Source organism: Virgibacillus kimchii (assembly GCF_055379185.1).
This window is the reverse complement of sequence record NZ_AP043951.1, coordinates 4088529-4146199: the sequence shown is the minus strand read 5'-3', so window position 1 is coordinate 4146199 and position 57671 is coordinate 4088529. Positions and strand designations below refer to the sequence as shown.

The 57671-nt window shown below is 39.3% G+C and carries 62 protein-coding genes (2 of these 62 cut by a window edge); 6 read left to right on the top strand and 56 right to left on the bottom strand.

The genetic code is table 11. The features are described from left to right. Positions 1-238, top strand: partial view of a phosphoglycerate dehydrogenase gene (serA, locus tag ACZ42C_RS20255; RefSeq protein ID WP_461182948.1) — the final stretch only. It extends 1349 nt beyond the left edge of the window; 238 of the gene's 1587 nt are visible here — the last part of the coding sequence; the start codon falls outside the window, past its left edge; the stop codon is at positions 236-238. 863 nt (positions 239-1101) lie between these two features. Here the strand turns inward: serA and ACZ42C_RS20250 are convergent. Continuing rightward, positions 1102-1902 (bottom strand): HAD family hydrolase, encoded by an 801-nt coding sequence (locus ACZ42C_RS20250; RefSeq protein WP_461182949.1) that lies wholly within the window; start codon positions 1900-1902, stop codon positions 1102-1104. A gap of 145 nt (positions 1903-2047) precedes the next feature. On the opposite strand from ACZ42C_RS20250, the gene ACZ42C_RS20245 reads away from it, so the two are divergent. The 4 genes from ACZ42C_RS20245 to ACZ42C_RS20230 all read left to right on the top strand — a co-directional run bounded on the left by ACZ42C_RS20245 (position 2048) and on the right by ACZ42C_RS20230 (position 5919). Continuing rightward, positions 2048-3142, top strand: coding sequence for a branched-chain amino acid aminotransferase (locus ACZ42C_RS20245; protein WP_461182950.1), 1095 nt, complete (start codon positions 2048-2050; stop codon positions 3140-3142). Between the two features lie 265 nt (positions 3143-3407). Beyond that, a complete protein-coding gene (locus ACZ42C_RS20240; protein ID WP_461182951.1) occupies positions 3408-3893 on the top strand; it encodes a hypothetical protein in 486 nt (161 codons plus the stop codon). A 19-nt stretch (positions 3894-3912) separates the two neighbouring features. After that, positions 3913-4854 carry a 1,4-dihydroxy-2-naphthoate octaprenyltransferase gene (gene menA / locus ACZ42C_RS20235; protein WP_461182952.1) on the top strand — a complete coding sequence of 314 codons (942 nt, stop codon included), beginning with the start codon at positions 3913-3915 and terminating at the stop codon, positions 4852-4854. A gap of 300 nt (positions 4855-5154) precedes the next feature. Then, on the top strand, positions 5155-5919 hold the full coding sequence (locus ACZ42C_RS20230) for an NRDE family protein (RefSeq protein ID WP_461182953.1): 765 nt from the start codon (positions 5155-5157) through the stop codon (positions 5917-5919). A gap of 46 nt (positions 5920-5965) precedes the next feature. Here ACZ42C_RS20230 and ACZ42C_RS20225 read toward each other — a convergent pair whose 3' ends face one another. The 15 genes from ACZ42C_RS20225 to ACZ42C_RS20155 all read right to left on the bottom strand — a co-directional run bounded on the left by ACZ42C_RS20225 (position 5966) and on the right by ACZ42C_RS20155 (position 16061). Beyond that, entirely contained in the window at positions 5966-6121 is a 156-nt protein-coding gene (locus ACZ42C_RS20225) for a hypothetical protein (RefSeq protein ID WP_461182954.1), read from the bottom strand. A gap of 76 nt (positions 6122-6197) precedes the next feature. After that, a complete protein-coding gene (locus ACZ42C_RS20220) occupies positions 6198-7562 on the bottom strand; it encodes an FAD-binding oxidoreductase (protein WP_461182955.1) in 1365 nt (454 codons plus the stop codon). Between the two features lie 111 nt (positions 7563-7673). Further along, the gene (locus tag ACZ42C_RS20215) at positions 7674-7889 is read right to left on the bottom strand and encodes a YdbC family protein (RefSeq protein WP_461182956.1); all 216 of its coding nucleotides are present in this window, start codon (positions 7887-7889) and stop codon (positions 7674-7676) included. Positions 7890-7911: 22 nt separating this feature from the next. Next, positions 7912-8577, bottom strand: a complete 666-nt coding sequence (locus tag ACZ42C_RS20210; RefSeq protein WP_461182957.1) for a Dph6-related ATP pyrophosphatase — start codon at positions 8575-8577, stop codon at positions 7912-7914. Positions 8578-8596: 19 nt separating this feature from the next. Continuing rightward, the gene (gene csaA / locus ACZ42C_RS20205) at positions 8597-8926 is read right to left on the bottom strand and encodes a chaperone CsaA (RefSeq protein ID WP_461182958.1); all 330 of its coding nucleotides are present in this window, start codon (positions 8924-8926) and stop codon (positions 8597-8599) included. A 153-nt stretch (positions 8927-9079) separates the two neighbouring features. Further along, complete coding sequence (locus ACZ42C_RS20200) at positions 9080-9802, bottom strand: hypothetical protein (RefSeq protein ID WP_461182959.1); 723 nt, start codon at positions 9800-9802, stop codon at positions 9080-9082. Between the two features lie 238 nt (positions 9803-10040). Further along, positions 10041-10688 carry a hypothetical protein gene (locus ACZ42C_RS20195; RefSeq protein WP_461182960.1) on the bottom strand — a complete coding sequence of 216 codons (648 nt, stop codon included), beginning with the start codon at positions 10686-10688 and terminating at the stop codon, positions 10041-10043. Positions 10689-10725: 37 nt separating this feature from the next. Further along, positions 10726-11178, bottom strand: a complete 453-nt coding sequence (locus tag ACZ42C_RS20190) for a hypothetical protein (protein ID WP_461182961.1) — start codon at positions 11176-11178, stop codon at positions 10726-10728. Between the two features lie 21 nt (positions 11179-11199). Next, the gene (locus ACZ42C_RS20185; protein ID WP_461182962.1) at positions 11200-11619 is read right to left on the bottom strand and encodes a hypothetical protein; all 420 of its coding nucleotides are present in this window, start codon (positions 11617-11619) and stop codon (positions 11200-11202) included. A 34-nt stretch (positions 11620-11653) separates the two neighbouring features. Further along, positions 11654-12121: a hypothetical protein gene (locus ACZ42C_RS20180; RefSeq protein ID WP_461182963.1), complete on the bottom strand. Its 468-nt coding sequence runs from the start codon at positions 12119-12121 to the stop codon at positions 11654-11656. After that, positions 12118-12513, bottom strand: coding sequence for a hypothetical protein (locus ACZ42C_RS20175; RefSeq protein ID WP_461182964.1), 396 nt, complete (start codon positions 12511-12513; stop codon positions 12118-12120). The genes ACZ42C_RS20180 and ACZ42C_RS20175 overlap by 4 nt, the downstream gene beginning before the upstream one ends. A 24-nt stretch (positions 12514-12537) precedes the next feature. Continuing rightward, on the bottom strand, positions 12538-13809 hold the full coding sequence (locus ACZ42C_RS20170) for a T7SS effector LXG polymorphic toxin (RefSeq protein WP_461182965.1): 1272 nt from the start codon (positions 13807-13809) through the stop codon (positions 12538-12540). Between the two features lie 27 nt (positions 13810-13836). Next, positions 13837-14121 carry a DUF5344 family protein gene (locus ACZ42C_RS20165; RefSeq protein WP_461182966.1) on the bottom strand — a complete coding sequence of 95 codons (285 nt, stop codon included), beginning with the start codon at positions 14119-14121 and terminating at the stop codon, positions 13837-13839. 1 nt (position 14122) lies between these two features. After that, on the bottom strand, positions 14123-15259 hold the full coding sequence (locus tag ACZ42C_RS20160) for a hypothetical protein (protein ID WP_461182967.1): 1137 nt from the start codon (positions 15257-15259) through the stop codon (positions 14123-14125). Positions 15260-15518: 259 nt separating this feature from the next. Beyond that, positions 15519-16061 (bottom strand): hypothetical protein, encoded by a 543-nt coding sequence (locus ACZ42C_RS20155; RefSeq protein WP_461182968.1) that lies wholly within the window; start codon positions 16059-16061, stop codon positions 15519-15521. A 149-nt stretch (positions 16062-16210) separates the two neighbouring features. Here ACZ42C_RS20155 and ACZ42C_RS20150 point away from each other — a divergent pair, with 149 nt between their 5' ends. Continuing rightward, on the top strand, positions 16211-17623 hold the full coding sequence (locus ACZ42C_RS20150) for an IS110 family RNA-guided transposase (RefSeq protein ID WP_464891251.1): 1413 nt from the start codon (positions 16211-16213) through the stop codon (positions 17621-17623). Positions 17624-18714: 1091 nt separating this feature from the next. Here ACZ42C_RS20150 and ACZ42C_RS20145 read toward each other — a convergent pair. From ACZ42C_RS20145 to ACZ42C_RS19950, 40 genes are all read right to left on the bottom strand, one after another. Continuing rightward, positions 18715-19017 carry a hypothetical protein gene (locus ACZ42C_RS20145; RefSeq protein ID WP_461182272.1) on the bottom strand — a complete coding sequence of 101 codons (303 nt, stop codon included), beginning with the start codon at positions 19015-19017 and terminating at the stop codon, positions 18715-18717. A gap of 438 nt (positions 19018-19455) precedes the next feature. Continuing rightward, positions 19456-20004 carry a hypothetical protein gene (locus tag ACZ42C_RS20140; RefSeq protein ID WP_461182273.1) on the bottom strand — a complete coding sequence of 183 codons (549 nt, stop codon included), beginning with the start codon at positions 20002-20004 and terminating at the stop codon, positions 19456-19458. A 310-nt stretch (positions 20005-20314) separates the two neighbouring features. Beyond that, positions 20315-20632 carry a DUF4176 domain-containing protein gene (locus ACZ42C_RS20135; RefSeq protein WP_461182274.1) on the bottom strand — a complete coding sequence of 106 codons (318 nt, stop codon included), beginning with the start codon at positions 20630-20632 and terminating at the stop codon, positions 20315-20317. Positions 20633-20681: 49 nt separating this feature from the next. Continuing rightward, on the bottom strand, positions 20682-21341 hold the full coding sequence (locus ACZ42C_RS20130; RefSeq protein WP_461182275.1) for a DUF443 family protein: 660 nt from the start codon (positions 21339-21341) through the stop codon (positions 20682-20684). 56 nt (positions 21342-21397) lie between these two features. Continuing rightward, entirely contained in the window at positions 21398-22417 is a 1020-nt protein-coding gene (locus tag ACZ42C_RS20125) for a hypothetical protein (RefSeq protein WP_461182276.1), read from the bottom strand. A 307-nt stretch (positions 22418-22724) separates the two neighbouring features. Further along, positions 22725-23039: a DUF4176 domain-containing protein gene (locus tag ACZ42C_RS20120; RefSeq protein WP_461182277.1), complete on the bottom strand. Its 315-nt coding sequence runs from the start codon at positions 23037-23039 to the stop codon at positions 22725-22727. A 52-nt stretch (positions 23040-23091) separates the two neighbouring features. Continuing rightward, positions 23092-23751 (bottom strand): DUF443 family protein, encoded by a 660-nt coding sequence (locus ACZ42C_RS20115; protein WP_461182278.1) that lies wholly within the window; start codon positions 23749-23751, stop codon positions 23092-23094. A 75-nt stretch (positions 23752-23826) separates the two neighbouring features. Beyond that, a complete protein-coding gene (locus ACZ42C_RS20110; RefSeq protein WP_461182279.1) occupies positions 23827-25329 on the bottom strand; it encodes a T7SS effector LXG polymorphic toxin in 1503 nt (500 codons plus the stop codon). A gap of 13 nt (positions 25330-25342) precedes the next feature. Continuing rightward, positions 25343-25651, bottom strand: a complete 309-nt coding sequence (locus tag ACZ42C_RS20105; RefSeq protein ID WP_461182280.1) for a TIGR04197 family type VII secretion effector — start codon at positions 25649-25651, stop codon at positions 25343-25345. 6 nt (positions 25652-25657) lie between these two features. Then, on the bottom strand, positions 25658-26020 hold the full coding sequence (locus ACZ42C_RS20100) for a YwqH-like family protein (RefSeq protein WP_461182281.1): 363 nt from the start codon (positions 26018-26020) through the stop codon (positions 25658-25660). Beyond that, positions 26013-26327 (bottom strand): hypothetical protein, encoded by a 315-nt coding sequence (locus ACZ42C_RS20095; protein ID WP_461182282.1) that lies wholly within the window; start codon positions 26325-26327, stop codon positions 26013-26015. Before ACZ42C_RS20095 ends, ACZ42C_RS20100 begins: the two co-directional genes overlap by 8 nt. Positions 26328-26621: 294 nt before the next feature. Next, a complete protein-coding gene (locus ACZ42C_RS20090; RefSeq protein WP_461182283.1) occupies positions 26622-26918 on the bottom strand; it encodes a DUF4176 domain-containing protein in 297 nt (98 codons plus the stop codon). 120 nt (positions 26919-27038) lie between these two features. After that, positions 27039-27584: a hypothetical protein gene (locus ACZ42C_RS20085; RefSeq protein ID WP_461182284.1), complete on the bottom strand. Its 546-nt coding sequence runs from the start codon at positions 27582-27584 to the stop codon at positions 27039-27041. A 19-nt stretch (positions 27585-27603) separates the two neighbouring features. Further along, a complete protein-coding gene (locus tag ACZ42C_RS20080) occupies positions 27604-28935 on the bottom strand; it encodes a T7SS effector LXG polymorphic toxin (protein ID WP_461182285.1) in 1332 nt (443 codons plus the stop codon). 1580 nt (positions 28936-30515) lie between these two features. Beyond that, on the bottom strand, positions 30516-31388 hold the full coding sequence (locus ACZ42C_RS20075) for a DUF6612 family protein (RefSeq protein WP_461182286.1): 873 nt from the start codon (positions 31386-31388) through the stop codon (positions 30516-30518). A 316-nt stretch (positions 31389-31704) separates the two neighbouring features. Then, the gene (locus ACZ42C_RS20070) at positions 31705-31998 is read right to left on the bottom strand and encodes a DUF4176 domain-containing protein (RefSeq protein WP_461182287.1); all 294 of its coding nucleotides are present in this window, start codon (positions 31996-31998) and stop codon (positions 31705-31707) included. A 252-nt stretch (positions 31999-32250) separates the two neighbouring features. Then, positions 32251-32631: a hypothetical protein gene (locus ACZ42C_RS20065; RefSeq protein ID WP_461182288.1), complete on the bottom strand. Its 381-nt coding sequence runs from the start codon at positions 32629-32631 to the stop codon at positions 32251-32253. A gap of 322 nt (positions 32632-32953) precedes the next feature. Continuing rightward, positions 32954-34531, bottom strand: a complete 1578-nt coding sequence (locus ACZ42C_RS20060; protein WP_461182289.1) for a T7SS effector LXG polymorphic toxin — start codon at positions 34529-34531, stop codon at positions 32954-32956. A 210-nt stretch (positions 34532-34741) separates the two neighbouring features. Then, a complete protein-coding gene (locus ACZ42C_RS20055; protein ID WP_461182290.1) occupies positions 34742-35044 on the bottom strand; it encodes a TIGR04197 family type VII secretion effector in 303 nt (100 codons plus the stop codon). Positions 35045-35052: 8 nt separating this feature from the next. Beyond that, on the bottom strand, positions 35053-35469 hold the full coding sequence (locus ACZ42C_RS20050) for a YwqH-like family protein (protein ID WP_461182291.1): 417 nt from the start codon (positions 35467-35469) through the stop codon (positions 35053-35055). A gap of 12 nt (positions 35470-35481) precedes the next feature. Next, positions 35482-40011 (bottom strand): type VII secretion protein EssC, encoded by a 4530-nt coding sequence (gene essC / locus ACZ42C_RS20045; protein ID WP_461182292.1) that lies wholly within the window; start codon positions 40009-40011, stop codon positions 35482-35484. A 49-nt stretch (positions 40012-40060) separates the two neighbouring features. Then, positions 40061-41380 (bottom strand): type VII secretion protein EssB, encoded by a 1320-nt coding sequence (essB, locus tag ACZ42C_RS20040; protein ID WP_461182293.1) that lies wholly within the window; start codon positions 41378-41380, stop codon positions 40061-40063. Between the two features lie 147 nt (positions 41381-41527). After that, a complete protein-coding gene (locus ACZ42C_RS20035) occupies positions 41528-41785 on the bottom strand; it encodes an EsaB/YukD family protein (RefSeq protein WP_461182294.1) in 258 nt (85 codons plus the stop codon). An 11-nt stretch (positions 41786-41796) separates the two neighbouring features. Next, positions 41797-42300 (bottom strand): type VII secretion protein EssA, encoded by a 504-nt coding sequence (gene essA, locus ACZ42C_RS20030; protein WP_461182295.1) that lies wholly within the window; start codon positions 42298-42300, stop codon positions 41797-41799. After that, a complete protein-coding gene (gene esaA / locus ACZ42C_RS20025) occupies positions 42275-45859 on the bottom strand; it encodes a type VII secretion protein EsaA (protein WP_461182296.1) in 3585 nt (1194 codons plus the stop codon). The genes essA and esaA overlap by 26 nt, the downstream gene beginning before the upstream one ends. A 264-nt stretch (positions 45860-46123) precedes the next feature. Beyond that, complete coding sequence (locus tag ACZ42C_RS20020; protein WP_461182297.1) at positions 46124-46420, bottom strand: WXG100 family type VII secretion target; 297 nt, start codon at positions 46418-46420, stop codon at positions 46124-46126. A gap of 499 nt (positions 46421-46919) precedes the next feature. Further along, complete coding sequence (locus tag ACZ42C_RS20015) at positions 46920-47387, bottom strand: SRPBCC family protein (protein ID WP_461182298.1); 468 nt, start codon at positions 47385-47387, stop codon at positions 46920-46922. A 199-nt stretch (positions 47388-47586) separates the two neighbouring features. Then, positions 47587-48141 carry an SLOG family protein gene (locus ACZ42C_RS20010; RefSeq protein WP_461182299.1) on the bottom strand — a complete coding sequence of 185 codons (555 nt, stop codon included), beginning with the start codon at positions 48139-48141 and terminating at the stop codon, positions 47587-47589. 76 nt (positions 48142-48217) lie between these two features. Then, a complete protein-coding gene (locus ACZ42C_RS20005; RefSeq protein WP_461182300.1) occupies positions 48218-48742 on the bottom strand; it encodes a CotD family spore coat protein in 525 nt (174 codons plus the stop codon). Positions 48743-48860: 118 nt separating this feature from the next. Then, on the bottom strand, positions 48861-49637 hold the full coding sequence (locus ACZ42C_RS20000; RefSeq protein WP_461182301.1) for an ABC transporter permease: 777 nt from the start codon (positions 49635-49637) through the stop codon (positions 48861-48863). Further along, positions 49612-50598, bottom strand: coding sequence for an ABC transporter ATP-binding protein (locus ACZ42C_RS19995; protein ID WP_461182302.1), 987 nt, complete (start codon positions 50596-50598; stop codon positions 49612-49614). Before ACZ42C_RS19995 ends, ACZ42C_RS20000 begins: the two co-directional genes overlap by 26 nt. Positions 50599-50693: 95 nt before the next feature. Beyond that, entirely contained in the window at positions 50694-51053 is a 360-nt protein-coding gene (locus tag ACZ42C_RS19990) for a DUF4260 domain-containing protein (RefSeq protein WP_461182303.1), read from the bottom strand. 291 nt (positions 51054-51344) lie between these two features. Beyond that, complete coding sequence (gene mscL, locus ACZ42C_RS19985; RefSeq protein ID WP_461182304.1) at positions 51345-51680, bottom strand: large conductance mechanosensitive channel protein MscL; 336 nt, start codon at positions 51678-51680, stop codon at positions 51345-51347. A 187-nt stretch (positions 51681-51867) separates the two neighbouring features. Then, on the bottom strand, positions 51868-52023 hold the full coding sequence (locus tag ACZ42C_RS19980) for a small acid-soluble spore protein P (protein WP_461182305.1): 156 nt from the start codon (positions 52021-52023) through the stop codon (positions 51868-51870). Positions 52024-52134: 111 nt separating this feature from the next. Next, a complete protein-coding gene (locus tag ACZ42C_RS19975; RefSeq protein WP_461182306.1) occupies positions 52135-53841 on the bottom strand; it encodes a sigma-54 interaction domain-containing protein in 1707 nt (568 codons plus the stop codon). A 167-nt stretch (positions 53842-54008) separates the two neighbouring features. Continuing rightward, entirely contained in the window at positions 54009-55340 is a 1332-nt protein-coding gene (gene lysA, locus ACZ42C_RS19970) for a diaminopimelate decarboxylase (RefSeq protein WP_461182307.1), read from the bottom strand. Between the two features lie 18 nt (positions 55341-55358). Further along, a complete protein-coding gene (locus ACZ42C_RS19965; RefSeq protein ID WP_461182308.1) occupies positions 55359-55616 on the bottom strand; it encodes a (2Fe-2S)-binding protein in 258 nt (85 codons plus the stop codon). Then, a complete protein-coding gene (locus ACZ42C_RS19960) occupies positions 55613-56824 on the bottom strand; it encodes an NAD(P)/FAD-dependent oxidoreductase (RefSeq protein WP_461182309.1) in 1212 nt (403 codons plus the stop codon). The genes ACZ42C_RS19965 and ACZ42C_RS19960 overlap by 4 nt, the downstream gene beginning before the upstream one ends. Then, a complete protein-coding gene (locus tag ACZ42C_RS19955) occupies positions 56814-57134 on the bottom strand; it encodes a (2Fe-2S)-binding protein (protein WP_461182310.1) in 321 nt (106 codons plus the stop codon). Before ACZ42C_RS19955 ends, ACZ42C_RS19960 begins: the two co-directional genes overlap by 11 nt. Positions 57135-57163: 29 nt before the next feature. Next, positions 57164-57671: the end of an NAD(P)/FAD-dependent oxidoreductase gene (locus tag ACZ42C_RS19950; protein WP_461182311.1), read on the bottom strand. It continues 653 nt past the right edge of the window; the window shows 508 of its 1161 coding nt (coding positions 654-1161); its start codon lies beyond the right edge, outside the window; it ends in the stop codon at positions 57164-57166.

The window sequence follows — 57671 nt, the reverse complement described above, 5'->3', positions numbered from 1 at the left end:
AACACCAAAGGGTCATATTGTCGTTATCCACCATAAAGACCAGCCAGGTGTAATTGGAAAGATGGGGAACCTGCTTGCCGAACATGAAGTGAATATTGCCACCATGCAGGTGGATCGCTCCGATGTCGGCGGCAATGCCATCATGATGCTCACCGTAGACAAGTATCTGGAAGAAAAAGAGAAAGAGGCTTTGATCAATCTGGAAGAAATTAATGATGTTACGGCCGTGGACTTGTAATTTTTATGTCTAGTGAATGAACCGGACACAGATAGAATGCCCTGTTTCATACAGGGCTTTTTTTATTACGGGAGCGGGATGCGAGCAATGTGATTCAGCATCTTTGAAACACGGTAGAGGGTAAACCGGCTCGGGTTTGTATCATGGGAATTGGCTCTCATACATAGTTAAGCGAAAAATTTACCAAGCGAGTATTTGAGACACTGCCTATCATGCAAGAGAGAGCGTGAACTTCATGAGGTGTGTTCCTGAGAAGCTGCATCTCATACACGGAGAAGCGTAAACCACACTTGGCATGTACCTGAGACACTCCCTATCATACACGGAGGTGCGTAAACCACACCTGGCGTGTACCTGAGAAGCTGCATCTCATACACGGAAAAGCGTAAACCACACCTGGCATGTACCTGAGACACTCCCTATCATACACGGAGGAGCAAAACATACACCAGGCATGTACCTGAGACACTCCCTATCATACACGGAGGTGCGTAAACCACACCTGGCGTGTACCTGAGACACTGCATCTCATACACGGAGAAGCGTAAACCACACCTGGCGTGCACTTGAGATCGCTCCTCTCATACAAGGGGGACCCAAAATTACACCATGCATGTTCCAGAGAAGCTGCCTATCATACGTAATCCATCCAATCAGCTTATGAAGGAACCTTCTATGGAGCTTCCCGATCACAATTCCTTCAACCAGCCCATATGATGAACTTTTCCACAGTTCCCTCCTGCCACCGACTGCAATCTCCTTAAATAAATTTTTCAAAGAGCCTTTCCAGCCCGCCACTTTGCCGTTTTTTCAAATAGAAAAAACAGGATACCTCTCTGTAAACCACCCTGTTTTTCCCAACACTATTTTTGTTGCCTCCGATCAATATCATCCAAAAGAACGAGCAATTCCTCCAGGTTGGAAATTTCATATGTAGGTACGATATCACTGTGCTCTTTTCCGTGCCTGTTTACCCAGACAGAGTCAATGCCGGCTCTGGAGGCGCCAAGTATATCCGTCATGATATTATCCCCAACCATTAACGCTTCTTCACTTCCCACACCCAAATGATTTAATGCATGCATGAAAATGGAAGGATCAGGCTTCCCTTTACCAAAATCACCGGAAATGACAATATGATCAAAATAAGGCACCAGCTCAGGTGTAATCTCCAGTTTTGTATGCTGCAAATCCGGCGAACCATTTGTGAGCAGCAACAGCCTGTAATTATCTTTCAACTGATCCAGTACAGAAAATGTATCTTCATAAACAAATGCACTCTTCCTGCGGTTAACCGGAAAGGCTTCTGCCAATTCATATCCGAACTCAGGATCGTCCACTCCCGAATCTTTTAAGCCTCTTGTCCATGCTTCCTTCCGGTAATCCGGGGCCAGCTTTTTCATTTTCTGAAAGTCCTCCCCTTCATCCGGAAAATGCCCCCATAAACCTTCAAACGGATTTATGCCGATCATTTTTGTAAATGAATATGTTTCATAAGAGGCATACAGTTCCCTTGCATGTTCACGAACATTTTCCTCCAATATATCAGGATCGACCCCATACTTATTTTCCGCCAACAGGCAAGTTAACCTGAAAGCTTCTTTCACACTTTTTTCGTCCCATAATAATGTATCGTCCAAATCGAATAAAATTGCTCTAATCACCTACTCAACTCCCTTGCATTCACATATACTATCTCAATTATACAACAAAATTGGAATTATTTAAAAAAGTGGCCTTCAAGGGTTGATTTTCTGCGATATATGGCGTATTATTATTATTAAATTTTCACAACAAGGGGATAGTGACATGGAAGACCGGAGAGTTGAAGTAGAGTATAGTAAAGATCGGAAAGAAAAGCCGAATCCGGATGATTTGGTGTTCGGCAGGACATTTACGGATCACATGTTTGTGATGGATTACAGCGAACCGGTGGGATGGCATAATGCCAAAATTATCCCGTATCAGCCAATTACCCTGGATCCGTCTGCAATGACCTTTCATTATGGCCAGACGGTATTTGAAGGATTAAAAGCCTATTATACACCAAATGGGGACATTCAGCTGTTTCGACCGGAAACAAACCTGAAACGGATGAATCATTCCAACGATCGGCTATGTATACCACCGATTGATGAAGAATTTGTTCTTAAAGCAATTAAACAACTGGTAGACCTGGACAGAGACTGGGTGCCAACTGCAGAAGGCACTTCCCTGTATATTCGACCATTTATTATTTCCACCGAAGCGTATATAGGTGTAGCACCTTCGCACCACTATAAATTTATGGTTATTCTCTCGCCGGTCGGTGCTTATTACAAAGAGGGCATTAACCCGGTAAAGATTGCGGTGGAGAACCAGTTTGTCCGTGCTGTTAAAGGTGGAACCGGTGAAGCAAAAACAGGCGGGAACTACGCTTCCAGTCTGAAAGCACAGGAAATCTGCGAGCGGAATGGATTTACACAAGTACTCTGGCTCGACGGTGTGGAAAAGAAATATATTGAAGAAGTAGGAAGCATGAATGTATTCTTTAAAATAAACGGCGAAGTGGTAACGCCAGCATTAAACGGAAGTATATTGGAAGGAATTACAAGAAACTCTGTCATCCAGTTATTAAATTATTGGGATATTCCTGTAGTTGAACGGAAGATTTCCATGGAAGAATTATACCAGGCATATTTGGATGGCACTTTGGAAGAAGCATTTGGAACCGGTACGGCTGCCGTTGTTTCCCCAATCGGACAATTAAGCTGGGACGGAAAAGACATTTTCATTAACAACGGGGAAACAGGCGAAGTGGCAAAATCCCTTTACGAAACGCTAACCGGAATTCAGTACGGGAAAAAAGAAGATCCATTTCAATGGATCGAAAAAGTACGTGCAGGAAGCACAGTAACAAATTAATAATTTGATTCCTGTTCAGCCTAATATATTTTGCAAATTATATATTCGGGTTCGAATAATTAATGTTCTATGGAAGGTAAATCAATTATTATTCGTATCAGGTTAAAATAGCTTACCCCTTTTTATAGACCCTCGGTGTAATACCGGGGGTCTTCTTATTGTTCATAAAATATTCATAGATGCGTGTTGTTTCGTGATAATTATCACGTTTCCAATACCTGCACGAGAATAGAATGAAATTAAGAGATAAGAAAGGGTGTTAGAGATGCGTGATCTTATCCTGGTTGTACATATCCTGCTGGCTATTATATGGGCAGGTGGAATAATGTTTATCGGTTGGGGGGTCTTCCCTGCTACGTTAAAGCTCACCCTTAGTAAACAGCGATATTTTCTCATCACTCTGATGAAAAACACCCATTATTTATTTACATTGGCAGGCGCTTTCGTAATTATTACCGGAATTTTACTCGGCACCGTCTTTGGTCCGATCAGAACTTGGGACATTTTATGGAACACGACTTACGGAAATATTTGGATTGCTGCTTTAATTATTGGATTGATCACGCTTGTTTGGGGAATGTTGGTCGGCTATAGAGAAATGATGATTATTTTTAAGGATGATTTTCTATGGAAGGAAGCGGAAAATGGAAATAAAAAGCCGCTCATCCTACAGTTAATCCGTCTTGCCGCATTGGAATCTGTAGAAATTGCCGGTTTCATTGCACTTATCTTTTTGATGGTTGCATTCTAGTAAATAAGGAGTGTTTTACATGGGAATAAGCAGTACGGATATAGAAAAATTAAATCGTTATCAGGATATCCCATACTTATACCGTTCTTCCTGGTTTCAGCTCATGCGGCCATTGACTTTCAGTGGAACCATCAGTCCCATTATGGCTGGAACTGCATTGGCTTCTTTATATGCACCTGTCCGCTGGGATGTGTTTTTTGTGATGATCATTGCCGCATTAATCGTCCAGGCCACAGCAAATATGTTTAATGATTATTTTGATTTTAAAAATGGGCAGGATGCAGAAAAATGGAAGGATTCCGGTGAACGTATCGATAAAGAACCGGCGCATCATCATATTCCATACGCCGCTCTCGGTATGCTGTCTGTTGCCGTTATTCTTGGTGCCTGGCTTTCCATGCAAAGCAGCTGGTGGGTTGCTTTAATTGGAAGCGTCAGTATCGTATTTGGGTATTTATACTCTGCAGGGAAGCACTCACTCTCTGCACTGGGGCTTGGTGAACTTACAGCCGCTGTGTTTTTGGGTTTTGTAACAACCATATTATCCTTCGTAGTTCAAGGTCATGCTGTTGATGGCTACATTTTGGCGATTGCCTTAACTTTTGCCATGCTTATATCAACTATGATTTTATCCAATAATATTCGCGATCTGCAAAAGGATCAAGGATTCAGAAATACACTTCCGATGAAACTGGGTCGGAAAAATGCTTTTCGATTTTTATCAATACTGCTTATTTCTATTTATGTCTGGGCAATCTTTTTGGTTATCATTCAGATTGTTCCCTGGACAGCGATTTTGTCTCTGCTTGCTGTCCCAGTAGCTATACGCCTTCGCTGGTCCTATCGGTTAAAGGCTGCCAGGGAAGAGGAAATAAAAGGAATGAAATGGGCTGCCCGCCATCACTGGACATTTGGCATGCTGTTTGCCATTGGTATATGGACAGGCGGATTCTTCCTGTGATTAAAGCTTTATTTTAATGATGCTATTACGCAATTTGATACTAGTTTCTCACCTCATAATTTGTATCTTCCCCACTCTTTCAAGAAGGGAAGATACCTTTTTTATTTGTCCTGATGTTTTCCGGAGAATACAATTTCATTTCTTGGAATATGTTTCTTCGACTCAGGCATTTTTCACGAATATCCATGAACTCACCTCCAGAAATTACCCTCATTGTAATATGAAACCACTTCCGAGGTTTTAATTTTGATTCTTCCCCTTCCAGCCACGTATAATAAAAGAATGAAAGGAGTCTTGGCAATGTGTTTGATTAATTTTCAATGGAATGATCATCCGGGCTATAAGCTGATTATTGCTGCTAACAGGGATGAGTTTTATGAGCGACCTACCGCCCCAGCTCACTTTTGGGAAGAGGCTCCGAATCTTCTTGCGGGGCAGGATTTATTGCAAAAAGGAACCTGGCTTGGCATCACCAAAGAAGGGCGATTTGCTGCATTAACCAACTACCGTTCACCGGAGCACATGAAAAAAGGGACATTGTCGAGAGGAGAAATTGTAACGAACTACTTAACTGCAGATCTGTCTCCAGAAGATTACCTGCAGGAGTTAAAAGAAAGAAAAAGTGACTATGTAGGTTTTAATGTGCTTGTCGGAAACGCAGATCAATTATTTCATTATAATAATGTGCTGGATGAACTTCATGAAATCACTCCCGGGACCTATGGACTCAGCAATGCTACTTTAAATACGGCGTGGCCCAAGGTGGTAAAAGGGAGAAAAGAATTAAGGGAATATGCTTTAGCACATGAGGAATTGGACACTGATGCGCTTTTTTCCATTGTGGCCGATGCAGAAGAAGCAGATGATGCTTCCTTGCCTAATACAGGGGTTGGCTTGGAGATGGAACGCAAACTTTCAGCTCCATTTATTAAAATGCCTGAATATGGAACCAGGTCTTCTACTGTTCTACTGATCGACAAACATAATCATGTTACCTTTAGGGAACGGACTTTTGAAAAAGGTGAACATAAACAGGAAAAGCAATTTAATTTCAAACTGGAGTAATGGACAAAGCCTGCTCAATTTCCAACATTGAACAGGCTTTTTACCGTTATCTCTTTCTTTTATTTCTTTTATTATCCAGATTCAGAAATTCACTTTCCTCTGCAAACTCCGTATCCTTATTTCTTTTTGGTTCGGTATCATACTTCAGGACATTTCTCTGTCTGCCCTTATCTTTATTTTTGTTCTTATTTTCTTCAGACATAAACTGAACCTCCTGACAATTTTCTTCTAGTTTGTTACAGGAGGTTCATATTTATGCGGCATTTTCGTTTGTGAATTTACAGTTTGATTACTTTACCGGTATTTAAAATGTTGTCGGGATCAAGGGCTTTTTTAATTTTTTCCATAACTTGCAGTGCTTCGCCGTGTTCCTGCTGCTGATATTTTTGTTTCCCTACACCGACGCCATGCTCTCCTGTACAAGTTCCTCTCCGTTTAAGCGCATAATTTACGATACGCTCATTCACCTGGTTTGCTCTTTCAATATCGGCAGGATTATCAACGTCCACCATCAGTAAAATATGATAGTTACCGTCACCGACATGACCGACAATTCCACCGGTGAGCCCGGAAGATTCCACTGCTTCCCGCGCATCTTTAATCGCACCTGCCAACTCGGAAATCGGCAGACATACATCAGTTACCATTTGTTTCTTTCCGGGATTTCCGTGCAAGTAAGCATACGCCGCATTATGCCTTGCTTCCCACAATTTGTTTCTCGCCGCAGTATCCGATTCAAACGCAAGCTCTTTACAACCATGATCATATAAAATTTCCTTCGTGAAGTCCACATCCTGCTTTAAACCAGCCTCATTACCATGAAACTCAAGAAATAAAGTAGGTACCTCTTTGTAATCTGTTTCACTGAATTTATTGATTTGAATCATGGATGCCTCATCCACAAGTTCCACTCTTGCCAGGGGAATTCCAGCCTGGAGCGTGCTGATGACGGCATTGACTGCTTCATCCACTGTGGCAAAGGACGCCCTGCCCGCCATCGTGTGCTCCGGAATACCCTGCACTTTCAATGTCAGCTCCGTTATACAGCCCAGTGTTCCCTCCGAACCAACAAACAGGCCATTCAAGTGGTAGCCTGAAGATGATTTTTGTGCAAGACTTCCTGTATGTATAATGGTCCCGTCAGCAAGCACTACCTCCATATCCCGGACATTATCCCGCATAATCCCATATTTTACGGAAGTTGTTCCACTCGCATTTGTTGCAGCCATGCCGCCAAGTGTCGCATCTGCACCCGGATCGACGGAAAAAAACAGTCCGTACTTTTTTAATTCTTTTTCCAATTGGGTACGGGTGACCCCTGGCTGGACTTTTACCAGAAAGTCATCTGCCTTTATTTCCAGTACCTTATTCATAAGAGAAAAATCCAACATAACTCCTCCACTGTAAGGAATTACATTACCTTCCAAACTGGTTCCCAGTCCATACGGTATTACTGTCGTTTGATGCTTGGATGCCAGTTTCATAATTTTACTGACTTCATCGGCACTTTCTGGAAATACGACGACATCCGGATCTTTTGGTGTATGATAGGATTCATCTGTACTATGCTGGGCCAGCACATTTTCATTGGTTGTTACTCGTTCAGGGGGCAACAGTTTCTGTAATTCTTCTATAACACTCATATTCTATCCTCCCGTTAGTTCATCGTTTCTCTTATATTATTCTAGCATATCGTTTATAATTCCATGCAGCATATGGTGGGATTTATATCGTTTCCTTTTGAGGCCCGCTACTTACAGCGATTTTAATACATCCCCCAGCTTGCTAAGTTCCTCTTCTGTCAAAGTAATTCCCTTTCCCATTTTTTCACGGTCCGGAGACCAGTCCCTTATATCGTATTTAGGCTCGCGCTCATTCCAGCTGACGAGATTCAGTTCCTTTTTCCACCCTTTTGGCGATTCGGATAGGACACCGATCGTTTTAATAACTTCAAATTTTACATTTGCCATCACTGTACCTCCATCTATTTTTTCATCGGATTAATTGTACATGCGAAAATCTTCCGGAAAAAGTTTCAAACCTTTTTCCACACTGAACAGAGATTGAATTCTTGAAAATGGGACCGTCAAAAACAAACGTATGAAACTCTCCATTCTCCCCGGACGGGTCCACTTCTTCCGGAAGAGAACCAATAAATTGTTCATCAAACTGTTTTCCTGCCATCACTGCGGGCAATTTTTCCGTATCAACGGTTGTGATAACAGCACGAAAACCTTCCGCAACAAAGTGATCTGCCGCTTCTTTGGTATCTTTTTTCCACAGGGGATACAAACCTTTCATCCCGTTACGCAAGAGCAGCTGATCACGATACGCTTTAATATCTTCCAGTAACAGATCGGCATAGACAATCGTGTCTATCCCCTGCTCTTTAAAGTTGGTGAACTTCCTGCCCATCATTGCTTCATACACTTCATTACCCGCACCTTCCGGGATTTCCACTTCATATAAGGGGAGACCGACTTCCCTTGCCTGCTCTCGAATCAGCTCTTTTTTCACCTCATGAACAGGAATTCTGCCGCTTGCAGCAGAAGTGGTGGAAAATAGTCCTTTCACCAGATAATTTTTATCTTGGAGCAATGTATGTAAAGCCAGCGCACTGTCTTTTCCGCCGCTCCATGAAACAATAATATCTTTCAAATTTTATACGCTCCTTGTATTATGAAATGCTTGTACCATTTTCTGCTTTTTCATCCGGCCTTAAAAGAATAACATCCCCATCTTCCGGCACCCCGCCCAGCACGAGTACTTCCGATTTATAGCCGGCAATCCGCATTGGCGGGAAATTGACTACAGCTGCCACCTGACGTCCCAACAGATCTTCCGGTTCATACCTTTTGGTTATTTGGGCTGAAGATTGTTTCACCCCAAGTTCTCCAAAATCTATTTCCAACTTGATCGCAGGTTTGCGGGCTTCCGGAAAAGGCTCTGCTTTTATAACAGTTCCTATTCGCATATCAATTTTTTGAAAATCCTCGAAACTTGCCATAACATTACCTCCATTTGCTTTATATCTATGTTATAACTTCTCGTTTTCCAAGGGAAAATCCTGCATATTATACCATTTTACCATGAACATGAAGCTATTATAGGCTTTGGATAAAAAAAATCCCCGAATAACTACGGGGAAGAAAAAATTAAATCACTTTTTATCCTCAGCAAACGGATATAAATTTTGCTCCTTTGCTTCCACAGCATGATGTCGAAGTATTTCATCAAGCTGCTGTTCCGCATCCATGGTGTCTGTATTTATGCCCAGCTCTTCTGCAGTATGTTTAATTTTATGTTCCCTGATTTCCTGTTGCAGCACATCCGGAGTTTTATCTGCCGTATCAATTCCCATATCTTCCGCTTCCTTGGTAATGAGTGCATCTGACACTTCCTTTTTTATGGTTTCCACGTCCTTACCCGAAGTGTCAATCCCCAATTTGCCCGCTTTATTCAGGAGCATGACTTCATGAACTTCTTCAGCAAGTGCTTCCGGCGTTTTTCCATGTGATACTACACCAAGTTCTTCTGCTTTTTTCATTACTTTGGCATGGTGCACCTGTTGTTTCAATTTATCAATGTCTTTTCCTTCTGGATCCAGCCCCATTTCCCTGGCAGTACTCTTTAACTTAGCTGTAAAAACTTGCTTTGCCAGATCTTCAAGATCCTTTCCTTCCGTTTCTATTTCCAGATTTTCAGCTTCATATTTTATTAACGCTTCATATTTCTCCAGGTCATGCTTGTTATGATAATCTTTCTTTACTTCCCAGACGGGAACATGCTCTTCCATGGCAGCAACGTCCATGTTAAAGCCAGTTTGGCCTGTTGTTAATATAAACATCGCTGAAAATAATAGGAGCAACTTCTTTTTTGTCAATTTGCCCAACCTCCCTGAATGATTATTTACATTTTATAGCATTCCCAGAAAGGTTAAAAAGATGAATGAAAGAAATAGAGAGTTACGGGTTGGAGGGGTCACAGACTTTTTACTGAACTTACATTTTCATTGTTTTTGGATGTAAATTGCTTATTTAAACAAGTAAATATTCCTGCTACAGAAAAAGCGGCACACCAATCAGGCGTCCGCTTCATTATGTATACTTCATATTCAGCTTTTATTCCCCTTCATCATACTCAAAATTATCCAGCGTCAGTAAAATATCTTCCTGATCTATGTTTTGCAGTACTGCGGCCTGTTCAGCCGAAAGATCGATGACAAAGGGCATCACGCCATTTACAGGAAAAGTGCCCATTTCATCTTCCGACAAATGAATAGACATATTTTCCAATACAAATACTTCCTGACTGCCCAGATTCAGGTCAAACGAAATATTGGTTAATTCAATTGGTGTTCGATTAACACCAAGCATAACCAGACTTCTTCCGGCATCCGACTGGTATATGTCCACGGTGAACACACTAAAATCATTTTCTATCCCCATATCCGGATGATCTTCCATTATTTGGCTGATCTCCTGATAAATATCACTCTCCAAGGTAGAGCCATTTTCTTCATCAACTTTGGTCAACTGCAAAGTTAAATCAGTCTTCCCCTTTGCTTCTCCACCTGCACCTTCGTCATCATTTTTAGTTGAATCTGTTACATTTTCATCGGCTGCATCCTGTTCAGCTGAACGATGAACCTCTTCTGTTTCCTCTTCCATTTTCTCATCGACTTGCTCATCGGTCTGTCCTTCTGAATCTGTGCAAGCCGCCAATACCAGCACACAACAACTGAACAGGATCAGTAAACATCTTTTCATTAATCCGCGTCTCCTTTTCCTGGCTTTTTGGCTTAAATCATTTCACATAATGATACTCAATATTTTCCACTTTCCCGGCAATTTCATTTGGCTGAAAGACTAAATCTGTATCTCCCAAATTTTCAGCCGGTACATCAAAATGCAGGATGAATGCCTGATTCTTTTTTATTACACCCAAAAATTCTTTTTCCAACACAGCATTCATTTTAGGAAATTTTACCTCAGGATGATCTTTTAGCGTAAAGTACAAATCCATTTTGATTCCCTCAATATCCTTATCTGTTGTATTTACAATGACTGATGCAATGGTCAGCACTTCTTTTTGAGGCCGGTAAAAACCTTTGGAGATTATAAAATTAATAGTGCCCTGCTTTAATTTATCACCGTGTACTTTCAATTCCCGCTGTACATCATCCATTTCTTTTTGCATACCTGGTGTGATTTTCATTTGTTTATGGCCATCCGGTAAAACCAATTCAATATTTTGCACAGATTTCTCCCTTTCTTTCCATTAGTTTGTGATTTTTTCCAGCTCTGCTGTAATCCAGTTCAATCCCTGTCTCAGCCTTCCCATTAACCCTTCATTTTCCTGCAGGCTATTTTCCAGGCGTCTCTCTTCATCCACTAACGCATCCAGATTACGATCCACTTCATTTATATAGGTTGTATATTTTGAGTTACACAAATCATGGGCATACGCTTCATTAAATGTACCATAGTTTTCTCCGCGCCATTCCGTAATTTGAATACTCATATCCACTCTATAAGCTCTTTGTCTATTATCTCTTATATCATTCTTCAAGTTTCCCAGTTCAGACTTTTTCCGGCGTACAAATTCCAATTGTTCTTCTATTGACCGGCTTTGGGCCTGGCATTGATTAAGTTGTGTAAGTTGATTATTATAATCCCGCTGTAAAGATAATCTGTCCATTGAGCTCCCCCCTCCCTGTTTCATTACAAGTTATTCAGGCACGAAACAAAGCTTCCTTTTTTACTATTTTCACAGCGTACACCGTTACAAGAAGCACGGATGCGATAAACAGAACAAATCCTGTAATACCCAATAGTGGGGTTACTACTTCCCAAGTAATATGCCGTGAAATAAAACGGGCCGTATTATGCAGATTTAGGTATGTTATTATCGTTAAAGAAATAGCCGCCAAATTTACAACGATTAAAGAAAAAATAATAGCGAACCGGTTCACCCTTCTCGTTGCTTTTTGTTTGCCGTAATTTCCTATTTGCCTCACGAAGAAATTTTGCTTGTCTGCACCCATGTTATTTGCTGCACTTGTCATTTTTATAAATAGACTTGGTATGAATAATAGCAATAATAAAAATAGCGTACAAATGGCAAGTAAGTAATTATAGATGCTGAACGCATTTGCGAGCAGCGCAAGCAGACACAGTACAATCAGATATCTTGCCTTCATGAAGAATACCCCTTATTCCTGATCACCCGGATGGATTCCTTTAATAAAAGGACAACAAAATAATAATAAGCAATGATTCCAACTACACCTAGAACAATAAATAACACCATAAAGGAAGAGAAATTATTCGATATCGGAAAATGCAACATATAGGCTCCAAGCGCTCCCATTACAGTACTCATAAAAATAAATACACCGAGCATAAAGGTCTGAATCACTCCCAATATCTTTTTATCCTGCGCACTTTTTCCAACTGCATCGCGATTTTTTACGATAAACCATGCCAGTATAAGTAAAATAACAGACCACACACTAAACACCAAATTATAAAAACTGAGTGTACACATGACCAGGGATAGCATCCCCGCTTTCATATAACTTTTGAAATTCATTCCATCTGCTCCTTACATTCCGTGCTACCAGGGGAAATCTACCGATAAAGAAGCTCCAACCCCGAGATGCAGTTCCACCTCAACCCGATCCCAGGCGAGCTCAAGTCCCCCTCCAAACTTCCCGGCACTTACTCCCACATCTATATCGGTATTTGCAAGGGTAACGCCGCCTTCTGCTTCTGCATGTGCCAAAGATACTTCTCCTTTTGCTCCTATTCCACCTGTATCCGCTCTCACTCTGCCATCAGCTGTAAATGCCCCGGCTTCTGCTTCAGCATGAACGTTCCAGGCATCAGATCCTAACATCACATTGCCGTCTACTCTGGCCACACCGGCTTCCCCTTCGGCCACGACTCCAGTTGTTTCACTAAATTCCAAGCTTCCACTTCCATAAACGACATTTCCGCCAGCATCTGCTTCGACATAATTGCCTTCCATGTCAGCCCTTGCTTCCAAAAGATTATAATAACCGGTGCCTTCCATGTCATTACCATCCGCAGTAAATTCTCCCCCATAACTGTTAACGGCAGCACCGGCGACACCTGTGCCGAAATCAGTTACTGCTCCTGCTTCCGTAATATAGGAAGATTCGTCCGTCCTGGCATAATCAAAAGGGGATGCTGCATACAATTGATCATAAACTTCTGTTGTTTCGTGGCTGTACCAGTCAGATGAGTGTATATTGTTTACACGGTAGCTGGAAAAACCTGCAGTCGTTTTAAAATTGGAAGCAATATCCTGTATGGCTTCTTTTAATTCCTGGACTCTATTTTCCATCCTATCCAGATTAGCATTTAAATCACTGTCTTTCTCTTCCAGTTTATCAGCCATATCTGTGACCAACTGCATACTGTCCTCATATTGCCTAATGACTGCATTGCCATTTACAGGCGATACACCGGCGATGCCCATAATCTCCCCATTCAGCCGCTGAATTTCACTGTCCAAACCATCAAATTCAAGTAAAGTATTATTTATTTCCCTTTTTTTCTCGCGCAGTAATTGTGATTGGACAAGGCCATCGCTGCTGGATTCGTAGCTGATAAAAGCCTCTTCTATCGTTTTCGCCTCATTGGCTATTTCAGTCGCCACATTCATGATTCTGTTCAAAAGATATAGGTGAACGTCATTAAAATAATGAAAAACCGAATCCGCTGTTGTACCTCGGAGGGCATTACTGCCTGTAAATGTAATAATTTTATTGTAATGATCATATAAACTGTCCAGCAAGCGTTCTTTAAAAGAATCCACATCAGACTTTAAAGTGGAAATTTCCGCATTTGATAACTTTTTCATACGACCCTGTACCTCATTCCTTTAGGTTTAATTAAAAAGCCGCCAATCAGCCATTCTGCTATCCTGTTCAATCATCTTTTCCTTTATGTCATCTACCTTCACCAAGTCGCTTTCCACTAGGGAAATATAATCTCCAAGCACCTGTTCAAACTGGGTCAAAATGTTGTTATACCTTGTAATGCTCGTCAGCCGGGTTTCACTTAATTCATTTTTGTTAAGTTTAGAAGCCTCACTAATCCCATTTGCCGTTGACTGTAATTCTCCTTTATGCTGCTCCACCTGATGCGGATGCACATAAACCTCTCTGCCCATTTTAAACACCTCCTCCTGAATAAATAATTTTCATTTCAGCCACTTTTATTTTGATTGCCTGAATATAATCCATGAATGCTTCATGAGTGACATCGCCAAATATATTCATTACCCTCAGTAAGTTTATCCCCCTTACTAAATGCTGACTGAGAATGGATATAAATTTTTCTGCATCATTCGTTTTTACATACTGCAGACTGGTGTAATATTGATCCCTTGCTTTGTAGAAGTCTTTTTCATCCCATTTCTTTGTTAATATGGTATAAAGAAAGTCTGTATCCCCCCTGTTTTCATATACAATACTTGCATAATCCTTACTGATATTAACATAGTAGTTTTCATGAAAAATAATAGCCCCGATAACATGTAAATACACTAATTCCATTTCCATTTTAAAATCACCAGGCTTATTCCTGATCAGTAGTGTCCCTATCGAGCGTTCTTTCCGGGAATCATAGACTTTCTTTACCGTGTTCTTATAATTCATTCTTTTGTATACATGCTGGACTTTCCGCTCAACCGTTCTTGACGCTATTTTTTCTGTCAGCCACCTGGTTTCACTAAAGTCTTGGTCATGATGAGCGATAATCATAATAGCATTGTCTGGAGAGAATAATGTATCATTTAATAAAACAATATCATCATACAAAACATCTGCCAGATCCTGTTGTAATAAAGAAGTATTATATAACCGGTTGGGAATAGCAAACTCCTGGATATCCATCATGCTGTTAAAAGTGGGGTCTTTCATATGTAATTCAAAATCTTTTGCAGAGACTTCTTTCTGGTAGTTAAACTCTTCCTCATTAATTTTGTCTGTAAAGAGGGACTCCAGAATCGGATCAATAAAATCTGTTAATCTGCCATCTGTGATTTTTATATTGATAGTTGAAGTATCCATGGAAATCTGCGTATGAACCTTCAACTCAGGTATTTTTTTCTCGAGCTGATTCTTTTTCAAGTTGGTTAATATGTTGGAACTGCCGGAGCCAATCCACATCATTTTATTATCCTCATTTATCAGCCTATCTCCGTAACCTGCACCATAACTGATTGATATGTACGCTTCGCCACGATTTACCGTTTCTAAAAGAATACAATTTAATTTATTTTTCCCGATGTACTTTTGTTGAAACACGTGATCCCCCCTTTTTAGAACAGCAACGCATGGAAACAAATCCTCTTATATAAATGTTTATCATTTTTTGAATTAAGTAATTTCTTATATCATATCGAAAAACAAATAACACTTCCACTCCATCCCGGCCAAATGTCATGAAATAAATATATGGTCCCGGTTTTTTAAAAAATCAACTGGAAAGCATCGCAAAATGATGGGGTGCCTGTCACTCCCCGGTTAGAGCAGTAATTACCCAACGCTTTTCCCATTTCACCGTCTATTCCACAGATTCATACGAAAACTCTGCGAAATCCATCTGAAGATCATCCTGATTAATAGTATTGATCAGCTCCATTTGTTCGTCAGATGTAATTGGAAGTAATATTGGCATAGCTGCGTTGTTTTCAAGTACTCCGGCTACTTCCTCATTCATGGTGATATGAACACGATCCCAGATCATATTATTCTCTGAATCACCTAAACTGAAAATAAATTCCACATTTTTAATCGGTTCGCCGAGCCGGTTCACCGCTATAAATACCATTTGCTCATTCCCCTCGGCATCGGTTATCATTGTTGCCGATCTCATGGAAAAATCATTGACGACCCCATATTTTGGATCCTCTTTTACAAATTCATCAAGAAATTGATACACTTCACTTTCTTCCATTGTAACCCCTGCTTCCTCGTCCGCCTTTGTCATCTGTAACTGCAAATCTTCTTTCTCATTGCTGCCGCCGGACCCATACTCCACTGAAAAATTACAAGCTGCCAACAACAGTAGACCAACGAACATAAAACTGGAAATCATCTTATTCATACTTAGCTTCTCTCCCTTATTGGAATCCGGGGTATCCGGTGCCTAGTATAGTAAATAGTTCATAAATGAAGAAAGACCATCATTTTCAATGTAAAATAGAAGTACCTATCACAGAACTTCCAATTACTAATCACTCAAAGGAGATGAAAATGATGGTCCATACATTATTGAACCATATTCAAGGTAAGAATGGAAGTCGATGGGCAGAATTTATTCGAAAAACAGGAGGAGAAAAGATATTAATCGTAGCGGTGGATGCAGCGAAGTATACGCATAAGGCCACAATCTGTACATTTTATGGAGATATTCTGGTAAAACCATTTGAGTTTGATGCATCCGGGACTGGATTTGAGAAGGTAAGGAATTTGGTTGAGAGTGAAAAGAAAAAACATAAAATGAAAGAGGTTGTTATTGGCATTGAAACAACGGGGCATTATTATGAGGATCTGGTGAGGCGCAGTTATAAAGAGGGTTATATGGTTCGGGTTATAAATGCAGCGACCACAGCACAAGTACGGGAGATGCTTTTAAATTCATCCAAGACAGACAACCTGGATTTAATGGCGATTGTACAAGCGATAATATACGGTCATGGCACAACGCATGAATTAAGCTCGGATACGATGAATAACCTGCAAAAGCTAACTCGTGCAAGACGTGAGTTAGTGGCAGAGCGTTCATCTGTACAAAATCAAATACGTGTCCATTTAGACCATATATTCCGCGAATTTCAAGGGAAAAGTGTATGGGAAAACGGCAAGCGAGAACAGAAAAAGCCCTTTTCCGATTTATTTGGGAAGTCGTCGGTTTACATCATGAGAAATTGCCCACATCCAAGCGATATCGTGGAACTTGGAGTGAAAGGCTTACGTGCTCTTTCGGTACGTGAAAATCTAAAACTGCGAGATGATACGATTCAATGCTTGCTTGATTTTGCCAATCAATCCATTTCACAGCCAAAGGAATGTGTCCAGGCGGATCAATTCCTGCTTAATCAGCGTCTGGATCAACTGGAATTATTAAATAAACAGATTAAAAAGCTGGAAAGAGAGATTGAGGATTTATTTGTACAGACAGAGGGGGCGGTCCTTCTTAGCGTGCCGGGTATTGGAGTCGTTACTGGAGCTGAATTATACGCGGAAATGGAGGATATTTCTGATTTCGATCATGCGGGACAATTAATAAAAATGGCAGGGACAAACCCAGTCGTGAAGCAGTCAGGGGATAGGAGACCTTCTTACTACGCTGTTTCCAAACAGGGGAGGAAGCCTTTCCGAAATGTTGTTTATCAGGCCGGCCGGTCTTTAGCCAGTAATAACCCGGAAATGAAACAGAAATATAAAGAGCTCATTGAACGCGGAAAAGTCGCTCCACAGGCTTACATTGCTTTGGGAAACCGGATGATTCGATTAGCCTTTTCCATGATTAAGCATCAGACGTTATACCGTACAAATCATAAAGATTATACTTTACTCAATCAAATAAGCAAAAAGCTGCACAGCGCTAATACAAAGCTGTTTTTCGAAAAATTTGCCGCAACGATAGACTATCAGTCTGCCTAACTGGAAATTAAGTAATTATAGACAGTGAGCCAGTTATGACAAAAGTGATCCATTCACTGGAAAATAGCACTATCTTAACCACAGCTTTAGCTGCTTGCCCTTGACCGCCGTGCCACTTCTTAGTGATCGCTGGAAGGGGGCGGGGCCCCGCCAGCGGAACTTAGAAGTGAATGTCCGTGGTACGCTGCTGATGCGGATGGAGCCCTAAAGGCTGTTTTTCTACCATCCGCCATCAAAACCACTACCACGGACACAAACAAGGTCAAGGATGGTGGGATACATGGCATGAATGATATTATTTGATGTTTTTATTCACTAAGTAGAACACGAAGCATGAACTGATTAAAGCCATTTGTTTTTATAAGCTATAGGAAGTGAAAATGGAGCTCCTCTAGGACGTTAGATTACATTGAACAACGTGCCTGAGGCTCCAGACCTCGTGTGACAGCGTTATGGATCTTGTCCTGCAAGTACGAATAATACGTGAAAATCTAAGTTTATATCACTAGGTTGTATCCTCTGCAGGATAAAAAAGCAAGATCCCTTTTACGTTCTAGAGGGGCTCTATTATAAAGTTCTGTGATGGATGAGTCTTTTCAGAAAACAAAGAAAATGAAGGGCTTTAGTTAAACTTACCCTTTTTTCGGTAAAATTACCTATTGACTTATTTACCATTATACGCTGTCACTCCCCGTTTTTTACGAAATTTGTCGAATGAAGAATACGGAGACTCAACCCGGCCACAAGTTATTCAAAGCTCCAGCCCTGCCTCCTCAAACGTCATACACTTCTTCGTGTTGCATGAGGTTTCAAAAATAGGGAAAAGGAAAACAAGCGCAGCTCCTGATCCTTTTCCAAGACACAATTTATATACTTGCCCCATACAACTCAAGTGATCATGTGCTAGTCTACAATTATATGCCTCTCTGTTGTTAGTCATTAATATGCCACTTGTTAAGAAACACTTCTTCGATTCCCTACAAGTTTGTTTTCTATAAATTATCACATCTAACGGTAATCTTATTCATTACATCATCGTATTCGGCAACTTTAAAGCGAGTCGATTTGATCTATCCATAGACCTTGATAAATTACAAATTCTCTTTATGCAGGTAAAGAAAGTAAAAAACAATGGGCATGAATAGTAGAGCTTGAAAAAAAGCAGCAACCCCATAAAGGTTATAGAGAACAAAAGGCTCAACCAAAATACCAATGCCGAATGTTACTGTTAAAATCATTCCTTGCGTATATCCTTTTAAAAAAATGATAGCGAAAAATGCAGGTGTCCAAAGTAAAGTGTTAAAAACATGGATCCAACCTTCAGTCAACTCAAAGAAAGTTGATATGTACATTAGGACGACTGAAATTTTTATTAAAATATAAATGATTCGCACACTATTCCCCCTCGTCTATTCAGTATACTATGGTGGACCCCTGTTAAGAACTTGTTCCTTCTTTTGAATATACAATTGATCCTATTGGTAACATGCTAATTGTCCTTCCTTAAACTTTAGAGTTTGTAAGTGTGTTGATTATTAGTTTGTTTATAATATATTTAACTTGCTTTGTTATTACCGTCTTTAAATATCACTTTATTTTCCCCTAATGCAATACTCAGAAAACTGGCTAATAATGAAATGAACATGAAATTCATTCCTGTTAAGAGGATATTCGCATTGGCTAACCGAATAAACCCACTCCAGCTTAGAATAGTTAATCCCAGGAATAGCCATCAATAGTCAGGATGCGATATCTTAAATTTTTTCTTACACCGTTTACCTTGCAATTCATTTCATTGTTCCACTCTCCATCTTTTAAACTTAATTTGTACTTCAAAGTTTTTTTACATCTTTGTTTTGAAACTTTTTTAGTATTGCATTACGTGTTAAAGGTCTGGTAAGAAATATAATAAATAAAGGGATGATCCCCAAACTGCCGATAATTAATAATTCAATCTGACTCATTAGGAAGAATAGTATAAAACCAATTAAACTTAAAATTACACTTACTCCAATACCTAAGCTTAATTCAGTACGAAATTGTTTCATACCTTTTCTGGCATACTGCTCCATTGTATTTTCGTCAAGCAAAACTTCATTATCCATTCTTGGTATATAATAGTTTTTCATAAAAAACTTTGCAATGAAATAGCAAATTATTACTGCTGCAAAAAATAATGCTATATTAAGTAATAGGTTTCTATATGGCTGGTAAATATTATTCAATAGAATAGAACCATAGAGAACCAGTAAGAAAAGACCAATATATACTAATGATGACTTGTTACGATGCGGAAACCTATAAATTTTATCATGCGCCGTATCATAAAATAAAGTATAAATTTCTTTCTCTCTGTATAGTGGGATTAACTTATTCTTCACTTTTTCACCCCTAAATTAGTTAGTACCTATATTTTGGCTTGCACTACAAACTTCAATTAAAATATCTTCTCTAACCGCATAGCCAGTGTTTCTTACCCACTTCTTTTGAGTATGCATCTGTCAAGGGTGAACCTTTCCGGACAGATGCATACTCAGTAGTCCAGGCTATCGCTACCCATGAAAGCATCCTACTTAAATAAATAAGGGCAAGGATTATTCAGTTTAATCCACTGCCCTACTCATCAATTTAAAACAATTATCATTGCTAAATAAGTATACCTGGTATCCATATCTTAGTTAAATAAGTATTTTACTTAGTTTTTAATGGACCCTCTACCGTACCCTTATCAATAGTTGCTTTATTTTCTTCCAGCCAACTGTCGTAAATTTCTTGAAAACGTTCTTCTTCTTCGTCCTTATACCCTTCAAAAACTACTTTATCTATATTCTCTTCATTAAAATAGAAAACATTGTTCGGATCTAAGCCTTGAGGATAAATACATCCCGTATAATCATACATTATCCCTTTACCATCTGTCTCCTCTGATGAAAGAATCGGCCCTCTGTTCAAGATCATTAATTTGCTTGTTCCTTCTTTTAAATATACAATTGATCCGATTGGCAACATGGTAACTATTCCCCCCCTATATTTTTTTAATTTTTGTTTTATAATTTATTTAACCTGCTACCTTATTGTCATCTTTAAATATCACTTTATTTTCCCCTAGAGCATAACTTAATACACTGGCTAACAACGAAAGGAAAAAGAAAACCATTCCGGCGAATAGGATAATTGCATTCGCAAGTTGAATAAACCCACCCCAGCTTAGAATAGTTAGCCCCAGGAAAAGTAAATAAGAAAAGAAAACGAAGAGAAAATGTTTATATGTTTGTGGTTTAATCCATAATTGTTTCGTTGGGTATTCTTTTAGGTTAAGCACTTTATATAAGCTTTTTTTACTTCTACTACTCATATAGAAATATAAAGACAACACGATTAATATTACAATCATAACAATAATTGAATTTGCGATTTGGGTACTTTTAACATCAAAGTAATTCACCAAAGGTTGTAGTAAATTAGCTAAAATAACAGCAAAAGTTCCAGCTAATATGGTAGCACCTCCTGTTTTAGTTTGTTCTACTTCTGGTGATTTCAATTTTTCTACGATTTCATGATCACTTACTTTATAAACCGTATTTGGAAATATCCAGTAAAATAGAGGGGAAAAAATTTTCCAAAATGGTCTTCCCATGTCCAGGATGTAAGTTTGACCATCAATAGTCAGGATACGATATCTTAAATTTTTTCTTACACCGTTTACTTTGCATTTCATTTAATTTCCACCCTCTCCATTTTCAAACTTCTTACCTATTTCCTCTTATTTATTATCTAGCTAAATGGATTGATAGCATCAAGCCCGCTTTTAAAAGTTTCACCAACCCAGTTTAAACCGCCCTCAACTTTATCGCTTGCCCAGTTAAAACCTTTATTTATTTGTTCGCCTGCTTTGTCTAATTGTTGACCTGCCCAGTCTAGGCCAGTCTGGATGCCTAAATGATTATTATCGTATGCCCAGTTAAATAACCCTGTTGCAACAGTACCAACCACTAAACCGCCTGCTAATGCCCATCCTACGGGAGTAGTAGCTCCAAAAAATCCCGCTACCTCTGTTATAATTCCCGAGGTGGCAGCAGTGGTTAGAAGACCCGTCCCACCTGCTGCAGCATTTTTTGTAAGTGCCTCCCCAGCAGTTTTGTCAGTATTTTTAAAATCAATATATGCTCCAACCCCAATGGTTAATGTGGCTAATGACCCACCTATTGCCCTACCGACATTTAGGATTTTATTCCCTTGCTTTTTTAAATAACTAGAAGTAGAAGATGGATTATTTGCATTCATGGCTTTTACTAAATCGGCACGATTTAATTTGTCGTTTCCGGCATCTGTGATTTTTTGACCGATAATACTAGTAATAGCATTTCCTCTAAAACCATCGGCAACATTGCCAAAGTTATCCATAACATACCTAACAAAATTCTCCGATACTTCCCCGTCTTCTTCATTATTAATCTTCCTAATCTCAGCCAAATGCTCATAGTATTCGGCTTCGTTTATTTTACCATTTTTCAAGTCTTGATAAACTTTATTTAATAGTTCTTGGGACGGTTCATTCATATCTTTTATCGCTGATTCCTTAGCATCCCTCGCCTTATCAAGCACTAATTCACGCCTATCATCATTAAATTCTCTCAAAGCGTGCAAACCGACACTAGAGACATTACCTTGGTAATCAGTAAACCGGCTTGGACCAGCTACAGCCCCTGCATTCTGAATCGCTTTTTCAATGTGATGAAGCAATTCTTCTGTTTCCGATATTTCACTCCTGCCTGTTGTAGTATAGGATTCCAAACTCCTCTCTAAATCGGTTATTACTTTAATGATCGATCTATAATCACTGTTAAGTGACATGGGGAAGGGTGGTTGGCACTGCTGATATCAGAGACACTGGCAATTGAAAGTAGACCCATTGTCAAGACTCATACTTTATAAAATGAAGGTAAAGAGTTCATTACTAAACTAAGGTAGTTTTCTCCCTAATAAATAAGGGCAAGGATTATTCAGTTTAATCCACTGCCCTACCCATCAATTTAAAAGAATTATCATTGCTAAATAAGTATTCCCTGTGCCCGGTTTTTCGTTTAAATAAGTAATCAAGTCAGGTTTTTAAAGGACCCTCTACCGCGCCCTTAACAATAGATGATCTATTTTCCTCCAGCCAACTGTCATAAATTTCCTGGAAACGTTCTTCTTCTTCATCTTTGTATCCTTCAAATACTACTTTATCTATATTCTCTTCATTAAAATAGAAAACATTGTTCGGATCTAAGCCTTGAGGATAAATACATCCCGTATAATCATACATTATCCCTTTACCATCTGTCTCCTCTGATGAAAGAATCGGTCCTCTGTTCAAAATCATTAACTTGCTTGTTCCTTCTTTTAAATATACAATCGATCCAATTGGTAACATGTTGATTCCCCTCTCTTGTTTAAACCTATAAAACTTAATTTTAAATTTAATTCTAAACATCGGCCTTCTTATCATCTTTAAATTTCACACTGGTTTGGCCTACTGGTACTGTCAAAGCACTAATCAATAATGTAATAATCATTAAGATCATACCAGTAAAAAGAATCATTGCATTTGCTAATTGAATGAAACCACCCCATAGCAAAATAATAGAGCCCAATAACAATAAATAAAAAAATAAAATGAAGAAAAAATTCTTATATGACTGAGGCCGGATCCATAAACGCTTCATTGGGAATTGTTTTAGATTTACTATGCTAAATAAGCTTTTTTTACTTCTATTATTTATATAAAAAAATGCGAAAAGTATCAGCAGTATAACAAGCAATAGTATAATGGAATTGACGAGCGGTGTGCTTGGAACATCAAAGTAACCTGCAACAGGCCCTATTAAATTGGCTAATACCACAGCCAAAAACCCCGCCAAAACACTATCTCCTCCTGTTTTATTTTGCTCTACTTCCGGTGACTTCATTTTTTTTATAATTTCATGATCATTTACCTTATAAGCAGTATTAGGAAAGATCCAATAAGATAAAGGAAATAAAGTTTTCCAAAATGATCTCCCCATGTCCAAAATATAAGTTTGATCATTAATAGTTAGAATGCGATACCTTAGATTTTTTTTTACACCATTTACTTTGCAATTCATTATATTCTCTCACTTTCTATTTTTCTTCAATGACTCCTTCCAAAATTCATAAACTAACTGAATGGATTGACGAAATTAAGACCAAGGGTTAATGAAATCAAGCCCACCCTTAACAGTTTCACCAACCCAATTTAGGCCATCATTAACCTTTTCATCAGCCCAGTTCCAGGCCTTATTTACTTGTTCACCTGCTTTATCTAGTTGTTGACCTGCCCAGTCCAAGCCGTCTTGTATCCCGAGAAAATTACTATCATATGCCCAGTTAAACCCCCATGTTACAAGAGAACCTACAGCTACACCGCCTGCTATGGCCCATCCTACTGGGGTAGCAGCTCCAAAAAGTGCTGCGATCCCCGTTATAGCTGCTGATGTCCCCATACCTACTCCAAAACCTATTCCACCTGCAGTAGCATTCTTTGTAAATGCCTCACCAGCAGTTTTATCATTATGTTTAAAATCAATGTAAGTTCCAGCCCCAATAGTCAATGCGGCTAATGTACCACTCACTGCCCTTCCAACATTTAAGATTTTGTTTCCTTGTTCCCTTAAATAATTAGAAGTAGAAGAAGGGTTATTTGCATTCATGGCTTTTACTAAATCAGCACGATTTAATCTGTCGTTTCCAGCATCTTTGATTTTTTGACCGATAATACTGGTAATAGCATTTCCTCTTAAATCATCGGCAACATCGCCAAAGTTATCCATAACATACCTAATAAAATTCTCCGATACTTCCCCTTCTTCTTCATTATTAATCTTCCTAATCTCAGCCAAATGCTCATAGTACTCGGCTTCGTCAATTTTACCATTTTTCAAGTCTTGATAAACTTTATTTAATAGTTCTTGGGATGGTTCATTCATATATTTTATCGCTGATTCCTTAGCATCCCTCGCCTTTTCAAGCACTAATTCACGTCTGTCATCATTAAATTCTCTCAAAGCGTGCAAACCAACACTAGAGACATTACCTTGGTAATCAGTAAATCGGCCTGGACCAGCAACAGCCCCTGCATTCTGAATCGCTTTTTCAATGTGATGAAGCAATTCTTCCGTTTCTGAAATTTCACTCCTGCCTGCTGTAGTATAGGATTCCAAACTCCTCTCTAAGTCGGTTATTACTTTAATGACCGATCTATAATCACTGTTAAGTGACATGGTGGAAGGGTGGTTGGCACTGCTGATATCAGAGACACTGGCAATTGTCTCCCTGACAGATTCCTGTTCCGCACTTAGACGGTCATAACTGTCATTCACGTCTCCTTCTGTATCCATTAAATAATCACTCTCAATAATAGCAGAATCACTGTTATCCACCCTGGAACCGAATGAATTCAGATGTTTTTTTACATGTTCATCCAGGTCAGTGAACAAGATTTCAAATGTTTTTAAAAGCGTTTTATGAAGATCATTAAAGTAATTTTTTGCTTCTTTAGCTGTTTTTCCTGAAAAAGAACGTATTGCATCCAACTGTTCAATATTCTCTTCCACACGATTCAAATTAGATTTAAGATCTGCAGCAGCAGTCTTTAAATCATCCGAGAACTCGATAACCTCGGATATATCCACTTTATGCCCCATTTATAATCCCCCCTTAGGTACGTAGCGGTTGTGGCCCGGTTACATCCGTTTTCTGTAATGCCGCTAACCTTTCATCATTCTCCCTCATCTGTTCTATTGTTTGCTCCAGTATATCTATATCTGAGTTTAAAAGTGTTTGATATTTCTGCAGCAATTCAATCGCTCTAATTACATTTTCCAGATCCTTTATAAATGGTTTGATATTCGTCTTATTAAACGTACGGCTGGTTTTAATACTGCTTTCTAAACTTGATGCCGATGATCTTAGCGCTGAAATTTGGGATTTGAGCTCCCCAGGATTAATACTTACTTCCTCTATCATCTAAAATCACTCCTTTTGAGCTAAGTTTATTTGCCGATCAAGTGAATTAAGCGTATTTTGGAGGTTGTTTAATCCTGTTGTATAGATAGCTTTTTCTCCTTCGTACCTTTTTATATCCTGGTCGATCGCATCTTTAGCATCCTCTGTCCTGGAAACATAATTTCTTACTCTATCTTTATAACTACTATAATCCTCTTCAAATTTTTCCTGCTCTCTTCCCTTCCATCTTCCTGTATCAATATTTAAACCATCAATGGAACTATTTATGGATTCCAATTCTGAGATACTGGTTGCCAGGTTACTTGAGGCTTTTTGTAAGCGCGAGATCTTATCTTCCACACTTGAAATATTATTTCTTGTATCAGCCATACCCCTTAATACCGTCCTTTTTTGTTCTCGTAACTGGCTGAGTGAAGTCATTTTTTTCCCTCCCTAATTCCGGTATTTTAATTTTCACACGATCATGATCCATGGCAAAATAACACTCAATCGGTCCCGGGTGTTTTTCCTTCGTCATAAATGGCCGTGTGAATATATCCTGGCCTCCAAGTCTCCTACTTACTAGACCAACAGTAGCCTGGTTTCTGACGCACGTAGGAAAATGTGCAAAACTATGGTCTATGTAACTGTAATCACTGCAAAGTATAAACTGAATACCAACTTTTGCGCCTGTCATTAAACAACAGCCAAATACACCTGCTCCTTTAGTTTAGGGCAACAGGTTCGCCTTTCTTCCCCCCGTCAATAAAAGGACAAGGATTATCCAATCGAATCCATTGCCCTCTCCTTGATTTATTCAACAATATTCAGTTGGAATCTATTTCTAAATATATGTACAAGGTTTCATAAAACGCTTTTTCCTTTAGCGTAATATCTAGCAAAATGAAACAGTACCATAATTAAATTGCCAACGGGTTAAGAAATAATAGATGTAACTTCTTGAATTCTCAAGCACTGCCAATCTAATTTACTATTCATCATCTATCTTGAATTTAGGATAATTAACATTTTTTATTTTTTCTTCATATTCCTGTTGAAATAATTCTTCCTGCTCATCTATATAACCTTTAAAATATACCTTCTCTATATTTTCGTCATTAAAGAAATAAACTTGCTCTTCCACTTTCCCATTTGGATAAATACAAGCTGAATAATCAAAGTAGCCGATAACTCCGTCACGGTTATATAAAGGTGCACGGTTTATTATCATTAATTTCACTTCACCATTCTTTAATTTAACCACGCTTCCAATAGGTAGAATTTCCATTTATAATTAGTCCCCCTTTTAAATATCTGTTGAACGTTTTCGTATCTTGAATAATTAATCTTTTATAGTCTGATATACTTTTTACAGCAAGTGAAGTATATCAATATGGACTATTTAAAATTACAATTTGATTTCTTTGTTTTGGAACTTATGAAGTATTTTTTTTCTTGTAAAGGGGCGAGTCAAAAATATAATAAATAAAGGAACGAGTCCCAAACTGCCGATAATTAAAAGTTCAATTTGACTAAACATGAAAAATAATACGAACCCAAATACAGTAAGAATCACACCTACTCCAACACCTAGGTTTAATTCAGTACGAAATTGTTTCAATCCTTTGTTAGCAACACTTTCCATGCTATTTTCATCAAAAAAAACATCATTATCCAATTTTTGTATATAATAGTTTTTCATAAAAAATTTTGCAATAAAATAACAAATCAATACTGCTGCAAGAAACAATCCGATATTGAGTAAAAGACCTCTATATGGCTGGTATATATCATTTAAAAAGGTCGAGCCATAAAGGACTAGTATGAAAAGACCAATATATGTTAACGATGACTTATTCCGGTGTGGGAATCTGTAAAGCTTATTATGCGTCACATCATAAAACAAAGTATAAATTTCTTTCTCTCTATAAAGTGGGATTAATTTCTTCTTCACTTTTCCACCCCTAAATTAATTATCCAAATGCCGATCCTAAATTACCAAAAAATCCTGAAACAGCTTCTCCAACTTTTTTAGCACCATCAGCTATACCGCTTCCGACATCCGATAATGTTTCGGCTATCTGGGCTCTATTATCATAAACCACGTCAAATAGCATGGAACCAGCTATACCAATTCCAAACCCAACTGCTGTACCAATTGGTCCACCAGCTATTGTACCAATTTTCGCTCCTATAGCACCAGCAGCTAAGTGTCCACCAGTTTTAATTGCAGCATCCGTTGCATCTTCTCCCTGATATATCTGGACCCCAAAATCAATAGCTGAACCCACCACTGGAGGGGCGTACCTGGCACCAGTTCGTATTGCATGACTCATATTAGATGGAGGTTCTGTAAATAATACATTATTACCGTTCACAGGAGCAGCTACCAAACCACGATTAACAAAATGCTCTGTATTGTGCTGTGCCCAACGAACAATAGATTCTGCAACCTCATCTGCTACTTTACCTGTTACCTTTGATGAAACAGCATTTTTCACAAATTGTGCCCCTGTTGCAATAACACCGGATTTAATAGAATCCAAGGTTGACCAATCAATTTTCCCGTTCTCATAATCCTCTTCCGCCTGAGCAATAATTGCTCTTTCGTCATCATTAAGGTTCTCAATTTCTTCTTGTCGACTATTGTCAGAATAAGCTCTTAACGCACCCAACCCAATACTTGTTGAGGTATGTTGATAATCAGTAAATCGCGCATTCCCGGATTGCGTATTCGCCCTATTGATCGTCACTTCAATCTGATGAAGCAAATCTTTTGTTTGGGAATCGCCCTGACTTCCCTCACTCGAAAAGGAAGAAAAGTCTTCTTCCAAATCAAAAATCGTTTCCACAGCTTCATTTTTATCATTTGTTACAGATGAAAAAACCGGTGCGGCAACACTGCTGATATCTGCTACGTTATTGAGCGTTCGATTAATGGATTGACGTTCAGCATTGATATTTTCATATTCATCATCTATATCCAGTTTATTCTCGTTCAGATAATCACTTTCCACAATGGCAGAAGCACTGTTATCCACTTGTGACTGAAATGAATCCAGATGCTGTTTTAGTTGGCTTTCAAGATCTGTAAATAAATTACTGAATGATTCAAGCACTGTTTTGTGTAAGTCATTAAAATATCCCTTTGCTTCTGTTGCTGCTTGCCCCGAAAAAGAATCCATAGAATTAATTTGATCAATGTTAGACTTGATGCTATCCAGTTGTGATTGAATATCAGAAACAGCAGATGATAAATCATCCGATAAATCACTTACTTCAGCTATATCCACTTTCTTCCCCATCTTAACCCCTCCAATCTAGAAATATCTACTCAATGGATAAATAAAATTTCGGCAATGCTTAGTTTGAGATTACACTAAATGATCCGTAATTAATCTAAAATGATTATACTTATGTGAATTACGCTGTTTCTAATTAAGCGAATTATCATTCATCAACTATGCTATTTCTTCCCTTTTTTGCCGACCTCTTCTTGTTGTGCCAACGCTCCAAAAGGTAAAGTAAAAGTTTCTTCTCCCCAAATAACAAAAACCAATTCTTGTCCGTAAAACAGTGTGCTAGTTTTGTTTCACATAAGCAATGGGGGGGTGCATTACTTACATGAACTTCCATATATAAAATCATCCTCCCTCTGCCATTCTGTTCTGATAATCTAACGAATTAAGTGTTGATTGAAGATTATTTAAGCCCGCAGTATAACCGGCTTTACTACTTTTTGTTCACCTGTTTCTGATACTGTATCCAGTTCGTTTGATATTCGGTAGTGATGTCTTCATCTGAGTCACTGCATGCAGTAATAACTAGCCTAAATAATAATATAGTTATAGTTAGTAATAACAGATTTCTTCTTCTTAATTTTCTGTATGTATATTACTTAACACCAACACTCATTCCATTTAAAACAACTTATACCTAACAGAAGAATGAGTAAAAAGTTCTATAGACAGTTAATTTTTTAACCATCTAACCATTTAACCCCCTTTATCCGAATAGAGACAAAACGTAACAATAAGAATAATATTCCAACGGGAGCAATAAATAAACTAACATGGAGTAAAAAAGTTGAGCATGATATATATTGTTCAAAATAAAAAGTAAAACCTTTTGCCTATCTTTACCTTAAACCCGAACAATCAATCGGGCAACACTTTCGCAAAAGGATATAGAATGAAGCTTACTATAATATAACTATTATCTTTACTATTAAATAAACAGAAAAATATATACGAGATAGCAAATATGATAAATCCATCCCCGTAGGATTTTAAAAAGTATGAACGAACAATGGATCGATTGATAGGCGGGGTTGGGTCATATTTTTCCATGAATTCCGTTTCTTCGTTTTGATTTTGTGCAATTTTCATGATGGATACTTCGTTGTTTATTTTTTGTTATGAGATCAAACGTCTCTATAAATGCAGGTCTTTCTTGTTTTCTAATGAATTTTGTGCTTATCATAAATAGAGAAAATCCAGTTACTTGATTCATGAATAATCTGATTTTATTATTAAAGGACAATTGATAAAAATAATCATCCTCGTCATTTAATACAATCTCCATGATGTCTTGAAATGAAACTTCAAATATATTCAATATCCGTAAAGTAAATGGTTACTTCATTTTTTGTAAATGGATCCAATTGCAGATATTCATCAGTTACCATGATATAAGGATAACCTCGGACCATTTTTAATAACTAAATAGAATAATAATAAACAGCGACAAAATGATCAGTTTAAACTGTGGCTGTACATGTAAAAATGCGTCCAGCTCTTCGCAGTTTACACTTCCATATTAAAGACAATAGTTACCCATTAAATCCATCGCCTTCTCTGTGTAGCGATAATAATTTTACAGTCTTTTACTGAACAATAGCTTCCTCTTCAATATCTGTTGGCACTTCAATTGAACCTATAGTATTAAAGTTGTTGTACTTAGCTTCCATGCTTTGGACAATTTTATTATTCTCTCCAGCAATATCCATTCTCATGTCTAGTTCCAAATTGTACGTTCTCATATAAAACGGTTCTTTATCAAAGGTGGTCTCTAATATCAAATTATTAACTTCCATACTTTCTAATGCTTCTTGAACTTCCTCTCCAAGTGGCGCAAGCGCATCTTCCGGCAGGTTTTCTCTAACCAGTGAGTGAACTAAATCATTAACCCTTTCACTATCAGCATCTAATTGTAATATATACGCCTCCTCTGATTTCGTGATGGAAAGGTCATCCAGGTATTCTCCGATTTGGGCCAACTGCTGATTAGGATCAGGATACTCTTGAAGAATCTCTTCTATGTTATATTCGGAAAGGACTTCCATCTTCTCCCAATTCCCATCATTTCCGCTATAATCGTTATATATGTACATCTCATCTTCTACAAAATATATTTCCGTATCTGTTGTTGGAATATCCCCACTTATTCCTTCTAATTCCGTATTCATTGATTCTTTTAGGTGCATAGCGAATGGTTCCATAATTATTTGCATATTAATATCACTGTCGGTACTCTCTATAACTGTTCCATCCTCTGCATCTGACATTTCATATTTTATATTTATCTTTGCATCAGTACTTTCAAGATCTTCAGAGGCCTCAAGAGCTTTGGTGAATGCTTCCTCAACTGTTAAATCACTCTCCCTGACATCACTCGAATCAACTGATTCTGCTGTATTGTTACAAGCTGCAATCATAATAGCTAAACTTGCCAATATAAACAGAAGCCTTGTATTCAAAGATCTCACCTTCCTATTCATTGTTCTTCTATACATTCGCGTTTTCAATATAATTAGCTTAATCAACTTCAGAGCTAATAAGCAAAGGCAAAACAGCATAGAATGAGGATTTGGCAATTTTTTGGGAATAAAGTTACACATCAAAAGAAAGGATGTATTCAGTGTCTTATAGTACAGATTTAAGACTAAATCGAAAAAACGTTACTTTCCCTGGAGACAGTATAACCTTATACCCTTCTTTATAAGCATTTAAGTATATATTCATTTCAGAACTTTGAGTCAGATTATTAAATGTGAATATTATGCATAGGTGGGTCTAATCATCTATTGACAACTTTGGGTAGTCAACATTTTGTATCATTTTTTTATATTCTTCTTGAAATGACTTTTCCTGCTCGTCAACATAACCCTTAAAGTATACTTCTTCAATATTTTCATTATTAAAGAAATATACTTGTTCTTCCACTTTTCCCTCTGGATACATGCAGGCTGAATAATCAAAATAGCCAGTTACTCCATCCTTTTTATACAAAGGGGATCTATTTAATATCATTAATTTTACATTTCCATCTTTTAGACGTACAATACTTCCAATTGGCAATATATCCATTTCAAAATACTCCTTCAACTTTCTAACATGCTTTTTTTCAACTAAAACTTAAGTTCATACTCGCCAAGCGATATAAAAATAAAAAAGATTATTCTTTCACCTTCTTATTTCCCCTAGAAACAATGTGTCCAACTTCATTAAAATATCAATCTATACTTAATAATTGGCTAACATACTTTAAATCTGATATTTATTATAAAACATTTTGATATATAAAACTTACTCTTGTGATTATTGTTCAAAGGTAATAGTTTAGTTCATCCCGAGTATCAGAGCAAGAATCAAAATCATTAATAAAAATACCGCTGTTATAATTTCCATTACAATTTTTGACCATTTTTTATTTTTAATTAAGTACTTAGCTGAAAGTAGGAATATCAGGAAACATAACAATCCGAGTGTACCCAACCAAAATTGGAATAAATAATGAATACAAATCACTAATACAGCTGCCAATATAATTTCAGCCCATAACTCCGGCAAAAACTTAAATGACAGATAGATAATTAGCACAGCAAGAGTCAACACAGCAATTGGTGTAGCTCCTAAAAATAAACTAAATAAAATGACTCCGAATGTAATTACACCGATTACTGTACCGTAAAAAATTATGGTTGTTGTTTTTTGGTTCATTAAAAATCGTCCTTTTAAATAATTATTTTGCAGTACTCTAAATTATAATATATCACTCCTTGATACTTCGCAGCATCCTATGAATTTTTCATCTGATTGAGACACCACAGGTGACTCTGGAGAGGATTAGGAATGAAACAAATTTAAAATAATTGGTCATACTGAGCTATACTTACAAATTATTGTAAAAATGCTTTAATAAGCTTTTCTTATATCTTATTACTACATATATTTTCTAAGTTTCAGCAATAACAAGGGTTGAGTAAAATTCATTAGGTTTTATACAAACTACATTTACAATTTAAGCCTTGTAGACACAAATTTATTTATATTTTTCCCAATCTTCATACTTTATTATTTCATTTCCTTTAGAATCAATTACTAAATTTTCTATTTCTCCGTTGCCTTTATGTGTTCTATAAATCATAGTTTTTACTTCGTCTGCACTCGGAACATACAGAACGTTCCATTTATGTGGACCTGCGAGCTCTGAACTAACCCCAGTGATACCGCCACCAATTGTCCCTATTTTTTCTGTTGTTTTAGTTTTAATACCTCCGACTCCCCTGCCAAGTAATGTTGTAAACACCGTTTTAGCCACAACTCCCTGAACCTGTTGACCTGTTGTTTGCTTATGATTTTCCTCATAATATTCATAGTCTGGTTCTGCTTTGTAATGTAAATATCCTTCACTATCTATTCTATAATGAAATGTTTCACCAGATTCCAACTGTAATTGTTCTGTTGGTAAATGATGAGGAGGCTCATCTTCTTGAATTAAATAAGGCGATAATTCTGCATACTTTTCTCTTAATTGCTTTTCCTTATCTTTAGCTTCTTTAAAGGCTTTTTCATCATTGTATTGTAAGGCATGATTTTGGGCTTCCTTATATTGGTTAATCTGCAAATTTATTTCCCAAATCTCTGGCGTTTCATAGCCTCCGTTTTCTCCATGCGGACCAAGTTCTTGTTGTTCTTTAAGTATCTTTTCTAAATCCAAAAAGAATGCAAAGTTATCTTCATTCCATTCAGAAACTTTTTGTACATCACTTTTTGAAAATCCATTTAATTTCTTTTTATCGGTTATGTTTTTAAGGTACTCTGCCCCCCCTTGATTAAGAGCTACGGTGATGGCTATAAATGTGGACAAATCAATATTACCATTTTTATAATCCTCTCCAGCTTTTGCTAAAATTGCTTTTTCTTTATCACTCAAGTTCTGAATATCATCTTTCTGATTTGTAACAATGTAACCTCTTAATGCACTTAAGCCAACATTTATAGAACTGCTTTGATAATCAGTAAATCTTGCAGTGCCGGACTGTGTATTCGCTCTATTAATTGTCACTTCAATATGATTCAACAGATCTTTTATTTGAGAATCATGCTGACTTCCTTCACTCGTAAAAGAAGAAAAGGTTTCTTCCAAATCAAAAATTGTTTCCACTGTTTCATTTTTATCATTTGATACAGATGAAAATACCGGTGCTGCAACACTGCTGATATCCGCTACATCATTGAGTGTTTGATTAATGGATTGACGTTCAGCATTAATATTCTCATACGCATCATCTATATCCATTTTATTCTCATTTAGATAATCACTTTCCACAATGGCTGATGCACTGTTATCCACTTGGGACTGAAATGAATCCAGATGCTGTTTTAGTTGGCTTTCAAGATCTGTAAATAAATTACTGAATGATTCAAGCACTGTTTTGTGTAAGTCATTAAAATATCCCTTTGCTTCTGTTGCTGCTTGCCCCGAAAAAGAATCCATAGAATTAATTTGATCAATGTTAGACTTGATGCTATCCAGTTGTGATTGAATATCGGAAACAGCAGATGATAAATCATCCGATAAATCACTTACTTCAGCTATATCCACTTTCTTCCCCATTTTATCCCTCCTACCAAATACTAACAACTATAATATTATTTGTTACTTTTCAATAGTTAAGCAGACAGGCACAAATAGTTTTTTATCATTTAAACTTATACCCCTAGTAAAGTCAGATAATTGGCTTATAGGCTTATGTCGAGCTATATACTCAGAAAGGTCAAAACTATACCTTATTTGTAAACAGCCTAGAGATGTAAAGGTTCTGTTTCACATACGCAATGGCTGGAATCCATTACTTACATGATGATTCCTGCTTGCTAACTCCTCATCATTCTGCTTCATCTGTTCGCCAACATCTTCTAATATGCTGATATCATCATTTAATAATGTTTTATATTTATTAATTAATTCCACAGCCCTTATTATATTTTCCAGGTCATTCGTAAAAGGGCTGATGTTCGTTTTTTCAAAAGTTCGGTTCGTTTTAATCTTACTGTCTAAAGCTGTTACCGAATTTCTTAAGTTTTCCACGTTTGAACGAAATTCACCATGGTTAATTCCAACTTCCATTACTAAATTCACCCTCTCTCTGCCATTCTGATTTGATAATCCAATGAATCAAGTGTTGATTGAAGATTATTCAGGCCCGTAGTATAGCCAGCTTTAGTTTGTTCTGCTCTCCTGATTTCCTCATCGATTCCATCTTTGGCATCATTTACTTTTTGAACATAATTTCTTACACTATCCTGGTATGATGAATAACGATCGGTAAATCTGTTTTCCTTTGTTCCTTTCCATCTGTTATTGTCTATGGAAAGATTGTCGATATTACTATTACTCGTTTCCAATACTGAGATGGAAGACTGTAAATTACTAGATGCTGTTTGTAATCTGGTAATTTTATCGGATAGTGCACTAATTTGCTGCTTGGAATTACTCATGCCGTTTAAAACAGAGGATCTTCTACTTCTTAACAAACCCAAATTCGCACTCACTTTTCTCCCTCCCTACTCCGGTATTTTAATTTTAATATGCTCATGATCCATGGCAAAATAGCACTCAAATGGCCCCGGATATTTTTCCTGCCTCATAAAAGGCTGTTTGAATATGTCCTGATCCCCAAGCCTCATTCTTACTAAACCAACGGTAGCCTGGTTTCTGACATACTTTGGAATTTGTTCAAAACTTTGCCCGATATAACTGTAATCCCCGCCAATAATAAAGTAGATCCCTGCTTTACTGGACTGTTCAATTAGAACGGTTATTTCGTGATCCTCTAAATTACTTCTATCTGTGAAATCTTTTAAGTCAACAATCTGCACGATCCATGCTTCTGCAGCATCCTTGCTCTCCAGGCGGTTATTGATTTCAGTAATCAAATTTTCCTTTACAGCAATTACCCCATCATGATCGGATACATATGCATTCAATTCTTCTCCGATGGCGGCCAGTTTCTTCTCATTTGTATCAATCAGCATAGTCTTATAGGAGCCTGTTAGACCTGTCATATTCTTTGCCAATGACTGGTTCATTTTATCAAGCCCATCCTGTCTGTCGCTAACGACCGTCAGGTGCCCTTGCACTTTTGGTTTAAATGCAATGGGTTCGACTTCCTCAAAATCCAGCCCAAGCGGCAATGAATTGTTTTCCAGCAGATCCTTTGTCTTTCTGCGCTGTCTGAAATTCTCAAAGTCGAGGACACCATCCGGCATCATCGGGATCTCCTCCGGACGCTCGCCTTCCCAATATGCATCCATTTCTTTTGCTGTATCTTGGATGGCATCAATGATTTCCAGCGATTCTTCTCCCTTGGTCGGAAGCATGGTCTGGAACAATGCCGGATCTTCCAGTTTCACGAGACCCCTTCCCGGGATTTCCTCAATTTCAATATCTGTTTTCCCGACAATGGCCCGCGCCTCTGTATCCTCAATCAAATATAATGGCATTTGTGTCTTAATATTGGACAGAAGCGGCATTTTCATGGCACTCTGTCTTCCTGCACTGATCCCTAAGTATAATCCTACACCTGCACCTTCCCGGGCGATTTGGGTGATCAGTTTTTCAAATTCATCGGAGAAATCTGCATCGCGAACAGAGTCAAAGTTATCGATCGCGATAATAATATTCGGGATCACATCACCGCTTGCTCTTTCATACATCTCCATATTTGCGACACCATATTTACTTAATTTCTGTTTGCGTTCTTTGATCACACTTGTCAGAATTCGGATCAGCTTGCCGACTTTTTCCACATCATCCAGCTGAATCGTATCCGCCACATGCGGGAAGTTTTTCAACGGCAGTAACCCGTTTGTACCGAAATCCAGCAGGTACACATGCAAATGCTCCGGGTTATGCTGGCGCACCAGATCCATGACCACTGTCTGCAGGAACGTCGATTTCCCGTAACCCGGACTGGAGAAGACAGCCATATGGCCATCCTTCGACAAATCAAGCTCCAATGGTGACTGTGATTGTAATTCCGGCTGGTCAAGCAAACCAATGGTCACTTTCATCGGCTTTTTCGGCTGCTCCCATTCATCTTTATAATCGAGCGGATGTAAATCCTCGGCAAAAACACGTTCTGGAAGCGGCGGCAGCCATGGTCTCGGCAGCTGTTCAATTTCCTGTGCTTTTGCGTAATCTGCAATATGGTCGATAACCGCATCAAGTTCTGTCGGTACTTTTTCAATTTCCTCTTTATTTTCCAGCCCGCTTAAATCCTCGGTTAAAATATCATATTGACCCAGATCATTAATCGCATAAATCGTCGTATCAATATATTCATGATCTTCCTTATCCGGCACATAATCCGCACCACTGAATGCACTCTGGAAGAGTTCATAAATTTCGTTGTTCCCAACCTGTAAATAAGCACGGCCAGGCAGCGTGATCTCTGCTGCATCCGGCGTTTTCAAAATTTCATTGGAATCCCCTTCATTCTGCACTTTTAATGCCAGCTTGAATTTCGAGTTGGACCAAATCTGATCGTCCACCACCCCGCTCGGCTTCTGTGTAGCCAGAATCAAATGAATCCCAAGGGAACGCCCAATACGCGCAGTGGAAACAAGCTCTTTCATAAAATCCGGCTGCTCTGATTTCAGCTCGGCAAACTCATCGGAAATCAGGAACAGATGCGGCATGGCTTCACTGGCTTCTCCTTGCTTATAAAGCTTCTGATACTGATTGATATGGTTGACATTATGCTCACCGAACAGGCGCTGTCTCTTCTGCAGCTCTGCTTTGATGGAAGCAAGCGCCCGCATCGATTGAGCAGCATCCAGGTTGGTAATCGTTCCAACGAGATGCGGCATATTTTTAAATAAATTTGCCATTCCGCCGCCTTTATAGTCAATCAGCAAAAAGGCTACTTCATGTGGGTGGAAGTTCACACCGAGTGAAATAATATAGGATTGAATGATTTCTGATTTACCCGACCCTGTCGTACCTGCCACAAGCCCGTGAGGTCCATGTGCTTTTTCATGCAGATTCAGCTGCACAACATCCTCTTTTCCTCTCAGACCAAGCGGAACGGCTAAGCTTTTATAAGTTTCATTTACTTTCCAGCGATGGCCGATTGCCAATTCCTCCACTTTCTCCACGCCGTACATCTCCAAAAATGTGACACTCTCAGGAATCGAGTTTTTTAAATTCTGTAAGTGGTTTATCGGTGCCAGTGCGCGTGATACTTCTTCTTTATTAAACCCTTTTGGAAAATGATCAAGGGTAAAACGTCTATTGACTAGCTCGCTTTCCTCCAAAATGATATTCCCATGTTTGGCATCCCGAATATCAATCACCGTCTTCACATGTTCCGGCAACGCATGCATCACGTCCTGCACAAATACGAGGGATACGCCAAGTTCACTTGGGTCTTCATTGAAAAATTCCATAATGGTGTGATCGAGAATCATTTTTTCTTCCGTAATCAGCACCACAAAATGAGGAGAAAAATAGGTTTTTTCATTACTGTTTTCTTTTTCATCCAAAATCTGTTTTCGCTCTTTCAGTATTTGATACATCGAGTGAAGCACTTGATCTCTGGAACGTTCATGATATACAAAGCCACGGACATTCACATCCCGGATACTTGCATGCGGCAGCCAGCGCATCCATTGCCATTCTTCTTTTTCATCTTCAGGAAAGATTGTAATAAACTGCAAATCATGGTAGCTGTGAAATAAAGACAGCTGCATCACGAGTAATTGAAGCTGCTCAAGAACCAGCCGGCGATGCCCAATATAGCCTACAGGCCCTTTCATTAATGAAGTGACGACCGGCACGTGATCAATCTCATCATGCTGCTTCAGTAACTCTCGTGCTTCATCAACCAGCTCATCTTTTTCTTCGGTAAATTCCTCTTCATTAAATTCAATATCGAAACTGGACTCCACTTTGCCGAGTCCTGCACGGAAATTCAGAAAGTCATGATGAAACATCGTTTTCTCATAAATTCTTGCCTCTACATTCACGGCCATTTCACGGATTTCTTCCACATCAGGATAGTGGTAATTTAAAGCGTGACGCTGTTCTTCACTTGCTTCATGAAGCTCCTTCGTTTTCCGTTGTAAGTATTCTTTGTATGTCTCTATCCTTCTTTTTGTATCCCGTTTATATTTCCGGACACTTTTAATGTAAGAAGTGATGGAAAATATAATCGTTGTCACGGTGACAGCAAGCATGACAAGGATGTATATACCCCTTGGCTGTACAAGGGAAATAAGCACAAGTGCAACGATTAATACAAGCGGCGGAACAATAGTGCGTGCCAGCTGCTCACTCGGCTTGGAAGGTTTATTGGCCGGCTTTGCGATCTCCCGTTTATCTTCCGGTTCCCTGTAAATAATTCTCGGTGATCGGTGATAATCCGGATAATCCCCCTGATAAGGATGCTCCACCTCCATCAAAGGAACCAGTTTGGATTCCACTTTTTGCTTGGAAGATATCAGCTGGATCTCTTTATCGCCAATGATAAAAATAACACCATCAGCAAATAACTGATCCCCTGGCTCCACTACTGTCCGACCAGTTACCGGAGAAGCATTATGATACACTGTCCCCTCCAGCACATCCAAAGTAAATCCAGGTTGGTGCCTGGGACTGCGGTACAGTGGTTCCTCGTCCCACCGTAAAGATTTGTCACTCCCCGAATTTTGTCGAATCTGTGCATCATTCTCTTGTTTGAATAAGACAAAATCAGATGTAAAGTTATCTATGGAGATGTCGGCATATATGTCACTTCCGATGGAAATAGACTGTATTCCTGTAATATCATAGATTTGTTTATTCTCATCATTTACCAGGAAAAGTTCCATTGTCTTTCCGGAAACAGGCTGCTGCCAACGACCGTTCACCTGGTTCTCCTCAATTTTACAAACAGATCCGTCCCAGTTTACCGTTAATGGCTGCTCCAAATCCGGAAATGTGACATGGTTGGTCCATTCCTTTCCGATTGTTATATCTCTTGGCTCATCGTCCAGTAAATGGCATTTATGCAGTTGATTATTATACGTTAGCAATAGTGATTTCTGTGCCATCTTTTTCTTCCTTTCCTCTTTTACCGCGGGACATCTAACTTAAGACAGCTTAATCGTCCTCATCGTCATCATCCGTATCTTCATCTTCTTCCTCTGTACTGTCCTCGTCTTCTTCCTCCACTTCCTCCACTTCCTCATCTTCTTCCTCTATTTCTATTCCAGCTCCTGCGCCTTCAGGTTCATGTACTTCCCCTGCTGCCTCTTCTGACTCGTTTAAATTGTAATCGTCCCTGTAGCTGGCCAGTTCATCATTGAGTGCGTTTAAGCGCTCGTCTCGTTCCTCTCCTGTTAGATCAGGATTATTTCTCGCTTCTTCTATTTGTTGAATTAATCCATACATAATAAGCTGTGCATCATCTATGTATTTTGCTTTTTCCATTGATTCATCAAATTCCCCGCGCCCATTATAAATCCAGTAAAGCAAATAATCCGGATCACTCCGCAGACTCACATTCCGGAGTACCACTTCCCTGTCACTATCCGATAATGGCTCTACTTTAATGTAGGAGTCGGCAAGGATATATTGCGTACGAAACGGCAAATTTTCCGGGTCTTCTCCCCGAAGTGTGGAAATAACCTCCCCATAATCCGACGACAAATATTCCCCGTGGGCTTCCAGCAGATTATCCTGAAAAGGTATTTGCACAAATGCAAAATAAGCAAGTGGTGCAGCCAGGAGAACAGAGACGACAACCATAATAATCGATAGCTGTTTAAATAGCCTGAATCGCTTCAATGGAACAATAGACATCGTCTGTTCCGTTTTTTCCTGCTCCTTCATATAAGTTTCCTGCAGATAAGCTTTTAATTGGTCAAGATCCTCCATATCCCGCACCTGGCGCTGGAATTCTGTTTCCTCCACTTTTCTTAAAGAGCCGTGATACAATTGTTCATATGTATATTTCTTGGAAAAAAGCGCAATGATAAAGCATTTAAACTGCTTTAAAAAAACTTCTTCTTCCATCTCAAACGGAGGTACTAAGTTTCTTAATCCCCGATAGGTAACGACAGGCATGAGGTTTTCATCATATAAAATCAATTCCGGATGCAGGGAGAACGTAATCCTTGTGGAAAGATATCGATCCAGCTTCCCGGTGTTATTTAATAAACGGAGCTTTTCATTTGTCGGCAACTTATATATTTTTTCCCAATTCCTCCAATGTTTTTCAACAGTAAACCCAAAGAGAAAAGTGTCTTCTTTTTCTTCCACGTGAAAAGGGGCAAAATGATCGTTAGGCTCCTTCAGCAAATCCATTTGCCTTACATCCCTTACATTTGCCTGAGATTTTGGGATATTCAGCTGCCAGTACGTCTTCTCTTTTTTCAAATGAAGTGTTACATCTTCCAATTCTATTGTTTTATCCTGCATGGCTGTTTGACTCCTTCATGTAAAACTCTTTTAAAATAGCAAATTGATTCACTTTTGCAGCCAAGCATACATGGTACCTTGGCTGCAAAAGTGAATCTCCATCAGCAGCGTGCTCTGCTGATGGAAAGCCCTGATGCAGATGTTCTTTTACAAAATATGAAGTACATCTCCATCTGTGACCGGAAAGTCTGACAAGTAATCATCATCAGAGATTAATAGATTTTTCGTTATAACTTTAATCACACATCTGGAATTGGACCGGTAATCAAGATTTAAAGTGTCCATCAAGTATTGAAGTAACTGTTTCACCGTTAATTGAACGGGAATACGCAAATCATACTGTTTTCCATTTGGGATGCGTTTACTGAAATCTATGGTTACATTAATATGTGTATTTTGTGCCATCTATCATTCTCCTAATCAAACATGGACCGCATCATGAAATAAAGACCGCCAAACAGCAAAATTCCCAGACCGGAAAATATAGTGAGGAGGGTATTGTTAAAACTGCTGCTTGCAGTATTTTCCTCCTGCATTTCTCCTCTTCCTGATGCCACAGCCGTGTAATCCTCAGAAAAAAGTGCATCCTTTACTTCTTCTACCGTGGAATTAGCTTGGAGATCAGCCGTAAAAATGGATTCTTCCAGCTCTTCCATCATTTGCTGATTTTCTTTCTCCCTTTCTTCAATGATCAGTCCTACATCATCTGAAAATAAATCAGGAAAACTTCTTTCCAATTCTGTTTCCCGCAGTTCGGTCTCCCCATCATTTCCACCGATGATCCGGTCAATCTTAAACTGCAATTCTCCGCGTTTTTCTGTATCAGCCATGGCTGATACCGGTAAACATACCAGTATCAGCAGACTCATACATAGGAAAAGTATTATTTTGTATTTAGCTTGCTTCTTCTGAACCTTCATTTTCCAGGTCCCCTTTTCCTTCCTTGGTAAGGACGAATAGATTTGCCAGTGCACCAATCACGATGATACCTGCGATCACAAGCATGGCCAGCAGATAATTTGCATTACCCTGTACCGCCTGCAGCAACAGACTTTCCACATACTGTAATGGTGAATAGGCTCGTAGGTGATCCAATCCGGCGATACCGGTACCAAAGGCATTCGTTAAGAACAGGTACATGCTCATTACAATCAGCAATACGAACATACCAATCATTTTCAGCTGCCTCAACAGGTATGTTGCAACAAGCAGCATTCCGATAATTAACGTGGTGACTAACACGGTCCACAGCACCATGCCGCCTTCGCCTATTTGCAGCAGATAACTGGAGATAACACCAATAGCTATTCCTTCCAGTGCACCAATTCCGGCTGTAATAAGTGTTATTGGTGTATTTTTATTCATGAGTGATTTCTCGTGGGCAAATTGATCCGCCTCCGTAAGCTTCTGGTGAAGGGTCGAAATCACATAGGCAGTGAATAATACAACGATAAAAATAGTCAGTACCAGGAAGTATGGAGTGAAGCTATCACTAGATGTAATCGTTCCCTGGTTACTTGTTTGCACTGGGTTTGACAGGAAACTGTACAAGTTTTCATTCTGTCTGTCCCCGACCCGGCTGTTTGCAAGCACATTGGAGAAATTATCCGCAAACTCCTGATTCTCCAGCATCTTCTCTGTCATTTCCGTGGATAACAGATCTGCCCTGGTTACCAGTTCTTCCCCACTTTGCTCTATAGTGTCAGCCTGCCCGTCAATCGTATCCAATGTCTGATATACAGACTCCGCACTGCTCAAGTTACCCTGTGCCTGCTCCGCAATGGACTGACTCTCTGATAAGAGCGGCTGGAAGTCATTTCCCAATGTCAGAATTGCCTGCTGCTCTCCCATATCATTTTCCTGTACCACACCATGCTGGTCAAGCAGGTTCAAGCTTTGTTCACGCCAGTTGGCTACGTGATCCAGGGTTTCTTCTAAGCTGCTGTTTAGTACTGCTGCTTGTTGAGATGTTTCGTTTATTTTATCGATCAATTCATCTGTATTATCTCCGACTGCTTGTGCGAACACTAGAAATTTTTCAATATGCTCGTGTAATAGTGACAAAGTGTCTTCTGAAATTTCATCTTTAACTGCAGAAACAATGTCCCTAATGGATATTTCCTCACCTTCTTTACCTTCTATAGGTGGGAACATCGGTAATTCATCCAGATCATCCAAATTCAACTCATCTATATCTTCCAAATACGAGTACACTTCATAAAGAGATGAGAGTTTTTGATAAGCACTTATTTTATTAATAATTACATTCATAAGTTTTTTTGTTGCTTGATCATAGACTGGTTCCAATACCGGACGATGAATATAGTTATCTTTAAGTTCTACTCTTTCAATGATAACTGTATCATCTTCCTCTTCCCCAGGACTTGAATCATTCGGTTCTACTGGTTCTGTACCTCCTTCACCGGCATTAGAACTATTGTTTTCGTCATTTGGAACTGATTCGGTTGATTCAGTGTCATTATCTTTAGAATCGTTGTTATCTGCTTCATTGTTCTTATCCGGGTCCGCTACCACTTTTTCTTGTTTTTCGTCAGTCGAACCATGCTCTTTTTGTTCTTGGTCTGTATCATCTTCGCCTGTACCACCGCTGTTTTGGTTTGTGTCTTCATTATCCGACTGATCTACACTTACGCCAGCAACCATTGGAGTATTTTCCAGTATAGTTACATATCCATCATCATCAAGGACGTCTTCATCTGATCCTTCTGCAGTTATCTTCCACTCCCATGGTATGGGTCTGAACAAATTCACTTTCTTATTTGCATCGCTTAACTGGACACTGATAGAAACCTCTAATATTCCCGATTCTATATAATTTGGAAGTTTCCAGGTTAAATCCCCTATAGGTTCAGCTTCACCATTTGGTAAGTTTATGTCTATATCTACAAATTCAAAATGCCTCGGCAAGGACTCAATGCTAAAGTATACTTCATCCTTATTAATTTCCTCCAGTTTAACACGGTCTGTCATAGTGACTGTTTCGTTAGCGAAATGTTCTTTTATGTTTCGTATATCTTCCCTAAGGATATTTCTTTTGTTAGGAGGACTAGTTAAATCTTCGTCCTCATACTTTTCCAAGTATTTTTTAGTGTTATCTATGACCTCAATTGCATCACTGATTATCTCATCTTCTAACCCGTATATTGCCAACTTTTTTATTGCTTTTTTGCTTATCGTAGGAAGCTGTTCTATATTTCCCCTTATTTCTTCATGAATACTTTCGTGTAGAATATCGTATTGATCGTGTAGGTTCATATGTTGGTCGCGTAAATTCACATGGTCTTCATATAAACTGGCATGATTTTCATGTAAGTTTTCAAACCTTTCAAGAAGTAAATCAAAATCTTCCACCATGTCACCAATATATTGGTTTAAATATTCGACGTCCTCTCTAAGCCCATTACTAAATACTTCAAATAAATAACCTTCAACATTCCCTGCCACCCTATCGTCAAAATTTATAAGGTAGTTTTGAACTCTGCGTGCATTTTGTATTTCTTCCTGTATATACTCCTTTAAGTTATTGGATTCAGTGACAAGGTTTGGTCTGTCACTACCATCCTGATCCAGTTGGAGTCCTATATAACGATTTGCATCTTGCAATTGCACAAGTTGTTCTTGCACATCTGTAGAATTTAAAGAGTTATCAAACTGCAGCAAAGCATCACTAAAACTTAATAACTCATTAACATTTCCTTCTTTAGTAGATGTAAATTCATCGAGATTGGAAAGGTAGCCCTGTTTTTGTTCAGCACCATCAGATAATCTGTCTTCAAAGCCTTCCAGCAGATCTTCCAAGCTGCCAAAACTGTCTCTGGATACTTGTGTATTATCTTTAATCGTTCCAAACTGATTTGTATAATTGGAGAGTGGATTATTGATATCATTATTATAAGTAGTCGTGTACTGTGATTGTTGTTCAACGATTTCCCCTATATTGTCCTGTGCATCCTGTAAATTTCCTATAATACTGGCAAAATATACATCTATAATTCTACGGTTAAATTCATTCAAAATCGTACTGGCAGTTCTTTCTGCTTCAGCTCTTACATTTTCATCATCAGATGCGTTAATTTGGTAATTTAGAACAACTTGTTCCGGGGATTCAGAATCAATGGATAAAGCTTTTTCCGAAAAATCATTCGGAATAACAATCATCATATCGTATGTATTTCGGTTTAACCCACTTTCAGCCACCCCACGGCTGACGACATACCATTCATGGTCATCATTGGTATCCAGACTTCTGACAAAAGCCTCACCAAAAGTTAATTCACTTCCATTAAATACTGCACCTTCATCCTCATTAACAAGGGCAATGGACATGGACCGCGCATCTTCGGTTTCCATATCTGGTGTAGTGCTTGCCTCCTGGTTTAATGAAAGATAAGGCAGTCCTGTAGCCAATACAAGAATTAATACTAAAAATAACAGCCACCGCTTATCTAGATTTTTCATTTGTTTCACTCCTGCCAGCAAAGAAAGATGTTTTTTAATCAAATACTGCATGGGCTAAAACCATCAAAACGAGGTACGTATGTAGGTATAAATCCTCATTTTTAAAGCGCAGAGATAGATAATTGGAAGATCCTCATATCTTCCCATTATCTATGAAAATACCATGTTTCTTTTTGTAAAAGTGCACTGAGCCACACAACATTCGTCGTGCAGCTCATTACTTGGAAAAATAAAAATCGCTTCACTTTCTCCATTCTACAGTAATTATCTAAGTCCGAAGTTTTGTGATAAAGCCTGGTCTTGTTGTGCAACAGCTTCTGCAGTTTTTGTTAACTGCTGCTCAATTTCCATCATTAACTGAGAAAAGTCCTGTACTTTCGGTTTCAATTCTCTAAACTGATCATCGAAACGTTCAAATGCGCGACCTTCCCACTCAGCGCGAAGTTCTTCTTGCAAGTTTGTTAAATCTCTTAAAATTTGATCAATTTGTTGTGAGCTTTGCCCATAGCGTTTTGCTTTTGCCTGTAACTGATCAGGCGTCATCCGAATTTGTCCTGCCATAAGTTCCCATCTCCCTTATTTTATTTTCTGCAGTGGTGAAAAACGTAGCAATTTTTTCACATTTATCTGCTTAATTAATAGGTTAGTATTCCAGTATTATCCTGTCAATGTACTACTGAAAGTTTTATAAAAATTGATTATTTAGACCTAAGTGATTTATGTCACAGCAGATTTTCGCAAGTTTTTTTGGGTAAATGTACTCAGTTAAAATACGGGTCTAATAGCCTACTAAGTTACTAAAAGTTATGGGGTATAGATAAAATCCTTATGTGTTAAAAAGTAAGTATTGAACTATATTTCACAGAGAAGTTGCCTCTATGTAGAAGAACGAATTAATAGTGGTTAATATGAAGGTGTCGGTGGATGTTCAGAGCCCTTTGCGACTGATCACTTGGCTCTTTTGAATCTGAAGATATAGTGGATTTAAATTAATTTCCTTTTAACGACTTCTTAGTTTAATTTTAAACTTTGTTAACGTGCGGCTTACATCCCAATGCCATTATGAATCTAATTTTCCAAAGTGAGCCTCCAACTGCTCTTTACGGAATGAAAATATATTTTCCAGACGCTTTCGAACAAAGAGTTGATGGGCAAAACGGCCAAGGATTGAAAATGGCATCACATAATGAACTGTGTCCTGCAACTCCACGCCCCCTGTAATCTCAGTCAACCGATGCTGGTGCTGCCAATAACGAAATGGACCAAAACGTTGTTCATCTATAAATTGTTCTCCTTTTTTTATGTGGGTAATCTCAGTAATCCATTGCATTTTCAACATAGAAAAAGGTTGAATACGATAGCGAATGATCATGCCTTCATACATACGCTCAGGAAGACTGCCTATTATTTTTAAAGCCATATCTTCGGACGTAATGCTTTCCAATTGACTAGGGTCCGAGAAAAAATCCCAAGCCTCTTCCATCGTAATTGGCAATTGTTGAGTACTGTTTAGTTCATACATTTTCATGTGGATTATATCTCCTTTTTGCTTAAGTTACGTACATTTTATATTGACAATATAGAAGGTGCAGTATTTCTGACTTGTTGGTTAAATCATGATGAACCGAGTTCTTCTGCTATTACCGTAGTTGTGAAGCATGCTACACGAGCTGTTACATAGTCTTGCAGTTCATCCTGCATCCCCTTACCCAGCACACCCCAAACACTCAATCCCAATAATCCGGATCGCTCATCCGAATTTCCTCTACTACATCATCCAAATCAGCAGGTGTAATTGTATAAATAGGATAATCTTCCTCTGCAGCCTTTGCCACTTCATGAAAATAGCGGTTACTTCCGGGGAATTCTTCATCCATTAGCAAAAGGCAGCCATCACTTTTATCTCTGAGCCACATATTTTTCGCCTTAAATTGGAAAGCCCCCCTGTAATCTCCCTGGTAAATCAGTTTATAAAAATCAGAAGCAGAAATAAGCGCCTCATACTTTTCCTGCAAAGACTCCGGCCAGCGGTTTGCCTGATTTTCAAAAGGAGGAAAGATCCCAAGGTTTACCGGATAGTTTTCTTTCATGTCCAATATAACTTCTGCTGCCCACAATTCCACTCCCATTTGGCCGGAAATCAACACCCACTCCAGTCCTTCCTCCGCAAATGCAATGAGTCGTTTTTCCAAAGCTGCCTTGATGAAGGTAATGCGAGGGTCGTCCTCTTTAAATATATTTAACTCCATTGGTTTATACCCTGTCACCGTTAATATTCTCATAAGTAAGGAGCACCTTTCCATAGGTAAAATCGAAAAACAAAGAGCTGACATCCATTTATGCCAGCTCCCCTATAAGTTAACACCATTTATCTTTTTTTTGCCAGTGTTTCGCTCCGTGTTGCTGATGATGATGGTGGTGATGACCATGTCCGTAACCCGGGGCTGTGGCTCCGGCTACTTGACCGCCTGGTCCCATTCCTGCTCCATATCCAGGTGTCGTGGCTCCAGCCACTTGGCCACCCGGTCCCATTCCTGCTCCATATCCAGGTGTCATGGCTCCAGCTACTTGGCCACCTGGTCCCATTCCTGTTCCATATCCCGGTGTCATGGCTCCGGCCACTTGACCGCCTGGTCCCATACCCGGACGTGGCGGCGTCTGGAAAGAACCTCCATACACATCTACACTGCCCGCTGTGTTTTGAACAGATGTAGAATGCGGGAATACATGTTTATTTACTTGCGTATGATGATTCATGACAGTTGTATGAGAAGGATGAATATGCTCCACTTCACTTTGCGTACAATGCTGGACACAATGATGCTTAGTTGGATGAACTACTTGTTTAGGAGGGCACCCATGACCTTTATGAAAATGTCTCATTTAACAAACCCCTTTCCATTTGATTACACTATTAACCTATGGCAAGGGGCCAGATATTGTATAAGACAGTTACCTATTTTAATAAAAATAACCAATTGAATTATTTAAGAGTAAAAAATCAATAATGGGCCATCAATCCTTTACTCATAGCTACCCGCTCACAATAAAAGAAAATGCCAAGCCCAAGCAGCAAATAAAAAACTGCATTAAAGCCAAGTATCAAAAAGTCACCTGTTGGTATTTGGCCTAACGTCACTCCATTAATCATAATATCACGAACAAGATCGACTCCTTTTACAAATGGCAAATACGCAAGAAAAGGAGAGAGACTGAGCGGGACAAACGTCAGTGCGGCAAGTATAAACTGCAGGATCTGCAGAAAGGCCTGTACCTGCTTCAATACAATCGAGATTCCGGCAATGATAAACCCCATCCCAAACATGCTGATTAACGTAAGAATTAAAATGGGCAGAATGGAAACGATATCCAGATTTAACCATTGGCCAGTTGTAAACATGGATAAATAAAGCAAAAAGACAATCATAATAGAATACAGCAAAGTTGTTGCTATTAATCGGGAAGTCATAATTCTCCATATCCCCATTGGAGACATATTCAGCTGTTCCAGTGTACCGCGCATTGCTTCATTAATAACTTCCCAGCCGATACTATTTATAATCATAAATGCCAGGAACCAGAAAATGTAATTGACAATGACATATTGTGTATTTACATCCTGTGAACTTGGATCGCCGACAACCTGAATACCAAGGAACATTCCCAGAAAGATGAAATAAAATGTAAATAGCATGGCCAAAGTGTTGGGAAGATAGCGTTTTAATTCAATATATTCTTTTCTCGTATTTGCTTTAAGAAGATTGAGCCAGCGAACCATGTTTCTTTTCCCCCTTTACAATTTTCATGAATATTTGTTCAAAATTAACCGTACTTCTATCAAAGGATTCAACCGGAATCTGATTTAGTTTCAGCACATCAAATAGATCATAGATGTCTTCCCTTTTAGCCAGATCAATTTCCAATGTCGATTGAACCGTATCCGGTGAATACACAACATGAGGAAATTTTTGATGCAGCAAAGCTTGCTGTTCCTCCGTTAAAAGTCCACCGAGCGAAACGGTATAGGAACGCACCTCAAATAATTTCAATAAATTGTCCACTTTATCATCCGTAATAATTTTTCCTTCATTAATAATTACCGTCCGCCCGCAAAGATCCTGAACGACATCCATATCATGCGAACTAATGATAATCGTCCGGTTATCATCACGTACAATATCCTTTAAAATTTCCCGTACCTCGTAGCCTGTTTCCACATCCAGACCGAGTGTCGGTTCATCCAGCAAAATGACTTCACTTTCTGCAAGCATGGCAACTGCAATGGCAAGCTTCTGCTGCATCCCGCGGGACAAGCGGTTGACCAGTTCATTTTCCTTTTCCTTTAAATGAAATTGCACCAGCAGTTCATCAATCCGAGGCGCTATATCCTTCCTGGAAAAACCCCTGTTTCCAGCAAAATACTCCAAATTCTCCCGTACCGTCAGCCGCCAATATAAATTCCGGTTGCCTTCCAGTACTGCACTTATATGGCGCAGTCCCTGCAATCTTTTTTTCCTCATATTAATTCCGTTCACCTGAATGGTACCTGAATCCGGAATCAATAATCCGCAGAGCATTTTAATGGTCGTTGTTTTGCCGGCACCGTTTGGACCAAGCAGCCCCAAAATTTCTCCCCGCTGAACATGAAATGATACATCGCTCACCGCATGTATGTATTCCTTTGTCCTTCTTTTCTTATACGATTTCTTCAAATTTTTCACTTCAATGATGTTTTCCATCTACTCCATCCTCCCCTTCATCTCATCATCCACCCTTATTTTATAATGCTTAACCACGAATCCACTACAATCCAAAGCACGAAAGTTCCTCCGCCTTAAGAAGGAGATGATATCCGCTGCAAATGGGTATCCTTAAAATCCGTATGATATTTGAGGCCAAAACCCACTGTACGATCCATACCAATATGAGCTGTCCAGACTAAACCTATTGCCAAAAGCAGCTGAATGGAAAATAATAATGCAATTACAATACACATCACCGGAACAATATATGTATGGAAAATGTTATAAATAACAGCCCCGGTTTTTTTGTCGGCAAAATATCCCAGCACGGAGAGATCCGGAGCAAATAATAAAAGGATAAAGAACAGCCAACCGTAATCAACGAGAAAATAGAAATAAACGCTCAGCAAGAGAACAGCCAAACCCTCCAAATGAATTAATATTTTAGGCATTAACATCCACTCCTTTTTAGAAATTTTTTGATAATAATGTTTACGAAAAAACGAGGGAAAAGTTCCCTCGCAGAAAAAGTTATTTTATGATTGCCTGTCATTTGGATTCCCCGAATACCCGAAACACTTCACAGAAAGCAGGCTTTATACTACCAAGCGAAAAAAAAGAATGTACCTTTTCCCAATGTCCGTATTCATTGTGGCAAAGGTTGCTTCATCTATTTTCTCCACGGTGAACCAAGGATCATTTATATACGCCAATTAAAATCCCTCCCTATATTTCTGTTATTTTCACCTTCTATTCTGCGTCTTCAACAAATCCCTGATTTCCGTAAGCAGCTCGATCTGCATATCGGTTTCCGCTTCTCGTTCCTCCTCCCTCTCTCTTTTAAATTTCATAAGTAATCGGATGATCAGGAAGATGGAGAAAGATATAATAAGAAAATCAAACACAGACTGAAGAAACACCCCATATGTAATCTCGGAGTCCCCGACCGTGTATGATAAACCGGTAAAATTCACACCGTTCAACAGGATACCCAAAATGGGTGTAATAATATTTTCCACAAGTGAATTAACAATTGCCCCAAAAGCTGCGCCGATTACTACCGCAACAGCTAAATCCATGACATTTCCCTAAAATGCAAATTCCTTAAAATCCTTCCACATGATAGCTCTCCCCTTTTCTGCAGAAATATCATTCATCAAAACAGCTTGCTTAGATTATTTGAACACCATTTATATTAAAATGAAAAAAGAAAGTACCCCCGTACCACTTTCTATTATGATACGGGAGAGTTCGAACTAGTTGTTTTTACAAGCCATGATGCGGATTATGCTTTTGCCTTGAGTGATTGGCATTCTTGACTTTTTTGGATCCCTGCAACGGCTCACCATACGGCTGCTGCGGACTTTGCGGCAGATCCGGATCTTTCTTTTGTTTTGGTCCCTTTGGCCGGCTTCCCACCATTACCTCCTCCTTTCTGTACAACTATAGTTTTAGGGAAATCAGCCTCTAATATTCTTTACGTATTGGAAAGAAAGAATAAAGTTCATTTCCTGCAGCCCTTCCAAGTAAGCATTACTCCAGTTGATAACTCCTAATCTTATTATACAGCGTTGAAATGGAGATCCCGAGAGAATGTGCAGCCTCCCTTTTCCCTTCCATCGTACTGCCAAAATGATTTAATGTTTTTTTAATATAGTTCTTTTCAACTTCATTTAAAGGTAAAAGCGAAGTGGTATCATCCACGTTTTCCTTTCTGGTTAAAGAAGTATTCAATGCTCTTTTTAAATGTTTTTCCACCAGGTGATCCGGAATGACAGAGGACGTGCTTTCATTCATTAACCGCTCCAGGAAATTTTCAAGTTCTCTGATATTGCCCGGCCAGTCATGTTCTGCCAATAAGGAAAGTCCTTTATCAGTAAGCTGAATGGGGCTAAAACCAATTCTCTTTCCTATACTTTTAATTAAAGCTTGAACGAGTAAAGATATATCTTCTTTTCTTTTTCGTAAAGGCGGCAATTCAAGCCGGATAACATTAATTCGATAATATAAATCTTCACGGAACTTGCCTTCCGAAACCAACTTTTCCAAATCGGCATTTGTAGCCGCGATGATTCGGAAATCGGCATGGATTTTCTTTAATCCGCCGATGCGTTCAAATTCTTTATCCTGCAATACCCTTAACATTTTCACCTGCAGGGACAGATTCATGTCACCTATTTCGTCTAAAAATAGCGTGCCCCCATCAGCCAGTTCTATCTTTCCTGCCTTTTGTTTCACCGCATGGGTAAATGCCCCTTTTTCGTAGCCAAATAACTCACTTTCCAGTAGATTTTCCGGAATTGCGGCACAATTTACCGTAACAAAAGGCTTGTCCTTGAATTTACTTTCTGTATGAATGGCATGTGCCAGAAGTTCCTTGCCTGTTCCGCTTTCGCCGGTAATTAAAACGGTGGAACGGGAACGGGCAGCCCTCTTTGTCGCCTTTAACGTTTCTTTCACTTCTTTACTCTCACCGATAATATGGGCAAGAGAATACCTGGTCCTGTACTCTCCGCTTTTCTGCCGATTGGCAATCTTCTGCGTCTGTTCATGTTCCATCAATTTTTCCGTTAAATATTTTACTTCAGTAACATCCTGAAAAGTTGCCACTGCACCAATAAATTTGTCTCCATTAAAAATGGGAGCTGCATTGGCAATGGTTTCTACATTGGAACCCGGGCTGGTGGACGTATACCTCAAAACAGAGGTTTTGCTTTTAAACGCTTTATTTAACGATCCATCAGGTGAAACATCCTCAATATGTTTACCGAGTCTTTCCTCCGGAGGAATATTCGTTATTCTGGAAAAAGCAGGGTTTACAAATTGTACAATACCATCGGAATCAATAAACTGCACGCCTTCATGGGAATGGGTTAATATCGTTTGAAACACCTTTTGCTTTCTTGTCAGCGATTGAATTTCTTCGATTCGCTGCACCGTTTTTTCCAAAAACCAAAATGTATCCGGTCCGATGATCAATCTGTATTCTTGTTCAAGTTTTACCGCTGCTTTCTGATACGCTTTTTCTTTTCCGGCAATAACAATTATATCGATATGTTGATCATTCCATTGCTCGATTTGATGGCCAGCTGAATTTTCCTTATTACTTTTTTGATCGGAAAGCGGGTCGACCATGCCAATCAGGGAAATGACTCCCTCCCTGTTCCAACCCATCACTTTTTCCAGTATGCCTTGATCAGAACCGATGATAAAAAGGGATAGCGGTAGATGATTGGTCATCTTATTTTCCTCCTGCATATTTTGTATATGAAATATTATTATAATTTATATAATTTTAACATACAGATATAAAAAATAGACCCGCTTTTTTTCTCCTTTTAGATTCCGGAGTAAAAAAGCGGGTAAATAACTTTGCGATAACCAATTATTCAACTGTTCACAGCATATTACTGCTTTGTTGTGAGGCTGGAGGCTTCATTCAGGGGCAAATCCAGCCGAACGAGGTCCTCGTAAGTCTCCCGTTTTACTACCAGTCTGCTTTTTCCTTTTTCCACAAAGACAACCGGTGGTCTCGGGATCCGGTTATAATTGTTTGCCATAGCGTATCCGTATGCACCTGTGCAGAATACAGCCAGAATATCATCGGAATCCGGTTCCGGCAGGGGCAGGTCCCAAATGAGCATGTCTCCTGATTCGCAGCATTTCCCTGCAATCGAAACGACTTCATCTTTTTTGTCATTGACGCGATTTGCAAGAACCCCTTCATATTTAGCATCATATAAAGCCGGTCTGATATTGTCATTCATACCGCCATCCACCGCAACATACTTCCTCACATTAGGCACTTCTTTTTTGGAACCGACGGAATAAAGTGTCGTGCCTGCATCTCCCACGAGAGATCTGCCTGGTTCAATCCAAATTTCCGGCATGGGCAGGGACAAACGTTCCGCTTCCTTTCTTACTTCCGAAATCATTGCTTCCACATACTCCTCTGGAGGAAGCGGCTTGTCCTCTTCTGTGTAGCGAATGCCAAAACCTCCTCCAAGGTTAAGCACCTCGGGAGTAAATCCATATTTCTCATTCCAGGATCCGAGTTTTTCCAATATATTTTTAGCGGCAAGCACAAACCCGTCCGTTTCAAAAATTTGGGATCCGATGTGACAATGAATGCCGAGCGGATTAATATAATCACTTTCCAGCGAGAAAGCAAGCGCTTTTTCCGCCTGTCCATTTTTCAGATCAAAACCGAATTTGGAGTCTTCCTGTCCTGTAAGAATATAATCATGCGTATGTGCTTCTATTCCAGGTGTTACGCGCAATAGTATACTTACTTCCTGTTTTCTTTCCTGCAGCAGATGATCAAGCATATGAAGTTCATGAAAATTATCGACGACAATGCAGCCAATATGATGATCCAATGCCATTTTAAGTTCTTCTTCGCTCTTATTGTTGCCATGAAAATGAATTTTCTCCATCGGAAATTCAGCGACGATGGCGGTGTAAAGCTCTCCTCCTGAAACTACATCCAAGGAAAGTCCTTCTTCTTGAGCCAGTTGAAGCATCGCTACTGATGAAAAAGCTTTACTCGCATAGGAGACTTGTGATTTTACTCCATGCTTGTCAAACATCTTCTTAAAAGCTCTTGCCCTGTTTCTGAACAACTCAACATCATATACATATAAAGGACTGCCATATTCTTCAACCAACTTTACGGTATCACAGCCTCCGATTTCTAAATGTCCTTTCTCATTCACTAAAGCAGTTCCATGCAGGTACATACCCTCACTCCAATCAAATTATTTTCGAATAATATCTTTTAACAAAACCGGCCGGACAGGAGTTTGGGCCCGCTGCTGCGGAGGCTTTTTTTCTCCAGCGGATCGAGCTTCCAGTAGGTCACGGATGACAGGCTGGCAAACTCTACCCTGGCAATACCCCATACCGGGCCTGACTCTTTTTTTAATGCCGGGAACACTGTCAGCGCCCTCTTCGATAGCCGTCAGGACTTCAGATAAGTAAACTCCTTCACATCGGCAAATAATTATATCATTCATACAATGCCTTCTTTCTGCCAAATGCTATTCATTTTCTGCCGCCCGTGGTCAATTTCGGGTAAAAAGCGCAGAGGAGCGGTTCTCCGTGCATGATTTACTTCTGTCATCGCCGCATCAACGGTTGTTGATCCGGGCTTTCCCAGCGACTTTAAAATGGAAGCTGCTGCCAGTCGCCCCTGCGCCATAGCTACCTTTGCTCCTTCAATTCCGGTTATATTTCCTGCCACAAACAACCCGCTTACCTGTGTGGACATATCAGGTGCGTGCAACGGAACAGTTCCGCCAAGTTCCGGTATATCAATCAGTCTGCATCCTGCGGTCTCCGCCAAATCAACCAGTGGATAAAGTCCGTTCGATAAACATACTGTATCCACTTCCACGCTTTCCGCTTTTCCTACAGGCCTGCCGTCCACGGATACCGACTGAATCTTTACTGCTTCTACTTTTCCCTGTCCTTCAATCTCTACAATTGCTTTACGCAAATGAATTGGCACGCCATTTACTTTTAAAAGATTAAACCTTAATCCGTGTGCTGTCAATCGAGGCACACGCGTTAATGCAAGTTTCCCTAATTTGCGGACCAAAAGATTTGGTGCCAAACCGGCAACATCTTTAAGTCGTGCTACTGTTTGTGAAGGAGAGTCGTCTTTTCCGGTAACAGGAGGCATGGGTGGAAGAACCATCCCTGCCACATCGATCCCTGCGTTTTTCATTTCCATCATGACGGACAGGGAAAGGGGATCGATACCTGCTATCAATACTTTTTTTCCTACAGATACCTGATGCAGATTCGTAAATGTCTGGGCTGCTCCAACACTTATTACCCCGGGCAATGTCCAACCGGGTACAGGCAAAGCCTTTTCAACGGAACCTGTTGCCAATAATAATACTTTTGAAGTAATGGAAGTCAGCTCAGAACCGGCTAATTCCACCTTCCATTTCCCACTGACAGACCACACACTGACATTGGTAAAAATATGGACACCTAAAGAACGGGCTTTTTCCTCCAGTTGATCTGCTGTTTTCTTTCCGTCCCAGATTCTTTGATCACGGGGAGCATAGGGATCTTCATAATGCTGTCCCAACAGTCTTCCCCCCGGTCGGTAATATTCGTCAATGACTGCTACGGTTAAGCCGTTTTGAATTATTTCTATCGCGGCGGTCAAACCGGCGGGTCCAGCCCCGATAATGACAACATCAACTTTCATGTTTCTTGTCTCCCTCATTTCCGGAAGTGAGGCTGAATACTTTGGTTCCCTGCTTGTTCGGTGTCAGGCAAGTACGCACATTCGGTGTCCCGTCCACTTCAGCCCGGCATTCATAGCAATGGCCGATGCCGCAGAATATACCGCGGCCCTCCCCGGTGATTTCACAGGTGCGGATGGTTTTAATTCCGTTTGCGAGAAGAGAAGCGGCAATTGGTTCTCCTTCATAACCAGTTAATTTTTTATCATTAAAATAGAACTCTATTGTTTTTACGTTGTCTTCCGAATGATTCAATCGAAAGGTATTTACCATTTATTACGCACTCCCTCTATGTTAAATATCTATGGGTGAAAGCGGCTCAGGGAAAATATACCGGGATCCACTCCAACAGTTTCCTCTTCCCTGCATACCATTTGTGCCATCATTTTTCCTGAAATGGGAGCGAGTGCCACACCATCCCCTTCATGTCCGGCAGCTATGTACACGCCATCCATGCCATCCACCGGTCCAAGAATCGGCATGCCATCCGGTGTATAGGGACGGAGACCGGTGAATGCCCGGATAATCCTGGCATTTGCCAATAAAGGAAAAGCACGAACTGCAACTTCCCCTATTTGCCGAATCACCTCGGGATTCGTTTCTGTATGATAGCCGGCGAATTGCCGGGAACCACCAATTAACAACGACCCGCTATGGGTTTGACCGATAGCCAAACCGACGCCGAAAGGATCTACTTCCTCCGCCTGGTGATTTTGCTTTAATTTATTCGCAATATAAGCGGCACTTAATATGCCGGTATGCAGAAAGGAGGGCATTCTTTCGGATACAAGGATATGCCCCTGCCTCGGA

What these genes read in the sequence shown, in the direction of transcription:
- lysA (WP_461182307.1), bottom strand. Translation starts at nt 55,340, where the DNA reads ATGTACCTGCATGGAACTGCTTTAGTGAATGAGAAAGGACATTTAGAA.
- ACZ42C_RS20090 (WP_461182283.1), bottom strand. Translation starts at nt 26,918, where the DNA reads ATGGAAATTCTACCTATTGGAAGCGTGGTTAAATTAAAGAATGGTGAA.
- ACZ42C_RS20035 (WP_461182294.1), bottom strand. Translation starts at nt 41,785, where the DNA reads ATGGCACAAAATACACATATTAATGTAACCATAGATTTCAGTAAACGC.
- ACZ42C_RS19995 (WP_461182302.1), bottom strand. Translation starts at nt 50,598, where the DNA reads ATGGAAAACATCATTGAAGTGAAAAATTTGAAGAAATCGTATAAGAAA.
- esaA (WP_461182296.1), bottom strand. Translation starts at nt 45,859, where the DNA reads ATGAAAAATCTAGATAAGCGGTGGCTGTTATTTTTAGTATTAATTCTT.
- ACZ42C_RS20100 (WP_461182281.1), bottom strand. Translation starts at nt 26,020, where the DNA reads ATGGCTGATACAAGAAATAATATTTCAAGTGTGGAAGATAAGATCTCG.
- ACZ42C_RS20180 (WP_461182963.1), bottom strand. Translation starts at nt 12,121, where the DNA reads ATGAAGGCAAGATATCTGATTGTACTGTGTCTGCTTGCGCTGCTCGCA.
- ACZ42C_RS20105 (WP_461182280.1), bottom strand. Translation starts at nt 25,651, where the DNA reads ATGATAGAGGAAGTAAGTATTAATCCTGGGGAGCTCAAATCCCAAATT.
- ACZ42C_RS20000 (WP_461182301.1), bottom strand. Translation starts at nt 49,637, where the DNA reads ATGGTTCGCTGGCTCAATCTTCTTAAAGCAAATACGAGAAAAGAATAT.
- ACZ42C_RS20185 (WP_461182962.1), bottom strand. Translation starts at nt 11,619, where the DNA reads ATGGACAGATTATCTTTACAGCGGGATTATAATAATCAACTTACACAA.
- essC (WP_461182292.1), bottom strand. Translation starts at nt 40,011, where the DNA reads ATGGCACAGAAATCACTATTGCTAACGTATAATAATCAACTGCATAAA.
- ACZ42C_RS20065 (WP_461182288.1), bottom strand. Translation starts at nt 32,631, where the DNA reads ATGAACCAAAAAACAACAACCATAATTTTTTACGGTACAGTAATCGGT.
- ACZ42C_RS20230 (WP_461182953.1), top strand. Translation starts at nt 5,155, where the DNA reads ATGTGTTTGATTAATTTTCAATGGAATGATCATCCGGGCTATAAGCTG.
- ACZ42C_RS20020 (WP_461182297.1), bottom strand. Translation starts at nt 46,420, where the DNA reads ATGGCAGGACAAATTCGGATGACGCCTGATCAGTTACAGGCAAAAGCA.
- ACZ42C_RS20165 (WP_461182966.1), bottom strand. Translation starts at nt 14,121, where the DNA reads ATGGGCAGAGAGGTTTATGTGCATCCGCATCAGGTGGAGCAGCATAAA.
- ACZ42C_RS19960 (WP_461182309.1), bottom strand. Translation starts at nt 56,824, where the DNA reads ATGAAAGTTGATGTTGTCATTATCGGGGCTGGACCCGCCGGTTTGACC.
- ACZ42C_RS20070 (WP_461182287.1), bottom strand. Translation starts at nt 31,998, where the DNA reads ATGGATATATTGCCAATTGGAAGTATTGTACGTCTAAAAGATGGAAAT.
- ACZ42C_RS20115 (WP_461182278.1), bottom strand. Translation starts at nt 23,751, where the DNA reads ATGAATTGCAAAGTAAATGGTGTAAAAAAAAATCTAAGGTATCGCATT.
- ACZ42C_RS20195 (WP_461182960.1), bottom strand. Translation starts at nt 10,688, where the DNA reads ATGAAAAGATGTTTACTGATCCTGTTCAGTTGTTGTGTGCTGGTATTG.
- ACZ42C_RS20055 (WP_461182290.1), bottom strand. Translation starts at nt 35,044, where the DNA reads ATGGAAGTTGGAATTAACCATGGTGAATTTCGTTCAAACGTGGAAAAC.
- essB (WP_461182293.1), bottom strand. Translation starts at nt 41,380, where the DNA reads ATGCAGGATAAAACAATAGAATTGGAAGATGTAACACTTCATTTGAAA.
- ACZ42C_RS20120 (WP_461182277.1), bottom strand. Translation starts at nt 23,039, where the DNA reads ATGTTACCAATTGGATCGATTGTATATTTAAAAGAAGGAACAAGCAAG.
- mscL (WP_461182304.1), bottom strand. Translation starts at nt 51,680, where the DNA reads ATGGATTTAGCTGTTGCGGTAGTAATCGGCGCAGCTTTTGGGGCAATT.
- ACZ42C_RS19955 (WP_461182310.1), bottom strand. Translation starts at nt 57,134, where the DNA reads ATGGTAAATACCTTTCGATTGAATCATTCGGAAGACAACGTAAAAACA.
- ACZ42C_RS20240 (WP_461182951.1), top strand. Translation starts at nt 3,408, where the DNA reads ATGCGTGATCTTATCCTGGTTGTACATATCCTGCTGGCTATTATATGG.
- ACZ42C_RS20010 (WP_461182299.1), bottom strand. Translation starts at nt 48,141, where the DNA reads ATGAGAATATTAACGGTGACAGGGTATAAACCAATGGAGTTAAATATA.
- ACZ42C_RS20245 (WP_461182950.1), top strand. Translation starts at nt 2,048, where the DNA reads ATGGAAGACCGGAGAGTTGAAGTAGAGTATAGTAAAGATCGGAAAGAA.
- csaA (WP_461182958.1), bottom strand. Translation starts at nt 8,926, where the DNA reads ATGGCAAGTTTCGAGGATTTTCAAAAAATTGATATGCGAATAGGAACT.
- ACZ42C_RS20135 (WP_461182274.1), bottom strand. Translation starts at nt 20,632, where the DNA reads ATGTTGCCAATCGGATCAATTGTATATTTAAAAGAAGGAACAAGCAAA.
- ACZ42C_RS20005 (WP_461182300.1), bottom strand. Translation starts at nt 48,742, where the DNA reads ATGAGACATTTTCATAAAGGTCATGGGTGCCCTCCTAAACAAGTAGTT.
- ACZ42C_RS19965 (WP_461182308.1), bottom strand. Translation starts at nt 55,616, where the DNA reads ATGAATGATATAATTATTTGCCGATGTGAAGGAGTTTACTTATCTGAA.
- ACZ42C_RS20080 (WP_461182285.1), bottom strand. Translation starts at nt 28,935, where the DNA reads ATGGGGAAGAAAGTGGATATAGCTGAAGTAAGTGATTTATCGGATGAT.
- essA (WP_461182295.1), bottom strand. Translation starts at nt 42,300, where the DNA reads ATGAAGGTTCAGAAGAAGCAAGCTAAATACAAAATAATACTTTTCCTA.
- ACZ42C_RS20150 (WP_464891251.1), top strand. Translation starts at nt 16,211, where the DNA reads ATGATGGTCCATACATTATTGAACCATATTCAAGGTAAGAATGGAAGT.
- ACZ42C_RS20110 (WP_461182279.1), bottom strand. Translation starts at nt 25,329, where the DNA reads ATGGGGCATAAAGTGGATATATCCGAGGTTATCGAGTTCTCGGATGAT.
- menA (WP_461182952.1), top strand. Translation starts at nt 3,913, where the DNA reads ATGGGAATAAGCAGTACGGATATAGAAAAATTAAATCGTTATCAGGAT.
- ACZ42C_RS19990 (WP_461182303.1), bottom strand. Translation starts at nt 51,053, where the DNA reads ATGCCTAAAATATTAATTCATTTGGAGGGTTTGGCTGTTCTCTTGCTG.
- ACZ42C_RS20170 (WP_461182965.1), bottom strand. Translation starts at nt 13,809, where the DNA reads ATGAAAAAGTTATCAAATGCGGAAATTTCCACTTTAAAGTCTGATGTG.
- ACZ42C_RS20215 (WP_461182956.1), bottom strand. Translation starts at nt 7,889, where the DNA reads ATGGCAAATGTAAAATTTGAAGTTATTAAAACGATCGGTGTCCTATCC.
- ACZ42C_RS20225 (WP_461182954.1), bottom strand. Translation starts at nt 6,121, where the DNA reads ATGTCTGAAGAAAATAAGAACAAAAATAAAGATAAGGGCAGACAGAGA.
- ACZ42C_RS19980 (WP_461182305.1), bottom strand. Translation starts at nt 52,023, where the DNA reads ATGGTGGGAAGCCGGCCAAAGGGACCAAAACAAAAGAAAGATCCGGAT.
- ACZ42C_RS20060 (WP_461182289.1), bottom strand. Translation starts at nt 34,531, where the DNA reads ATGGGGAAGAAAGTGGATATAGCTGAAGTAAGTGATTTATCGGATGAT.
- ACZ42C_RS19975 (WP_461182306.1), bottom strand. Translation starts at nt 53,841, where the DNA reads ATGACCAATCATCTACCGCTATCCCTTTTTATCATCGGTTCTGATCAA.
- ACZ42C_RS20015 (WP_461182298.1), bottom strand. Translation starts at nt 47,387, where the DNA reads ATGAAAATGTATGAACTAAACAGTACTCAACAATTGCCAATTACGATG.
- ACZ42C_RS20220 (WP_461182955.1), bottom strand. Translation starts at nt 7,562, where the DNA reads ATGAGTGTTATAGAAGAATTACAGAAACTGTTGCCCCCTGAACGAGTA.
- ACZ42C_RS20130 (WP_461182275.1), bottom strand. Translation starts at nt 21,341, where the DNA reads ATGAAATGCAAAGTAAACGGTGTAAGAAAAAATTTAAGATATCGTATC.
- ACZ42C_RS20155 (WP_461182968.1), bottom strand. Translation starts at nt 16,061, where the DNA reads ATGAATAAGATGATTTCCAGTTTTATGTTCGTTGGTCTACTGTTGTTG.
- ACZ42C_RS20095 (WP_461182282.1), bottom strand. Translation starts at nt 26,327, where the DNA reads ATGACAGGCGCAAAAGTTGGTATTCAGTTTATACTTTGCAGTGATTAC.
- ACZ42C_RS20175 (WP_461182964.1), bottom strand. Translation starts at nt 12,513, where the DNA reads ATGAATTTCAAAAGTTATATGAAAGCGGGGATGCTATCCCTGGTCATG.